Genomic DNA, 41,886 nt, shown 5'->3' on the forward strand with positions numbered 1-41,886 from the left:
TTCACCCGCTTCTTCGATCTGGCGAACCAGAGCCAGTTGCCTGAGCGAACGGAATAGCTGCCGGCTCTAACTCCTCGTTTCATATATCGCGCAGGTCTCCGGGCGGTCGACCGGAATGATCTCCAACGTCAGAGCTTCGAACGCGACCCGGCGTCGATCAGGCTGACGTCAGATCTCTCGCACGTATCGAGCACCAGCCTCCGGCGACTCGATGAGAAGACCATCAAGCACACGTGACTTCGCGTGGCGTCGACCGCGGCAAGCATTCGCTCTTTGAGACTGTGACGTTCGGCGCGCCATGCGTCCGGGGAAGGACCACCCCACTCTCGAATGGGCTTTCCTTGGTTCGGCCGCGGCCTTCCACGATCAACCCGCAAGGGGTTCGCTACGCAAGCGTGCGACCTCTTCGGCTTCGCCTGCGAGGTGACCGCGGCCGCGCCCGAACACGTCGGCGCCTGTCGAGCGGGGATGGTCCCCGCCCCAAGACGGGAGCCTCACGATGTCGCAGAATCTCACCCTCGCTCAGGATCACGCCCTCGATCTCGCCCGCACGCTGATGGTGCCGGTGGTTCTCTTTCAGGTCGACGACGAATTCGGTGTCATGGTTTCCAGTGAATACGACGGCGAAGAGGATGCCATCATGCATGAATACGATCCGTGGTCCCCAGCTCATTGAGCCGGGTGACCGATGCCGCTGGCGCCGTGCCGGTCGCAAGGGAAGCTTCGCCGCGGCCGGAGTCCGACATCTTGGACGGCTTGTCAGCGCGCCCTTGCATCCGGCAGGCTTCGCGGCCGGTCGGTCCCGTTCCGGAACATGTGGAACAAGAAGAGCCAACCGAAGAAAGGGCCGAGTAGCGCAGAGCGCGCTCGGTGCGGAGATATGGAAAAGAAGGACATTGAAGAGCTGCGCGCCAAAGTGGCCTGCGCGGCGGTACTCGAAAAGGGTGGTTGGAAAATCGACCTGAAGGAGAGCACGCGCCGCGCGCTCAAATATCGGCGCGGTGCCAACATCATCATCGTCATTCACGACGGGCGCGGCTGGTTCGATCCGTTGTCGTCCGCCAAAGGGGATGTCTTCGATCTCGCCGAACATCTTGGCGCCAGCGGATTCCCTGAAGCCTGCGATCGCGTCGCCGCTCTTGTCGGCTTCGTTCCGAGCTCGCCGGTCTGGACACGCGCGTCCAGACCCCTGGCGCTCACGTCCGTCGCCGACCGTTGGGCGTACCGGACAGTCCCGAGGCCCGGTTCGGCGACCTGGCGCTATCTCGCCGATCAGCGCTGTATCCCCGACAGCATCATTGCGGCAGCGATTGCTCAAGGTCGACTGCGCGAGGGTCCGCAGGGCAGCATGTGGGCGGCACACGATGACCCCGCCGGCCGCGTCATCGGCTGGGAAGAGCGCGGCCCGCGCTGGCGCGGGTTCGCCACAGACGGGACCAAGGAGCTGTTTCGCTTTGGGCCGATCGGCTCCCAGCGAATCTGCATCACCGAAGCCGCGATCGATGCCATGAGCCTCGCTGCGATCGAAGTCCTGCGCGATGACACACTTTATGTCAGCACCGGAGGCGGCTGGTCTCCGGCGACCGATGAGGCCATCCGCGGCTTGGCCGGCCGGGTGAACGCCCGGCTTGTTGCCGCGACCGACAACAATCGGCAGGGCGACGTTTACGCCGACCGGATTCGCGCCATCGCGTCGGAAGCGACCGCGCTCTACGCACGATCGCGTCCCCGCGCCGGCGACTGGAATGACGATCTGAAGGTTCTGGCCATGCGGCTGGAGAAAGAGCCTGTCGTGGCAAGTGGGTAAGGTTGCCGATGCCGCCTGCCGGTCGGCGCGTCAAGGGAGGCTTCGCCCGCTTGACCAGCGGCCCTTGACCCGCCGCGCCGGAGAGCCGGCCGCCCGCAGGGTGTTCGCAATACCTGAAGGGAAGGACCAACCGATGGCTCTCTGGACCATTGAAACCACTTATCGCCTGCCGGTTTTCCGGCACAAGACCTACGAGGCGGAGACGCTGGCGCAGGCCTGCCGTCTTGCCATCGAGGATGAGGATTGGGACCGCGAGAAGCGCGACTACGAATCCGCTGGCGAAACCTATGTGACGGGAATCTGGTCCGGCGCAGACGCCGCCTATTCCGGCGCGGCTCAGCCGATCCCCTCGCATTACACCGAGACGCCGGTGCGGATCGCGCGGCATTTCGAGGTGCTGCTCGGTCTCGTCAAGGTTCTGGCGAAGCCGGACCAGGAATCGCCCGATCCCAACTTCTGGCGCGAGCGCGCCCAGCCCGCGATCGCCAAGGCCGAGGCGATCCTCGCAGGCGCACGCGATCCCGACATCGTCGGAGACGCGCCATGACCGGATATATCGTGAAGATCGGCTTCTGGCTGCGGGCCTACGATAGCGTCAGCATCGAGGCTGAGTCCGACGCCGAGGCGATCGAGAAGGCGAAGGCCGCCGCGAAAACGGCGATGGCCTCAATGGCACATCCTGAGCACATCGATCTCGATGAGCGGCGAGAAGGCGTCATCGCCTTCATCGACCGCGCGACGCCGGATGGCAGGCAAAGCGTGATCGAGGACGTCGCGTTCGACGACGATCGCATCCACCCGGCTGCCGACGAAGCTCACATCGGCCAACAATAGTCTCGACGAACCGCGCGCCGTGGCCCAACCCTGCCGGGCCATCGCAACCTAGACCCGTGAGCTCGGAAAACGCTGGGCGCAGCATCTCGCCTGTCAACGGGCATGCCGTTCCCGCATCGCAGACGATGCGTGACAGCCGTGACCTCTCTGCGCCCGGCCGCGCATCCATCGCAACGCGGTCAGGAGCGAAGGACAATGTGCAGGGTTCTCAACAAGCATCACGCAGGCGTGCCGGCGGGCGCCGTCTATATCGGCCGCGGCTCGAAATGGGGCAATCCGTTCCGGATTGGCCCTGATGGCGACCGGGCGGCCGTCATCGCAAAACACACGCGCTGGCTCGCCCACCAGCATGATCTCTTGCGCGCGCTCGACGAGCTGCGTGGTCGCGACCTCGTCTGCTTCTGCGCGCCGCGCGCGTGCCACGGCGATCTCCTGCGTCGTCTCGCAAATGCGTCGCGCGACGAGCGGATCACGTGGTGGCGCGGCGTGAGAGCCGCTGCGTGAACGTCGGGGGGACGGTCCTTTCATGAAATGGGGAGGACTGAAGAAGCATGAAATCGCTGCCGCATGTCCGGCCGACGCGTCAAGGGTGCGCTGCGCCCGCGTGCCGCGGCCCTTGACCCGACGGTCGGAGAGGCGGCCGCCCGGAGATGTTTTCGACATCTTCAGGAAAGGGCAAGGCGATGGACAGAGGAGAGATCGCGATCGCGCTGTTGCGCGCGATCGGCATCCAGGAGTTGGAATATTCGTTAGATGGCGGCGGCGACTCGGGCGATTCGACGCTCGAGAGAATCCAGCATGTCGACGGCCGGTTGCTCGACGGGCTCCCCGATATTCCGACTGGCATCGATGGCACTGGCCGGGCCCGCACGCTCTCATGGCTCCTTGACGATCTCGTTGCCGATCTCCCCGAAGGCGATTGGGTGAACAACGAGGGCGGCTACGGCACCGTCATCATTCGTCCCTTCGAGGAGGATGACGACCTCCGCTTCGAATGCGACATGACCTTCCGCGAGGAGGGCGACTACGGCGGCGAAGACGATGACGAGGAATTCGAGGACGAGGATTTCGATTCCGATGACGACGGCGCCGAGGATGCGGAGGCGGTGTCATGAACGCCCCCATCTGGTCCGACCTCGAAACCTCCGCGTTCGAAACGCTCGTCGGCCGCTGCGCAACCGTGGCGCTGCGCAAGTCCGACAGTCGTATCGCAGCGCTACTCGCGCTGATGGCTCTGTCACATGCCCGGCTCGATGCCGACGTGCATGACAATCACCTCGAAGCCGATCTTCGCGTCCATCCCGCGCCTCCGGGCCACGGTCCCGCGGCGGAGCTGCTGGATCATATCACCTGTATCGTGAGCGACGTCGCGCGCTGTGCGCGTGGCGAGACGCGTCTCGACATTTCAGCCCGGCTCGACGATTGGGGCTATGCGTTTCTCATGGTCGATCTTCTCGGCGATGGCGCGCGCGAAGCCGAGCTCACCGCCATGGCCGAGTGTGTCGGCGCCGCGCTGACGCGCGTTCACAAGCGCGTCGAGGAACTGTGCACGCAGCATCTCCGCGCCGTCCTGACGCGCGATGCCCCGCAGGCCGCGTTCCTGTCGCGAGGCCTCACGCTGCAGGCCGAGTGGCTGCTCGCGCCATATCTCTCCGGCGATGCATCCCGGCCGGACATCCTGGTCCGACGCGCACAGGCCCTGGGCCTGTTCGGAAGCCTCGTCTCGGCGTTGCGAGAGCCCGCCATCACGGAGGTCGTCGATCGCGCCGAACCCCTGACGCCGGCGCTTGCGGGACATCTCGGGTTAACCGAGGCCGAGCTGCGCGCTTTTCGCGGCTCGCGCGACGTCCGTGCATCGATCGAGCAATGGGACGATTTCGTGGTCGCGGCGCGGCGGCTCAAGACCTATTCGGTCCCGCGCCACGAATGGCCTGGCGCCGCCCAGCCGGAAACACCGTCTGCATGGCAAAACTCACCCTGGCTGCGATCGCCGCGCACGCATCTCATCCGGCCGGACTATCTCGAAGAGAAGGAAGCGGGCGTTCAGGACGCCGTCCTCGCGCTGAAGGACGATCTCATTCGTCCGCTTGTCGCCGCTCGCCGGCCGCCCGGCGACTTGCGCAACACCACCATCGCGCATTTCGCAAGCGAGCTCGATTTTCCACAAGCGCGACACGGTTGCGCCGATTATCGAACGTTTCTGCTCGGTCTGCATCGGGCCATCATCGGGACCCGCAAGCCGAAGGCGTTTCAGGAGGCGGCCGCGCTGTGGCATCGCCGCGCCGCGTCGCTCTCGGCGCTGCGCCACGAGCATACGGCGGAACGGCCCGGCTGGCCGGCGCTCTGCGCGGCCTGGCGATCGCACGACGGCCGCTATGAGGTTGTGGCTCTGACCTCCGCCAGCGATCTGGTGATCGAAGGCAACGCGATGCAACATTGCGTCGGCGGCTATTACGATGTCTGCCGGCGTGGCGACACACAAATCCTGTCGTTGCGCCGCGACGGCCACCGCGCCGCCACCGTCGAGATTGCGCTCGAAGGCTCAATTGAGGCGCCGGCGTTGAAGGTCGGCCAATTCAAGGCGATCCGGAATACCCGACCCGCCGACGACCTCCATGATGCATTGCGCGACTTCCTGCGCGATCTGCGTTCGCAGGCGCACGCCATGAATGCGGCGACGCTCGCGCGCTATCGCCGGCGCATGCACAAACGCGGGGATTATGCCTGGCGCAGCGACGCGCTGCCATTGGATCACGCGCGCGAGGCTTATCCACTTTACCGGCCGCTGCTGCCGCGTCCGGCGCCGGCGAGTTTCGACCTCTGGTGCGCCGAAAGCGGCCTCGTCGACACCATTGACCGGGCTTTCGCAGCCCTCGGCGGAAAGTCCCCAGCGTCCCCGCGCTGACCTTCTCCCTTCCTCGTTCATCACCTCAAGGAGGCAATCATGCATCCCTACGATCACGCACGCTCGTCCGCACGTCGCTTTGGCGGACAATGGCAGGATTACTACCCCTGCCATGCCTGGTTCGATGCGACGAAATCGATCCAGTGCCGCTTTACGCACCGCGCGCTACGGCATCATCTCGAGGGGATCAAGGAAGCCCTCGCCGCCTTCGGGCCCGCGATCCAGAACAACGACGGCGCCAAAGTCGACCTTCGTCAGGTCGGGCTTCAGCATCTCGACGAGGATTGCGGCCTGATCCCGCAGGCGCGCGATTGGCTGATCGACCTTGATGCGCCGGATTGGCTTCCGGAAGAAGTCCCCGACTCCACCGAGCTTGCGGCGGCCAGCGCGCGGCGTTTTGGCGGCGAACCCGGGCCTTATCGCGCTCTGCACGACTGGTTCCTGGCGACGCAGAACTGGTGCGACGGCGCGGAGCACCTGCTGTTTCGCCATCATAGCTTCGGGATCTTCGAGGCGGAAACCCGCTTCGGACCCGCCCTCGACATCGGCAGCGAACGGCGCGTGCCGACGCGCGTGGTGGCGGAACGCCACGTCCAGACCGTGCTGGGTCGCGTTCCCGCGGCCGTCGACGCGCTGCGCCGGATCAGGGGCGCCCGCTGGATGCTCCAGGCGACCTCGCCACGGAAGCTCGGCCTCGACTGAAATCCATCATCAAGAACCCGCAAGAACCAAAGGAGAAAAATCATGAGCAATCCCGATGTTCGGAATTTCGTTGTCGTCTCGACCGCCCACGTCACCGAGCAGACGGCGCGCTGCCTCGACAGGACGCCGGCCAATCAATGGCCGTGTCTCGGCGGGCCCTACGGCGAATACGGATGGTTTGTCTATGCCCATGACGAGAACAGCCATGCGGGACCAGACCCGATCCCTGACGACCTGTTCGGCGTCATGACATGGGGACGCAAGCACGGCTTCGACTACATCCTCTTCGATTGTGATGGCGATCTTATCGAAGACTTGCCGAGCCACGATTGGTGATGCGGTTCGGTTCACCGTTTCAAAGGATGCCACGAAGTGCGGCGGATTCGCTCGCGTGGATCGGAGACCAAAAACCGAGAAAGAGCAAAAAAGAAGAAAATGAAAGGAATGAAAACCCGCTGCCGCATGCCCGGCCGGCGCGTCAAGGGTGAAGCTTCGCCCGCGTGCCGCGGCCCTTGACCCGCCGGACCGGAGAGGCGGCCGCCAGAGAGGTGTGACGAAGGACTGAAGTGATGAGGAGATCAGGCGGATCGCTCGCGCTTCAGCCCGGCCAGGCTGAAAGGAGCCGCCGATGCACACCTCACCCACCATACGCAAAGTCTTCGAGGGCGTCGCCACGCGTCCCGAGATGTATCGCATGTTTAACCGCCATCGTGGCGATCCGGCGATGACCAAAAGCGATGCCCAGCATCTCTTCGCCGGCGAGTGGTTCGAGATCGCCGAGCGCGAGCATGGCTACATGCTCGAGATCCTGCCGCCGCTGTGGATGCGCGCCGACATGTTCGCGATGCGCGAATTCTTGACCGGCAATGTCACGAGCGTTTTCTTCTCGCTCTGCATTGACGGCCACAAGCGCTTCTTCCACGGCTATTGCAATCTTTCCGATCGCGGCGCGCCGGAACGCATGAAGCAGGCGATCGTCGAGCGCGAGTCCCGACCGATCCGCGCCATGACGCGGGAAGAGCGCCTCGAACACATTTGGTCGAGCACCCACGATGATTATCGTGGCTATGCCGGCCCCGGCTGGCCCGCCGCTCTGCAGGGCAAACGCACGGTGCTGAAGCCGCTCGACGATCTCTCCGACGACGAGATCGCCGCCAAGCTGCCCGTGCAACTCCGCCACCTTCCGCCACTCGCGGCCTGATCGGGGGAGCAGTCCCATGCAGGGCGCCTATGACCGACTTCGCGTCCACGTCTTCGCGTCATGGCGTGACGTCGTGCGGGCTGCGAACACCCGCATCGCCAGAAAGCATCGCCGCGATCCGGCGATGAGAGAAGCCCGCAAGCGCTTCTACCGCGACATGCTCGGCTGCCATCAACGGCACCAGGATCTCGTCCTCATCTTCCGGCTCTGAGCCCCGCTCAGCGTCTCTCCCCCTTCCATCATCGCGCGTCTCGTAACCCGCCGAACGCTTTCGGCGGGGGCGATGACGCACGCTCAACTCTCGGAGCCCGCCCCATGGCGCACAACGACCCTTTCACACTCGATCTCTTCGGAGATACGTCCCTCTCGTCCGGCCTTGGCCTGGGCGTGACAGCCTTCCCCTCCACGATCGACGCCGACGATCACGATTGCCCTCGCGCGTCGCTCACGTCCCTTCCTGTTGCGGTCGCCCCCTCCTCCGCGAAGTCGGCTCCGACCCGCGGCCAGAATTTCTCTCTCGCCGCCTCGCGCGGGCTGGCCAAGACCTGGCGCGACCGCGCCAGGGACAATCTCGCCGCCATCCGGCTTGCGGCCGAGATCGAAGCCGAGGGACGCCCGGCGACGGCCGAAGAGCAGACGCGTCTGATGCGCTTCACAGGCTTCGGCGCTTCAGAGCTTGCCAACGGGATTTTTCGGCGTCCCGGCGACGACACGTTCCGCAAAGGCTGGGAGCAGATCGGCGAAGAGCTCGAAGGTCTCGTCGATGCCGCATCTTATGCGTCGCTCGCCCGCTGCACGCAATATGCCCATTTCACGCCGGACTATATCGTCCGGGCGGTGTGGGCCGGTGTCGAGCAGCTCGGTTTTCGCGGTGGCCGCGTGCTCGAACCCGGCATCGGCAGCGGTCTGTTTCCGGCGTTGATGCCCCCGGCGCTCCGCGACCTCTGTCACGTCACCGGCATCGAGCTCGATCCGGTGACCGCGCGGATCGTGAAGCTCCTGCAGCCGCGCGCAACCATCCTCAACGCCGATTTCGCACGGATCGAGCTGACGCCGCATTTCGATCTCGCGATCGGCAATCCGCCCTTCTCCGATCGCACTGTTCGCAGCGACCGCGCCTATCGCGGTCTTGGCTTGCGGCTGCATGATTATTTCATCGCAAAAGCGCTCCGATCCCTGAAGCCTGGCGGGCTCGCAGCTTTCGTCACCTCCTCCGGTACGTTGGACAAGACCGATGCGACCGCACGCGAGCACGTCGCGGCGATGGCTGATCTCGTCGGCGCGATCCGGCTGCCGGAAGGCAGCTTCCGGGCCGAAGCCGGCACCGACGTCGTCGTCGATATTCTGTTCTTCCGTAAGCGCCGCGACGGCGAATCCGCGGACGGCGACGGCTGGCTCGACCTCGCCGAAGTCCGATCTGCGACCGAGGACGAAGGGGCAATCCGGATCAACCGCTGTTTCGCCGAGCATCCAGAAATGGTGCTCGGCGAGCATGCTCTGCGGCGCGGCGTCTATGGGCCCGACGAAACCTACACCTGCCAGCCGCGCGCAGGCGCCGATCTGGAGCAGGCTCTCACCGCCGCAATCCTCCATCTCCCGGAGTCCATCTACGACGGCAACCCGGCAGCAGTCGGTCCCGATGACGCCGAGCCGGCAGCTCGCGGCGGGGACGAGCAGCGCGAATTCTCGGTTCGCGAGGGCAGCTATTTCATCGGAACGAACGGCGCCCTGATGCAGATCATCGATGGTGCGCCTGTTACCATCACGACCAGGAGAGGCCGTGCGGCCGACGGCATCTTCGAGAAGCATGCGCGTATTATCCGCAAGCTGATCCCGATCCGCGATGCGGTACGCGAAATCCTCAAATGCCAGGAGACCGATCAGCCGTGGAAACAGCCGCAGGTCCGGCTTCGCATCGCCTGGTCGAGTTTCGTCCGCGACTTCGGGCCGATCAACACCACCGTGGTGTCGTCGGTTGAGGACGAGGAAACCGGCGAAGCGCGCGAGACGCACCGCCGACCGAACCTTGCGCCCTTCACGGACGATCCCGATTGCTGGCTGGTCGCCTCGATCGAGGAATATGACCTCGAAACGAACACCGCCAAGCCTGGGCCGATCTTCACCGAGCGCGTGATCGCGCCGCCGCCGGCGCCGGTCATCGCCTCTGCGATCGACGCGCTCGCCGTCGTCCTCAACGAACGCGGCGCCGCCGACCCGGAGCACGTCGCGGAGCTTCTGCATCGTGATGTCGAGACCGTGCTCGCCGAGCTCGGCGATGCGGTTTTCCACGATCCGGAAAGCGGCGCATGGCAGACGGCGGACGCTTATCTTTCGGGTGCGGTGCGCTCCAAGCTCACGGCAGCCCGCACGGCCGCCGATCTCGATCCGGCGTTCGCCCGAAACGTCGCGGCGCTTGAGCAGGTCCAACCGCCGGATCTGCGGCCCTCCGACATCACCGCCCGCCTCGGCGCGCCCTGGATTCCGGTCGCCGATATCATCGGCTTCGTCAAGGAGACGATGGACGCCGACATCACTATCCACCACACGGCCGAACTCGCCTGCTGGACGGTCAATGCCCGGCAATTGTCGTGGACGGCGGCCGGCACCACCGAATGGGGCACCCATCGCCGTCATGCCGGCGAACTCCTTTCGGACGCTCTGAACTCGTCGATCCCGCAGATCTTCGACATCGTCAAAGACGGCGACAGCGAGCGGCGCATCCTCAACACGGTCGAGACCGAGGCCGCCAAGGACAAGCTCGCCAAGATCAAGACCGCTTTCCAGACCTGGATCTGGTCCGATCCCGATCGCACCGATCGCCTCGCGCGGCTTTACAACGACACCTTCAACAACATCGTGCCCCGTCATTTCGACGGATCGCACCTCAAGCTGCCGGGCGCCTCTGGCGCCTTTTCTCTTTATAGCCACCAGAAGCGGGCCATCTGGCGCATCATCGCTTCGGGTAGCACCTATGTCGCCCACGCCGTTGGCGCCGGCAAGACGCTCTCGATCGCGGCTGCGATCATGGAGCAGCGACGGCTCGGCCTGATCAACAAGGCGATGCTGGTCGTGCCCGGCCATTGCCTCGCGCAGGCCGCGCGCGAGTTCCTGGCCCTCTATCCGAACGCGCGCATCCTCGTCGCCGACGAGACGAATTTCATGAAGGAGAAGCGGCATCGTTTCCTGTCGCGCGCGGCGACGGCGAATTGGGATGCGATCATCATCACCCATTCGGCCTTCAAGTTCATTCCGGTCCCGTCAGCGTTCGAGCAGGCGATGCTGCAGAACGAACTGGAGGCCTATGAGGAGTTGCTGACCCGCATCGACTCGCAGGACCGGCTTTCGCGCAAGCGCGTCGAGCGCATGAAGGAAGGGCACAAGGAGCGGCTGGAGGCGCTGGCCTCGCGCAAGGACGACCTCCTCACCATCTCCGAAATCGGCGTCGATCAGATCATCGTCGACGAGGCCCAGGAGTTCCGCAAGCTCTCCTTCGCCACCAACATGACGTCCTTGCGCGGCGTCGATCCGAACGGCTCGCAGCGCGCCTGGGACCTCTATGTGAAGTCCCGCTTCATCGACGTAAAGAATCCCGGCCGCGCCTTGGTGCTCGCTTCCGGCACGCCCATCACGAACACTCTCGGCGAGATGTTCACGGTGCAGCGGCTGATGGACCATGCGGCGCTCCGCCAGCGTGGCCTGCACGAGTTCGACGCGTGGGCCTCCACCTTCGGCGACACCTCGACCGAGCTTGAGCTTCAGCCCTCGGGCAAATACCGGCCGGTCACGCGGTTCTCGCAATTCGTCAACGTTCCGGAGTTGATCGCCATGTTCCGCTCGTTTGCGGACGTGGTGCTGCCGAAGGACCTGCGCGACTATGTGAAGGTGCCTGTCATCTCTGGCGGCACGCGCCAGATCATCACGGCAGAGTCGACGCCGGCCTTCAAGGCCTATCAGGCCCTGCTCGCCCAGCGCATCACCGCGATCGAGGAGCGCGACCGCGCGCCTGAGCCCGGCGACGACATCCTGCTCTCCGTCATCACCGACGGTCGACACGCGGCGATCGACCTGCGCCTGGTCGATTCGGTGCAGGATAATGAGGAGGGCAATAAGCTCAACGCCCTCATCGCCAACGCCTTCCGCGTCTGGACGGAGACAGGTGACCACACCTATCGCCGCAAGGACGGCCAGGCCTTCGAGAGGCCCGGCGCCGGCCAGCTCATCTTCTCCGATCTTGGCACGATCGCGGTCGAGGCCTCACGCGGCTTCTCGGCCTACCGCTGGATCCGCAACGAGCTCGTGCGGCTCGGTGTGCCAGCGTCCGAGATCGCCTACATGCAGGACCACAAAAAGTCGGAGGCCAAGCAGCGCCTGTTCAACGACTTCAACGCCGGCAAGGTGCGCATTCTCCTGGGCTCGTCCGAAACGATGGGTACCGGTGTCAACGTGCAGCTTCGGCTGAAGGCCTTGCATCATCTCGATGTGCCGTGGCTTCCCTCGCAGATCGAACAGCGCGAGGGCCGGATCGTCCGGCAGGGCAACCAGCACGACGAAGTCGATATCTTCGCCTATGCGACGCTCGGGTCGCTCGATGCCACCATGTGGCAAAACAATGAGCGGAAGGCGCGGTTCATCGCCGCCGCATTGTCGGGCGATACCAGCGTGCGCCGCCTCGAGGACCTTGGCGAGGGTCAAGCGAACCAGTTCGCCATGGCGAAAGCCATCGCATCAGGCGATCCGCGCCTGATGCAGAAGGCGGGACTTGAAGCCGAGATCGCGCGCCTCGAAAGGCTGCGCGCCGCCCATATCGATGATCAACACGCCATCCGTCGACAGCTTCGCGACGCCGAGCGTGAGATCGACCGCGCCACGCGGCGCATCGACGAGATCGGACACGATATCGCGCGGTTGAAGCCGACGACCGGCGAGGCCTTCGCAATGAGTGTGAAGGGAACGCCTTTCACGGAGCGCAAGCTCGCCGGTCGCGCTCTCATGCAGGAGATTCTGACTCTCGTGCAGCTCCAGCACGAGAAGGCGGTCGTCATCGCCTCGATCGGCGGATTCGATCTCGAGTTCGATGGGCGTCGTGTCGGACGTGAGGGCTACATCTACACGACCATGCTGGCGCGCACAGGCGCCAGCTTCGAGATCGAACTCGGCATGACCGTCACGCCGCTCGGCGCCGTCGCCCGCCTTGAACATGCGCTCTCCAACTTCGAGGGCGAGCAGGAGGCTTATCGGAATCGCCTGACAGACGCGCGCCGGCGCCTCACCACCTACGGCCCCCGCGTGGGAGAGGCCTTTGCCTTCGAGGCCGAACTCGATCTCAAGCATGACGCGCTCGCCGCGATCGAGGCTGAGCTTGCCGTCAGCGATCCCGATCCGAAAAAGCCGGTGGACAGCCTGGCGGCATGAGGGGGCGAAAAGAAAACCTCCTCGCAGAGCGGCCAGATCAGCGCCGCTGACGCTCAACCGACCGCCTCGCGATCCCGGCCACGGCGCGCTCGCAGGGCGCTGAAGCACCCCGCTCCCGCCTGCCGGGCAGGGATGCTCGCCGGCAGTTGCGCCGCCCCGCCCGCCCTGCGGGCCGGAAGGGGTCTTCGGAAAGAAGACGAGAGGGACCGTGAGGAAAACGCGGTCCGCAACCCCGAAATGGAGAAATACCATGAGACTAATGACAGTCGATCCGCGCGCGCTTAAGCCCAATCCGGATCCGACGCGACGTACGGCTGCGGCGCCGCAGGCCGACGCACTCCTGCTGGCGACGATCAAGGCCGTTGGCATCGTGCAGCCGCCGATCATCTCGCCGCAGCAGGATGGCGGCAACGGCTTTTACATCCAGTATGGCCATCGTCGCGTCTCCCAGGCGATCGCCGCGGATCTCGCCGAGATCGAAGTGCTCGTCGCCGATCCCGAGACGGACAAGGATGCGCTCCGCGCCCTCGTCGAGAACGTGGCGCGCGAGGGCATGAACCCGGTCGACCTGTGGCGTTCGATCGAGCGGCTGGTCGGGCTTGGCTGGACCGAGGAATCGATCGCCATCGCGCTCGCCCAGTCCGTGCGTCAGGTCCGCAAGCTGCGACTCCTCGCGAACGTCCTGCCGGCGATGCTCGACCAAATGGCTCGGGGCGACATGCCGAGCGAGCAGCAGCTCCGCGTCATCGCGGCCGCGACCGACGAGGAACAGGGCGAGGTCTGGAAGAAGCATAAGCCGAAGAAGGGTCAGCCGACCGTTTCCTGGAGCGAAGTGGCGCGCGCCCTGACACGCACCCGCATGTATGCGCGTGACGCGAGCTTCGACGATGATCTCGCCAAGGCCTACGGCATCGTCTGGCAGGAGGATCTGTTCGCGCCGGCTAACGAGGACAGCCGCTACACGACCGACGTCGACGCCTTTCTCGGCGCCCAGCACGAATGGATGGCCAGTCATCTGCCGAAGCGTGGCGCCATCATCGAGGTCAACGAATGGGGCCAGCCAAAACTGCCGGCGAAGGCTGAGCGCGTCTATGGCAAGCCTGGCAAATCCGACCACGTCGGCATGTATCTCGATCGTGCCGGCAAGGTCGAGACGGTCGCCTATCGGGTCCCGAAGCCGGACAAGAAGACCAAGGGCGCCCTGGCCGGAGGCGACGACGCAGCCGCGGTGGCGAAGCCAAGGCCGGACGTGACGCGCAAGGGGCACGAGATGATCGGCGACATCCGCACCGATGCGCTGCACGAAGCGCTCGGCCGTGCGCCGATCGAGGAGGACACTCTTCTTGCCCTGCTCGTTCTGGCCTTCGCCGGTCAGAACGTCAGCATCGCCTCGGGTGCATCGGACAATCCCTACGGCCATGCACGGGTCGAGCGGCACGTCGTTCGGCTCATCTCGCAAGAGGGCAAGCTCGACTTCGACCGGGAGACTCTGCAGCAGGTCGCCCGGTCCGTCCTGAGCGATGTCCTTTCGTGCCGTGAGAACCGCTCGGACAGCGGCGTCGTCGCGCGCATCGCCGGCGAAGCGATCGGCGCGGACGCCTTCCTGCCGAACATGGGTACGGAGGAATTTCTGTCCTGCCTCTCGCGTTCCGCGCTCGAAGGCGCCTGCGCGGGCACCTCTGTCCTGCCCCGCCCTCGGGTCAAGGACACGAGGGCCGAGCTCGTGAAGCACTTCGCCGATGGCCAGTTCGTTCATCCGAGCGCGCTGTTCGCCCCGCCGCTTGAGACCGTCACAGCGTGGGTCGGTCGCTTCTCCGGCGACACCGATCCGGACGATGAACTCGATGGACCGTCGGACGAGTCCGACGCCCAGGCCGAGGACACGGGGGCGGACGACGACACGCCCGCTGGCTTTGCCGAGGCCGCCGAATAACGGCTGTCCTGCCTTTTCCAACGATCTCCGCCGCCAGCCCCCAGCTGGCGGCGGTTCTGCTTCTCCATCACCGACAGGAGGACATCATGTCCGCGCAATCGATCTATGACCAAGCGCCGATCGGCGCGCTCATCCGCTATTCGGACGGCACGCCGCGGCCGCCGCAGCGATTCAAGAACAAACTTGCGGCCTGGGAGAACAACAACAATGTCGGACGTCTCGTCCGCAAAGCCGAGTCCCACACAATCGGCAACCACACGACACCGGCGAGTTTCACGCTGCATCAGGGCGACTTCGGCAGCGCCGGCGTGGTGGTGCTCAAGATCTTCAAGACCTTTTCCGTGGGTTCGCCATTGGCATTCACCATCGTAGAGCGGCCGACGCCCGGGATGGTGCGGGTTCTCGATCGCACTGGTGGGCACGCCGAGCTTCTCCACCTTGCAGCCGATCGCCCCGCAGCGCAAGCCTGGCTCGCCTCGCATCGCTATTCCAATGCCGTGCTCGACGAGGTCATCGATGACGATACGGCGGCAGACTCTGACGAAGGGAGGGCAGCATGACCGCGCTTCGAACCTCCGGTCAGGCCAACAATCCCACCCCCGCCGCGGCGGGGGTTTTGTTCACCCGAACCCATGACGGTCTTCTCGTCGCCAAGGTCCGCGACAACGCCTTCGCGATGATGCCGGCCAGAAACGACCGGTATTATCTTGCCTCGGCCTGGCGGCTGTCGCGGCCGATGGAAGAATGGTCACGCAGCGATTTCTACGGTCATGGCGGCGAGCTCGCGGACGAAGCCGCGTTCCGCGCCTGCGTCCATGAGAATGCCGAACACCAGCGCCAGCGCGCCGCCCTCGGGCGCCGCGAAACCCGGTCCGGCGCGCATACACCCTGGGGCGCCTCGCAATGCGCGACCGTCTATGCAGACGGCGTCATCTCCCACTCGACCGCCGGGCACGGCGGCTTTCATCTCGATGCCGGGCATAATGCAAAGGTCCACCCGGCCCTTCGCGCGCGTGGCGGCTGGTACGAAGAGGACTGCGCGTGGGCGGCCGTCGCGCAAGCGCTTCCAGAATTGTTCACGGAGTACGAACGGCGTTGCGCCGATCAAACCATCCGCGACTGGTATCCCAACGCGTGGGAGGCGATTCATGGCCGCCCGCTCTTGCCAAGCGAATCTCACGAGAAGGATCGCCAGGCGTTCGAGCGAGATCACGTCTCCGACTGGATCGTGATCTCGGCAATCCGCTCCGATCACCATCGCGGCATGACGGAATGCGTCGCAACGCTCGGCGGCGATCGCCGCGCGGCCGAGCAGCGGCGCTATCTCGTGCCGTCCGACGAATATCACGTCGGCCGATTTGGCTTCGTGATCAATGAGGCGCGCCACCGACTCTACGGCGGTCGTTCCAACTTTGTCGGATGGAGGTGACCCATGCCCTGGCGCCTCATCGCAAAAGCCTTCGGCTGGCGCACGGCCGCTGACGAGGACGGCCCGACACCTATCCTCGTCGTCTGGCATCCCCGCCTTAGACGGCATTTTACTGGGTCCGAAGCCTGGAAGCGCGCCGTGCATCTCTCCATCCATGCGCCGCAACCCTATCCGGCAGACGCCGACAGAAAGGAGATTCAGTCATGAAGGCCTACCTTGTCGCCGTGAATCTCCTCGTGCAGGCCCATCATCGCCCCGAGAGCGCCATCGCCGATGCGCTCAATGGCATCCTGACGCCGGATATGCGCAAGCATGCCGGCGGCAACTCGGCGCTTGTCGACTGGGCGATCGCCGGCGACGACATCGCATCGTCCATCGCGGCAGTCACTCTTCCGGATGACTACATGCCGGACGAGTCGGCCTTCCCGCTATGGCCCACGGGGACGGTGCGATGACCGAACCGTCCGAACAGCGCATGCTGCCGCCGCGCATGGAAGTCGCGCAAGCCGAGACGCAGCGCCATCTCGGCATCATCGAGCGTCAGATCGCAGCACGCGCCGAACGTCTGACGATCACCGATCGGGCGAAACGCCGGCGCCACGGCCGTGGCGCATCGACCTGGACAAACGCCGATGAGCGGCTGTTTCAGGAGCATGTCGCGAAGCTCACTTTGGCCCGTCGCGGCGAGATCGACGCTCTCACGCGCAAGCTCGATCGGCAGGAGAAAGCGATCGCCGAGTTTCGTTCATGCCAGCTCGTTTCCGCAGCGTGGCGATGAGGAGACAGAGGGCCGCACCAGTCGGAGTGCGAACCGCGTGCGAGGAATCCATGGCGCCGGCCGAGAGGACGTCGGTCTGGCACGACCTCTCACGGTCTCGGCAGCAGGTTTGTCCCTTGGCCGTCACCCCCTCGGTTTGTGCTGCGGTCTGAACCGGCCGCGGTCCGCTTCAAGGGCAAGTCGCAAGCGATCGGCGGCCGCCGTCTCGTCATGGGGAGCCGCGTCCTTCGCAGGCCTGAAGGCCCGCTCGTCCGCAACCCGCCCATGCTCGCCTTGGCGGCCACCGCCCCCTGAAGCGGCCCGCTGAAGCCGGTTCTGGTCGACCGCACCCGAGGGAGCGACGGCCAAAGGGCCCGATCGCTTCCCAAGGCGAAACCGAGAAAGGATCTCATCATGACCAAGACCGCCCGTTCCCCTCGCGCCCCTGCCCGCGTCATCCCACTTCGCCGCGGCACGACCCTCGAAATGGTCCGCCTGGCCTGCCCCGACTCCGCCCAGGCGCTCCGCATCTCCGAGAGCTTCGGCCTCGCGATCCTCGACAGCGACGGCATCCGCGACCTGCACGAACGGCTCATCGTCGAAACCGCCGATGCCCTGAAGGACGGCTTGAGTGAGCGCGCCATGCAGATTCATCTGCAACGCATCGTCGGCTCCTACGTGGGATCGGCCCATGGCGCCGGCCAATTCTACTCCCGGGCCGTCACCGAAGCGCGCGATGCGACTGCCAAGCTCGCCAACGAAAGCCGTGACGAAGATCTCGACGGCCCCGTTGGTTTCGAGAGTGCCGCGCAACGCAAGCGCGAGTTCGCGGCCGACATGGCTCTCCAGGCTCACGCCTTGAGCATGGCCGCCGAAGGCGCTGTCGCCGCCTACAAGCACGTCGTCGGCGAGACCTGGAAGCCCTTCGAACGCCAGGTCGAACACGCCGGCGAAACCGTCGGTCGCAAGGCCGCTGAACTCCAAATGGCCGCCCTCGGCTAGCCGCTTGGGCGGGGCAATGCCCCGCCCATCGCGACCACCGCCACCAACAGGCCGACCCCTCACGGGGTCGGCCTTTTTGCGTGTCGCGCGTCGAAGCGATGCACCGCGAAGATCAAATGAAACGAAAATTCGGGTCGGTAGCACCCATCGCGGCCCCGTCCCGCGTAGAGGTCCTGCTCCGGCCGGTTTGTCCGCGCAACGGCTCCGCCGTCCTCCACTGCGTTGCGGCCCTTTCACTACGATCCCCTATCGCGACCATGCCGATGCGGGTGCGCGGACCTCCCAGTCCTGCGCAGCGGACCTCGTGACGGGGCCGCGATGGGCGCGGCCTCCAACGGAGGTCAGTATCATGAACCGGAAACAGGAAAAGCCCCGTGCGGACATTTACGCCCGCATCACCGATCGCATCATCGGCGATCTCGAGCGTGGCGTGCGGCCGTGGACGCGGCCATGGGCTGTTGCCAACACTGCCGGCCGCATCACGCGGCCGTTGCGACACAACGGTCAGCCCTACAGCGGCGTGAACGTCATTCTCCTCTGGTCCGAGGCGGTTGCGAAGGGCTTTGCGTCGCCGATCTGGATGACGTTCAGGCAGGCCGCTGAACTCGGTGGTCACGTGCGCAAGGGCGAGATGGGCACTACCGTCGTCTATGCCAGTCGTTTCACGCGGACCGAAACTGACGGCAATGGCGATGACGTCGAACGCGACATCCCGTTTCTCAAGGCTTACACCGTCTTCTGCGTCGATCAGATCGATGGACTGCCGGAACAGTATTACGCGCGGCCCGCAGCGGCCCCGGTTATTGTCGAACGGAACGCGGCCGCCGATGTGTTCTTCACAAACACCGGCGCTGTGGTGCGTCACGGCGGCGCACAAGCGTTCTACGCACCATCGACCGATCATGTCCAAATGCCGCCGATCGAGAGCTTTCGCGATGCGGCGTCGTACGTTGCCGTGCGGGCGCACGAGACGGTCCATTATGCCGCCTTCCGGATTATGCCGCGCCGATGTGCCTTTCCGCGGACAGGTGAGCAGCATCGGCGCCGCATGTCGGCATAATCAGAGCGCCTCAAGGAAGGCGAGCAGCTTGTCGTCGGGGCGGTAACGGCCAGGCGGCGCCTTGACGGGCTGTGTTCGCGCCATTGCCTTTTCCTTCAGCTGGATGTCGGCGTGAATGTACATCTGCGTGGTCTCGACCGATTCATGGCCAAGCCAGAGCGCGATGACGGTACGATCGACGCCGTTCTGCAGGAGCTGCATTGCCGCGCTGTGGCGAAGCACGTGCGGCGTGACGCGCTTCTTCTTAAGTGACGGGCATTTCCTGGCCGCTACGATGACGTGCGTGCGCACGATCTGCTCGACGGCGTCACGGCTCAGCCGCTGATTGCGATTGCTAACGAAGACGGGATCGGTCGACGCGCCGCTGCGCTCGGCGAGCCAGTCGCGGAGCACCTTGGCGCTGTCCTTGCGGATCGGTGTTGCCCGCTCCTTGCGCCCTTTGCCCATGCACCTGACGTGCGCGCTCGTGCCGAGCACGATATCGCCGCACGACAGGCTGATCAGCTCCGAGACGCGTAATCCGGTCTGGAGCGCGAGCGCCAGCAACGCCCGATTACGACGGCCGTGCCACGTCGATAGATCCGGTGCTTGGATCAAGGCCTCGATCTCGGCGCGCGTCAGATAGTCGATCGCGCGCTTCTCGTGGCGCTTCGCGGGCATGGCCAGGACACGCTGGCAATGGTGCAGGAGCTGCGGCTCGTTCACAGCCACATACTTGAAGAACGACCGGATTGCCGACAGACGGGCATTCCGGCTGCGAGCACAGTTGCCGCGCGTGCTCTCGATGTCAGCCAGGAACAGGCCAATCAGGTCGGCGTCGATGTCGACCACCTGCAGCCCCGTCGGCGGCCGTCGAAGCTGATCGGCCGCGTATTTGAGCAGCAGCCGGAACGTGTCTCGGTAGCTCGAGACCGTGTTCGGGCTCGCCTTCAACTGAGTTCCGAGGCGCTCGGTGAAGAAGCGTTGCAGATAGGTGGGAAGCGGATGCGTCTTCATCGTGCACCGCCTTTCCTCGGAGCATTCTCGGCGAGGGAGCGCTCCGCGCGCTTCGAGGCGAGCTGCAGCAACTCCGGCACCGCCTCAATGTACCAGTACGTGTGATCGGGCTTCACATGGCCGAGATAGGTGCTGAGCCTGAGCATCTCCCGATCCGGGTCGAGCCCCTTGCGGTACCAGCCCATGATGGTGCGGACGGCGAACGTGTGACGCAGATCGTGGATGCGCGGTCCACGCCCGTGCTTGCAGAAGCGCTGTGCCTCGCGCAGTCCCATTTCCTGGGAGACGACCGCGAAGTTGTAGCGTGCGCTGCAGTCGGTCGGCCGCCGGCCATCGTCGTTGCAGAAGAACGCCCCCGTTGTGATCCCGAGAAGTCGAGTGCGTTCGGCGCGGTAGGCCGCAAGACGGTTGACAGTGCTTGGCGCGATCGGCACGAAGCGGGCCTTGCCGTTCTTGCCGCGCTTCACCGTGATCACGCCGGCGTCGAGATCGACGTCGTCGTCGTCGAGCTTCAAGGCTTCATTGATGCGCAACCCAGTGACGGCGATGAGCCCGAACAGGGTCGAGTAGGTCCAGCCTCGCAGGTCATAGCGCGATCGCAGCCTGGCGGCGCGTGCAACCACTGTCGCAACCTCTTTGTCGGAGTAAATGTAGGGCCGTGGCCGATGCCATTTGGCCGGGATAAGTCCGGGCGGCGGCACCTCGGTTCGTTCGTCATACCCCTTCAGCCAACTGGCAAAGGCACGCACCATGCCCAGCCGATGTGCCCACGTGTTGTTGCTGGCCGTGCCGAACGCGGCCTTCCAGCGCAGGAATAGATCGACCGTGATGTGATCGACGGCCTCGCGATCGGCGAAGGCGGTGAACACGCGCAAGACGCGTTCTTCGAAGATCAGGTCGAAGCCAAGACTACGCCGGACGGCGAGGTAGTCCGCGAGTTGCTGCGAGAGAGTCGTCATGCCCGACCTCCCTCGACCGGCCAGGCGCGCGCGATCGAGCGCAGCCCCTCAATATCGTGCTTGGCGTAAATGGCCGTCGATGCACGTGAGCGATGCCGCAACACGTCGCCGATCTCGTCGAGCGAGGCACCCTTGCGCAGCATGTCAGTCGCTAGGCTGTGGCGCAGCAGATGCGAGCCAATGTATTTCTGCGGCGGCCGGAGCCCGGTCTCCTTGAATGCCGCGCGCAGCACCGTATTCAGGATCTGCGCATTGACGAAGGGCCGATACGGCACCTTGTGAGAGACGAACAAGGTGCGCGACGATCCACGGCGACCATTCCGGATGTAATCGACGATGGCCTTGCCGGCGTCCTCGGGCAGCGGCATGCGGTCGTGCCGCTTGCCCTTGCCCCGGATCAGGATCGTGCCGGACCGCCAGTCGATATCGTCGAGTTGGATCGCGATCACCTCCGGCGCGCGCAGGCCGAGGCGAGCCAGAATCATCAACATCGCGTAGTTGCGCCGACCGACGGCGTCCGGCGCCCAGACTGCATCGATTAGCCGCTCAATCTCTTCCGGCTTCAATGATCGCGGCAGGTGCGACGCGCGTCCTGTCGCCACGCGCGGAAGGCTGCTCGCCAGATCGCGCTTCGTTTTTCCACTCCAGAACAGGAAGCGGAACAGGCTGCGCAAGTGCGTCGGCGGAGTCTTGTCCCGGTACGATATCTTCCGACCCATGATATCGCACAGGAACTTCACGACGTCAGCCGGTGTGATGTCGTTGAGGTTGCCGAGCTTCTCGCCGAAGCGGAACGTCATGAAGCGATCGAGGAATCGCACGCAGTGGTAGATCGTCGCCTCGGTCAGCCCTCGCTGCTCGCGAAGATAGACCTCGTACTCCGCTTGCAGGCGTTCGAGCGCCGTCGGCACCTTCTTCGTAGGCTTAGGTCGCTCGGCAACACCGGCCTCGACCAAAGCATCTATGAAGCGTTCCAGGCAGTATATCTTCTTATTGTATTCGTTCGGGCATATCCCTTTGAGTGCTGCCGCGCGAACTTTCGACAGCGTCTGGCCGACAAGCTGGCCTTGGCCGAGACCTCGGCGGGCGACCTCCTGACAGAACAGAGCTGTTGCACCAGCGTAGGTTCGCATCGTCGCAGGCGCATAGCCCTGATCGGCGAGTTTCTGCAGGAATAGCGTGCAATAGGGCCGCAGCCAATCTGGCGAGACGTCGGCTGCTGTAGGCTTCTTAACTTTCCAGGGCATGGTGCTTCCTTCCGTTGATTGGAAGGAGTAAGGGCCCACGACCTGGGCAGAGCATGTGAGGCGAGCCGACGTGATTCCTGTGCAAAACTCATGACCCAGCAGCGATTTCGCAGTGCCAATCGATGGTCACTGTCGCGTCCGTTTTGCTGCTAAGGACCACTTACGGAACGCTTCACGCGTCTCCTCGTCCATCGGAAAGAAGCTTTCGATGCGCAGTTCCTGCAACGTGATGTCCTGAGGCGTGCCAATGTTGCGATGGTCGTAAACAAATTGGTCGGGCAGCGCACAGTCCGATTATGCCGACATGCGGCGCCGATGCTGCTCACCTGTCCGCGGAAAGGCACATCGGCGCGGCATAATCCGGAAGGCGGCATAATGGATTTTATGCCGATATCGGCATAAGGTCCATTGGACGGCTCCCGCGCATCGCGTCAACCGCGACCTTAGCCGCTACCACAAGGATCGAAGCGAACGCGCACGCGAGGATATGTGGCGGAACTCGGAAGCTGCTTTCTCTGCGCCGATCTCGGAATCGTGCCCGAACTCGAACCGCGGCCGGATCACGCGAGCTACCTCGCCTCCTGGTTGGAGGTTTTGGCCAATGAGAAGCGCTTCATCTTCGCAGCAGCCGCGCATGCGCAGCGCGCCGTCGCCTACCTTCACGATTTGCAGCCGAAGGCCGCCGAAATCGGGGCGGCGGCATGACGAACATTCCACATCTCGATCGTCGCCAGGGGATGACCGCTCCGCCTTCGGAAACCACGATCAGCCTCTGCGTGTTGAGCCTCGGAGCCGGTGTCCAGTCCACCACGCTCGCGTTGATGGCTGCGCACGGTGTCATCGGTCCGATGCCCGACTGTGCCGTCTTCGCTGACACCGGCTGGGAGCCGGCCGCCGTCTACGACCATCTTTCTTGGCTGACTTCGTCGAACGTGCTGCCCTTTCCTGTCCACATCGTATCGGCGGGCAATATTCGCGAAAGCCTGCTCAGCGCCGCCCACGGCCAGCGCTGGGCGTCGATCCCCGCCTTCACACGCACGCTTGATCGTCGCGGCCGCGCCTCGATCGGCATGATGCGCCGGCAATGCACAAGCGAATACAAGATCGCGCCAATCCGGCGAAAAGTCCGTGAGCTCGCCGGCCTCGCGCGCAAACGATCGCCCACCATGCCCGTTATCGAGCAATGGATCGGCATCTCCATGGACGAGTCCGTCCGAATGAAGCCCAGCTTCGAGACATGGCGACTCAACCGCTGGCCGCTCATCGAAGAGAGAATGTCGCGCCAGGATTGCCTGGCGTGGCTCTCCCGGCACGACTATCCCCTGCCGCCCAAGAGCGCCTGCATCGGATGTCCCTTCCACAGCGACGCGATGTGGCGCGCCATGCGTGACGGAGATCCGGGCGCCTGGTCGGACGCTGTCGATGTCGACAGGACCATCCGCACCGGGCTGCGTGGCATCCGTGGCGAAGTGTACTTGCATCGCTCGGGCGTGCCGCTCGGTGAAGCCGACCTTTCGACGGAGGCGGACCGCGGCCAGCTCGACCTGTTCGCAAACGAATGCGACGGCATGTGCGGTCTCTGAACCCCAGCTTCTGCGACGTAAGCTCAACTGGAATAGTACATCTCGAATTCGACAGGATGCGGCGTCATTTCGAAGCGCACGACTTCCTGCATCTTGAGTTCGATATAGGCATTGATGAAATCGTCGGTGAAAACTCCACCGGACTTCAGGAATGTCCGATCTCGATCGAGATGGGAGAGCGCCTCGCGAAGCGACGCACTGACCGTCGGAATGTTTTGCAACTCCCGTCGCGGCAAATCATAAAGATCCTTGTCCATGGCCGGGCCCGGATCGATCCTGTTGGCGATTCCATCCAGTCCCGCCATGAGCATCGCGGCAAAGCCGAGATAAGGATTCGCCGCTGGGTCGGGGAACCGCACTTCAACCCGCTTCGCCTAGGGGTTGGTAGCATAGGGGATGCGGCAAGAGGCGGAGCGATTTCGCGCCGAATAGGCCAGCAGCACGGGTGCCTCGAAGCCCGGGACCAACCGCTTGTAGCTGTTCGTCGTTGGATTCGTGAAAGCGTTCACCGCTTTGGCATGCTTGATGATGCCGCCTATGTACCAGAGGCATTCCTGCGACAGATCGGCATAAAGCGAACCAGCAAACACTGGTTTGCCGCTCTTCCAGATCGATTGATGAACATGCATGCCGCTGCCATTGTCGCCGTAGACAGGCTTCGGCATGAAAGTGGCGGTCTTGCCCCATCGTTCTGCAACCTGATGCACGCAGTACTTCTGAATCTGCATGTGATCGGCCATCGTCGTCAGTGAGCCGAATTTGGTCCCGAGTTCGTGTTGCGCCGACGCGACCTCATGATGGTGCTTTTCAACCTTGACACCCATCTGCGCCATCATGGCAAGCATCTCGGACCGCAAGTCCTGTGCCGGGTCCTGCGGGGGTGCAGGAAAATAACCTGCCTTCGTCGCGATCCGATGCCCGAGATTGCCCTTCTCGTACTCTTTGTGCGAGTTGATCGGAAGCTCAGCGGCGTCCAGGATAAAACCCGTGTTGTAGGGATCCTCCGCAAATCGCACGTCGTCGAACACGAAAAACTCCGCCTCCGGACCGACGTACACCGCATCACCAATTCCGGTTGCTCGGAGATAGGCCTCTGCCTTCTTGGCAATACCGCGCGGGTCTCGGCCATAGGGCTCGCCGGTTGTCGGTTCGAGCACGTCGCATACAACAGACAATGTCGAGGCGGCAAAAAATGGATCGGTAGCCGCTGTCGAGGCATCCGGCATGAGCGTCATGTCCGACTCGTTGATTGCTTTCCAACCCGCGATTGACGAGCCGTCGAACATCGTGCCGTCCGTGAACATCTCCTCGTCCACCAGCGACACGTCAAAAGTGACGTGCTGCCATTTTCCCCGCGGGTCCGTGAAGCGGAGATCGACGTATTTGATGTCGTTGTCTTTGATTGCCTTGAGCACGTCTTCAGCGTTTTTCATGATATGCTTTCTCTCGGTCTGGCGGACGCCAGCCATCGTCTGATCATGTTTGATGAGTTCAAGCTCACGTCGCCCGCGAACTGTTTCGCGAGATTGCTCTTGGCGCGCGCCAGCAATCCCGCGACGAGTCGCGCGACTAGAGCTGGCGGCTATTGCGGATGATATGGAACAAGGCGCCGTTCAAACGGCTGCGATGAGTGCGAACCCGCGCCTAAGCAGCGGAGCGTCTGTGATTTGTGAGATCGCGGAGAAACAAAGTATTGGCGTTCAATCGGCATGGATAACCCACCTGCACAAAGGCGAAGTAGGAGTCATCAGCCAGGAACGGCGGTTAGAAGGGAACTCCATCCCTTTAGTTGCCGCTGAGTTACCCGCTGAATAAAGCGGAGTCAAATGCAGCGGACTAATATTGCAATGCCATTGCTTTGTTGTCCATGCCCATTTGTTACCGCGCAACGGTCCCGTCAGCGGGGCAGTCAGCCTGCATGCGTCCGCCGCGAACCGTGACCTGACGATCCGGCCATCTACCCTCCCTCTGAATCTGCCGGCTCATTGCCGGGCACCACCCGTCGCTCCTCGCACAGTCGTGGTTGCATCAGTCGGTCTCGATTGGTCGGGCGCGCCAAGCCGGGCCTGCGAATCAGCGCGCGCGGGTCTTGTCAGGGTTGATCGCGACACAGGCCTGGAGCGGATCGAGGTCCTTGCGTTCCGCGAAATGCGTTGCCCGATGTCGGGGCACCTCGGTCGACGTCGTGTCACACGGCCCGTTTTTGAAACTCGCCCATGGCGTCCTCGATTTGGCATGTCTGACCGAAGGCCGTCGTCGCTAGCGCTTCGCCTCGCTCTTATCCCCGCAACAGCCGGTCTCGACTTTCTTCCCCTGCCGGCTTCGCCGTCATTCCTCGCGGAAGACAAGAAAGTCGCGCCCTGGCTGCCCTCTACTGCGTGTCGGCCCCTTCGGGGTGCGGGTCGAGCGCCCCCGGTCTGTCGCCAGCCATCGAGGTCGCGATAGGCGCGGCCCGAAAACTGAAAGGACACGACAATGGCGACCATCGGCACCTTCACCTCGAACGGCAACGGGTTCACCGGCACCGTCCGCACTCTCGCTCTCAACGCCAAGGCCAAACTGGTCCGCGTCGAGAACCCTTCCGACAAGGGTCCGCACTTCCGTATCTTTGCCGGCAATGTCGAGCTGGGCGCGGCCTGGCAGAAGACCGCCAAGGACACCGAGCGCGACTACCTCTCCGTCAAGCTGGACGACCCGAGCTTCCCGGCTCCCATCTACGCCACCCTGATCGAGGTGGAAGGGCAGGAAGGTCTCCAGCTCATCTGGTCCCGTCCCAATCGGGACTGAGCTCGCCTACGGCAACGGCCCCGCCATCAGGCGGGGCCGTTTCTGCGTGAGCACGGGATGGACGCGCCCAAGTTAACTGGCGCTTCTGGCCGATCGAGCGCCGCCAAACGCTCAGGCATGTCGAGCAGCTTCATGGCGGCTGCGGCCATTGCCTCGGCCACACTCGGATAGGTTTCCGCCGAGCTCATAGAAACGCCATCCGGAAACGTCACGATTGCCTGATAGCCATTTCCTTTGGCAGTAGTGGAGAGCTGGATTGTAGACATATCGCGACTCCCTGCCGGATCATACCTGCCACCAGACGGACTATTCTCGTAACGTGGCAATCATCCTTCCCGCCTCTAGCGGCGCCAAACAACATAATCATCTTTTCGCGTTTTCGTTGCGTTCAGCCACCGCACGGCTTCTCCTCCGCGAGAAAGGCGCGGACGCGTGCGTCGAACCGAGCGAGTTTTGTTGGTGCGATCATCGTCACGCGGCAAGGCCGCCCTCTTCCCTTCGACGCGCTGCCACGCGCAGCGCTATGCAGCCAATATCGATGCGCCGCTTGCGCGGGCTATTCCCCGCGCGTCGCACGCGTGAGGCGGCGTTTCGCGCCGGCGCTCGATGCGGCGGCGAGAAGCTCCTTCCACGTATCGGGCGGATTCCCGCGATCCAGCATCTTCCGAAACACGGCGTAGGCGTCGTTGGCGCTCTCATAAGCGCGTAACGTCGAGTCATCGTTCACCCAGGCCAGCACGATGATCTTGGAATCCGCCGATTGCTGGTAGCGAAAGAATAGCCGGAACTGCTGCAGGAATTTTGCGCGGAACCAGTGTTTGTACTCGTCGCCGAGCGTGCCGCCCTGCCGGTAGATGTCGCGGGTCGGGTCACTCGGGATATCCTCGAACGCCACCTTCAAGACCGCCGCGAGGAGCTTTGCGGCGCGTTTCTTTTTGTACCCCTTCGGATCCTTTTCACGCGCCTTCTCGACCGCCGCGATCATCGCCTCAAGCTGGTCGAGAAACAGCGGATGCGCATAGATTGTCCAACCGTTGACCTCGAAGGTATCGTCGCTCACGCATCATCTTCCGGCAGAGCCGCGTCGAGATCGACCTTGAGGCCCTTGACGAGACCCTTGGCGCGCGTGACCAGCGACTTCGGCACCGGCCGAATCCGGGCCGGCTCGTTCGCCATATCGCTGGCCAGGAATGCGAGGAACGTGCCGATCACCGGATCGCCGTCGTCGGCGCGCGAGTCCTTCTTCGCGATCACGACGGTGCCGTCGGCGAGCCCGCGAAACACGACCTGGTCACGTTTGCCGAGGGCGAGCATTTTGCGGATGGCGGCAGGCACGGTCGTCTGGCCGCGGTCCGTGATGGTGGCGGGGATTTCGAGGATTTCAGCCGTCTTGGCCATTGCCGGCTCCTTGCGTCGTTATGCCGACCGATGTAATGCATTTGCATTGTAAGTCAAGGTCGGCCCGATCGCCAGCTCCGAAAGCAGCCTCCCGAGATGCCCGCTAAACCGATCGACAATGAGCGACGCGGCTGCGACGCCGTCGCCCGGGTGCTTGAGGAGCGCCACGGTGCGGTGCGGGCCAATGCCAGCTCTCCAGAGGACGACCGGGTTGGTCCTCCCGTGGAATATGTCTTCGATCTCGCCGGCCAGACCTACGCATTGGAACACACTGTCGTTGAAGCCTTTGACGGCCAGATTCACAAGGACGTCGATTTCGCGGCCTTTATCGCGCCGATCGAACATGCGCTTGACCATCACATGCCGTCTCCCGGCAGCTATCGGCTCACCTTCGCCATCCATCCGAGCCAGGGGCTCAAGCCGAAACGTATCGCCGAAGCGCAGGCGGCCATTATAGCCTGGGTGCGCGAGGCCGCCGCCGCGATGCATGCCGAGTGCCCGGCCGTCCCAACACGAAGCCGGGGGCCGCATGGCCGCGAGAGCCATCGGCGGGGAACGGTAGAGGGCGTTGACCTGCATCTCCACCGCGAGATCGGCTGGTTGCTGCCTGAGGTAGCCTACGGCCGGGTGTTCTGTGGTCGCTTTGCGCCGCCCAATTACGAAACGCTTCGCATTGAACGGATGCGCGCCGCCTTGGCCAAGAAGCTGCCCAAGCTCCAGAGTTGGAAGGGCACAGGGGCGCGGTCCGTGCTTATCCTGGAAAACCGCGACCTCTCTCTGTCGAACCATGTTGTCATTCTCGAAGCAGCCGAAGAAGCGCTCAAGGGAAGACCTGATCGGCCGGACGAGATCTGGCTGGTCGATACCACCATCAAGACAGAATGGACCGTCTGGTGCCTGATGCGGGACGGTTTGTCGTTTCCGGACGATGAGACGTCCTTCCGTTATCGAGACTTCAGGCCTGATGACCTCTCTGACGTTGGCGCTACTTGAGACCGACTCAAGCCTGGTGAAAATGGGGGGCTTGGGCGAGCCGCCTGCGGCGGACGGCTCTATTCACTTCGCTCACGGAGCCCGCGAGCGGTCTCCGCCCATTCGGGTAACGATCCTCTCGCAAGACGAGGCGCCCGGATCGACCGGCCGACTCGTCGCGATGGTTTCCCCTCGCGCACCCGGCCGGCTCGTGCCGGATACGGACACGGCGCCTCGTTGGCGCCGTGGTTTCCTTTCTCTCTGACATCGAATTGTGCACCCGCCACTCCGGCGTCAAGGACATCGCGGTTCCCCCAATTTTCAGCCGCCGCCCTTCCAGGCCGTCGTCAGAAAACCGGCTCCCCCGCTCGCCGCCGCTGGCGGTCGCTTCGCGATCCCTGACCCCTCGCGGCTACGGCGCAGCCTCCTCTCGTCAGAACGAAAGGAGACACCTCATGTCCGATATCGACTATCTCACGCTGTTTACGCGCTTCTGTGGTTTCAAACTCGTGGTCATGGCCAACCGGCTTGGTTGCGACAACCATCTTGCGCGCTGTGCACACGACCGGCTTGTCGCAAAACTCTGCCAGCTCATCGAGCTGATGCGCGAAGCTCTCGCCGCGGAGCGAGAGACGGCGCTCGATGAAGCATCGACACGCTATCAGACGGCTTGCGAAGACCTCTTCTGGATCGAGGCGGAATTCGCAAATCGGTGGCTGTCGGACCGGCCGCATCCGCTGCTCGACGATCTCATCATCGACCTCGGGACCCGCGAGATCTTCGACGCCCGTTCAAGGTGCTGGCGTCCTCTTGGCGACACCGATCCGAGCCTTCGCGAGGTAACCGATGGGGAGCTATGCAGCCTGCGCAGCATCATCGATCAGATCGCCAACGAGACCGGCGTGAGCTTCTCGGCGAACCGTCTAGTCTACGGTGACTTCGATGGCGTGAGCCCCTGAGATTTCGGACGAGAGGCTGACGCCTCTCGTCCTTCCCTCAAGCCCGGCAGCGCCGTCCGCGTCGACTGGGCGATTCCGCCGTGCTTCCGACCCCCGCCAACCGACGGCACGCATTCTCAGAGAATCCCCCATGCCCGGTACCGTCCCCTTCCGGTCGCCTCGCGCAAGCCGAGGTCCGCGACGAGGTCCTGGGCGGCGCGTGGCGTGATCTCCAGCTCTTCGGCGATCATGCCGGCCGAGACGATCGGCCGGGTCAACACGTAGTCGAGCAGGGCCGGCAGCCGGGAGGTGGAGCGGCGGCCGTGGAGCTTGCGGGCCAGCAGGGTGCGGGCGGTCAGCCAGCGATCATGGTCCTTGAGCCCGGCCTCGGCCGCGGCGGTGGTCGCCTGAAGCTCGACGGCGAGGCGTCCGGCGCTATCGCGCGGCCGCCGCCGCTCGCGCGGGATCGCTTTGAGCCCGTCATGGAGACAAGACAGATGCCAACGCGTTTTGCCGCGCTCGCGCAACACGCTGGCTGCGAGCAGCCGGCCGAGCCAGGGTGTGTGTTGCAGCGGCTCGAGCGCGCTCCAGGCGTCGGCGGCGATCGCCGCCGCCAGCGCAGGCGGCAGGCCGCGCGTCTGATCGACGACGGCGCGCCAGGCATCGAGGCGTTCGCCTTCGTCCCAATCGAGGTCGTAGACGAGCGGGTCACGCTCGGGCGCTCGCTTCGTCTGCCTGGCGATCTCGCCGGTCATCGTCCGGTCGGCCTGGGCGATCGCCGCGTCCACCGAGGCGAAGACCTCGGCCAGCCGGTCGTCCGTTGGAGTGACGCGAAACGGCTCGGCGGCGTCCGCCGCGCCGTCTCCGTCTTCCACACCGAGCGGCTCGTCCTTTTCCTCATTCCGCTCGACTGCCTCCTCTTCCCGGTTGCCGAACCCTCCCCTCCCCCGCAGCCCAGCGAGCCCGGCCACCGACAGTGCCCAATCGGGTTTGCCGTCGGCGATGCGCCGTCGCGTGCGCAGCACGGCGTGGGCGCGGGTGAGCTCGTGAGTCGGGGCGCGGACATCCATGCCGGCGTCGTGGAGAACGAGATCGTCGAGGTGGACGAGCTCGCCTTCCAGCCACAGACTGGCGCAGGCGTCGGTGAAGTGAGTCCGGGCGATCCAGCCGTCACGGATCGGGCTCTTGGCGAGGCGCTCGTCGAGCCGGGCAACGGCATCTTCGGCGGCGGCGAGCGGCCCGGCGATCTGGGCCCAAGGCAGCGGATCGGGGATATGGTAGCCAGAATGCAAGGTCTTGATAACCTTAACGAGAATCGATGAAACGGAAGCTATCACGAATATAGCTTCCGTCATAGCGATGCCTTCTCGCGCTTGACTCTGACTATCGATAACTAACCCTTATCGATAGTGTTGGACACGGAATCGCAAATCAGCGATTCTGACGGCCCGGAGCCCGGAAAATCATGCCCGCCGGGCCGCCGATCGACGAGAGGACGCAGCCCTGACAGCCCTCTCCCCTCCTCCGGATGCGCTCGCTTGGCGGCAACGACGGCGCGGCTTTGGCCGACACCTGTGTCGGCCGAGTTCAACGGTCGTCGTAGAGGCCGTCGCGAAAGGCCTTGTCGGCCGGCCGCGCATCGGTCCTGTCGCCTCGCGCGCGGAGTTCTCGCGCGAACCGCACGCCCTTCTCGACCAGCGAGGCCGGCTCTGGCTCAAGCTCGGCATCAAGGTGCTCAAAGCCGGGCGTCATCTCCGAGGCCTCGATCGCGGCAATGTCCTCCTCGGTCAGATCGACGGTCCGAACGGCCCGACGATCGCGCCCGGTCGCTTGGCGTTCGGCTGCCGCCGCCGGCGGCGTGTTGGTTTGGCCGGGGTGACGGCTCATGGCGACTTCCCTCCGTTCGCCCCGATATTACCGCAGGGGCGGCTTCTCCGCACGGCGCCCGTTGAAAGTCGCGGCGATCTTCCTTATAGTCACAATGGTCATTATGGTCATTATGGTCACAGGAGCAGGTCGTGACAATCCCCCGAAAAACCCCCGCTCAGGAATCGGATCACTGGACGGTCGCCGGTGCAAAGGCCCGCCTCTCCGAGGTGATCGAGCGCGCCCAGAGCGACCCGCAGATCATTACCCGCCACGGCAAGCCGAGCGTCGTCATCGTCTCGGCTGAGGAATGGGCGCGCAAGACCGTCCGCAAGGGCACGCTGGCCGAGTTCCTGATGGCCTCGCCCCTGCGCGACGCCAATCTCGTTCTCGATCGGGTCCGCGATCAGCCGCGCGACCTTGATCTATGAACCTCCTGCTCGACACCAACGTGCTCTCCGAAGTTCGCCGACCGGCGCCCGATCCGACGGTTCTCGCCTGGCTCGATACGGTCGACGAGGACCGGACGTTCATCAGCGTCGCGTCGATCGCCGAGCTCCGGCGCGGCATCGCTCTGATGGACGATGGCCGCCGTCGCGAGGCGCTGACCGCCTGGCTCGCGGAGGATCTGCCGGCGCGCTTCGCCGGGCGGATCCTGCCGATCGATCCCGCGATCGCCGAATGCTGGGGCGGCCTGATGGCGCAGGCCCGCCAGAGCGGCTTCGCGCTCTCGGTCATGGACGGATTCTTTGCGGCCACGGCACTCGACCGTGAGCTGGTGCTCGCGACCCGCAACACCAAGGATTTCGCGACGCTGGGCGTGCCGCTGTTGAACCCCTGGACTGATAAAGGGGCGCCGGAATGAGCACCCCTGCCCGCCTCCCGGATGCCGCCTCGCTCGAAACCGTCATGGCCGGGCTCGATCCGGCCTCGGCCGATACGGACATGGTCCCAGCCCTCAATGCGGCGTTTCCTGGTTTTGCGTTCGACCTCGCGCCGATCGATGACGATTACTGGCGCGACACAAGGTCGATCCTCCAGCCGGACGGCACGCGGCTCGGCGAATTGCGGCCATGGATGACGGCCGAGATTGCCAAGGACGGCGGCGACATCAAGGCGGTCTGGTCGCGTCTGAAAGAGACCGATCTGCAGATCACAGAATGGCGCGGCTCCAGCGCCTTCGTGTCGGCGCCGACCGGACCGGGCGCGGCCGACTATCTACAGATTGCGCTTGGACGGGAGATCGAATGGCGGGCCGGACCGATCGTCAACCCGGACTACCGTCCGTGGGGCGAACAGGAGCTGCTCGATCCGAGCTGGCCTCGCACCCATCAGCTTCCGGACTCGGATCGCCTTGCCGGCCCGGTTTACCGCCTGCTCGACGGCGCCGGCGGCGCGATGATTCACGTCCGGAGCTTCCTCGATCGCTGCGGCCGCATCGAGCGCGAGAAGCGAGAGGCCAAGCGGCCCGAGCTGGAACGGCGCGTCATTCGGGAGGTCGGGCCGGGCGGAACGCGCGAAACGCCGTTCCTCGACGCGATCCCGGACTATTTCGACTGTGCCGCGTGAGCTGCGGTTCTTTCAGGACTGGGAGGAATCGAACGCCAGACCGCAGCGCGTTTTCGCGCACTGGGCGCTGGATGCCCGCGACTACACCCTCAAAGGCGACCGCGACGTCGGCTTTATTCCCCGACCGCTGCGGCCGCCGAAAGAGCGACCGCTGATGACGCCGGAGAAGGCGTCGATCGTGAGATTGGCCTACCCTTTGGCTGGTTCTTTCTGATGACCCACGGCCATTGGGTCGACCCCGAAATCGGACTTGCGATCGCTGAAGGCGTGAAGGCCCAGCGCGTACGGCTTCCCGACCCCGACGCCCGCGTGCTGCTGCGCTGGGCGGATCGAAGCTACGGTTTTTGAGAGAGCGCCGCTTATGGACGACATCACTTCGCGCGCGCTGGTCTCCGACCCCGAAACCCGGCGGGCGTTACAGCTCGACGCGCTCTCGGCGATCCTGCCGATGGAGCGGCGTGATCGGCTGGCCGAGCTCCTGACCGACGATGACGTCGCGACGCTGAAGCATCTCGCGCGCGAGGGCATGGGCGAGAACACCTTGCGGGCGCTCGCCTCCGATCTGGCCTATCTTGAGGGTTGGGCGAAAGCCGCGACCGGCGCGCCGCTGCCATGGCCGGCGCCGGAAAGCCTGGCCTTGAAATACGTGGCCCATCACCTGTGGGATCCGGCCGAGCGCGAAACCGACCCGCAACACGGGATGCCGGCCGAGGTAGCGACGGAGTTGCGAGAGGCGTTGCTGCTTCGCACCGATGGGCCGCATGCGCCATCGACGGTGAAGCGCCGGCTCGCGAATTGGGGCACGCTGCATCGCTGGAAAGGGCAGGAGGGTCCATTCCATTCGCCCAGTCTTCGCACGGCAGTCAGGCTGGCGGTGCGGGCCAGTACCCGGCCCCGACAGCGCAAGAGCAAGCGGGCCGTCACGCGGGACGTGCTGGACCGGCTGCTTGAATCGTGTCGCTCCGACCGTCTCGCCGATACCCGCGATCTCGCAATTCTGCTGCTGGCTTTTGCCTCCGGTGGACGACGGCGCAGCGAGGTGGCGCGGCTCCGGGTCGAACAGATCAGCGAGGAGCCCGCGGTGCCGCTCGATCCTAAGGATCCTCATTCACCGACTTTGCCGTGCGTGGCGATCCATCTCGGCCGAACCAAAACTGGAGTCGCGGACGAGGCGGGGAGGGTGCTTCTGGTCGGGCCTCCGGTCGAGGCGCTGCGCGAATGGCTCGAGCGTGCCGACATCGGCAAGGGACCGATCTTCCGGGCCATCGATCGCTGGGAGGCGGTCGAGGAGAGGGCGCTGACCCCCCAGTCGATCAATCTCATCGTCAAGCGGCGCTGCGCGATGGCGGGCCTGGAGCCGAGGGAGTTCTCCGCACATGGGCTGAGGTCCGGCTATTTGACGGAGGCGTCGCGCCAAGGCGTTGCCCTTCCAGAGGCGATGCAGCAGTCGCAGCACCGGTCGGTGCAGCAGGCGGCAAGCTACTACAACGACGCCGAGCGTGTTCGTGGGCGGGCCGTCCGCCTTGGTGTCTAGGAGGGGCCCTTCATTAAGTTGTCCGCGTACAACTGCCCTCGAAAGGCATGAGTGTTCCGCGGGCGGTCGGGAGCGGCGAATCGGGTGTTCGGTGCTAAGTTGTCAGCGTACAACTGCGTCACGTGAAGACTGATTCGCGCGCGAGGCTTCGGACCTACCCGCGACGCTAGGGTGGCGCCGTTAACCTCTCGTTAACTCAATAATCCTTGCGGCACCGAGAGAATCGGGCATTACTCTCCATCAGCGCATTTTGAGGCAAACTGCTCAATATTCCGCAGATGCAGAGATTAGGATGCCAACGTCAGCGAAACCTCTCGACGAGAATGTGCGTGATCTCCGCTCTCTGATCAATGCGGACGCAGCGGAGCTTTCGGCACGACTACGCGCCCAGCAGCTTCGCGACTTCCCGCCAGCGGCTGAGAAGACGATTCGTCGGTTTTCGTCGGCGGAAGCCGCGCGCTTCATCGGCATAGCTGAAGGCTACCTCCGCCAATTGGTATCCGAAGGAAAGGGCCCTCCAGCACCAGCGAACAGCCGTCGGAGTTATTCGATCGAAGACGTCGATGGGTTGCGCCGCGACCTCGACAGCGCGGGAAAAGGTGCGCGTCGCTACGTCCCACATCGGCGCGATACCGAGGCTCTCCAGGTCATTTCGGTCATGAACTTCAAGGGCGGCAGCGGCAAGACGACCACCGCCGCCCACCTCGCGCAGTATCTCGCGTTTCGAGGCTACCGCGTCCTGGCCATCGACCTCGATCCGCAAGCAAGCATGTCAACGTTGTTCGGACACCAGCCCGAGCTCGATGTGGGCGACAACGAGACAATCTTCGGCGCCATCCGTTACGACAGCGAGCGCCGTCCAATGCCGGAGATCGTGCGCGCCACCTACATTCCGAATCTCCACATTGTTCCGGGTCAGCTCGAACTCATGGAATTCGAGCACGAGACACCCAAGGCTTTGATGACGCGACAGAGCAACGACTCGATGTTCTTCGCCAGAATCGGGGAAGCTCTGGCACAGGTTAGCGACGCCTACGATGTCGTGGTGATCGATTGCCCTCCGCAACTCGGCTTCCTCACCCTGTCTGCACTGTGCGCTGCGACAGCAGTTTTGATTACCGTCCATCCTCAGATGCTCGACGTGATGTCGATGTCGCAATTCCTGAACATGACCGGAAGTCTGCTTGATGTCGTCGCCGAGGCCGGCGGAGCGACCCAATACGATTGGATGCGCTATCTCGTCACCCGTTATGAGCCTAGTGACGGCCCACAAACGACGATGGTCGGTCTGATGCGCTCCATCTTCGGCTCACGCGTTCTGACTCATCCGATGGTGAAGAGCACCGCAATAGCAGATGCCGGGCTCACCAAGCAGACCTTGTACGAGGTCGAACGACAGCAGTTTACGCGCGGCACTTACGACCGCGCCATCGAAGCTCTCGATCTCGTGAACGGAGAAATCGAAAGCCTCATCAAGCAAGTCTGGAAGAGGAATTAGCCATGGCGCGCAAGATCAGCTTTGATCTTCCGACGACGGCGGATCAGACACCACAAGAAGCGGCAGCCATTTCGCCCGCCAATCGGGTTCGGCCGTTGCTGGGACTTGATCGCCCGATCAAACAATCGAGTGCGCTTGGCGCAATATCGCAATCGCTTGGCGGCATCTCGGAGAAAGTCAAACGGGCGGAAGAAATCGAGCAAAAGCTCATCGAAGGCCAGGTGATTGTTGAACTCGACCCGGCGCTCATCGACAATTCTTTCATCCCTGACCGAATGGAAGCCACCGAGGAGCAGAACGCGGCCTTCCGCGAGTTGATTCGCGACCACGGACAAAACGTCCCGATTCTCGTTCGCCCAAAGCCCAGCGACACGGAGCGCTACGAGGTAGCGTTTGGCCACCGACGCCTGCGAGCCGCCCGAGATCTTGGCATCAAAGTACGGGCGGTGGTGCGCTCGCTGACCGATGAGCAATTGGTCATTGCGCAGGGCCAGGAGAACAGCGGGCGCACCGATCTTACTTTTATCGAGCGTGCCCGCTTTGCAGCGAGACTCGAAGATCGGAAGTTTTCGCGCGAGATCATTATGGCGTCGCTCAACGTCGACAAAGCCGCTCTCTCACGGCTCATCTCGATCGCGACCCGAGTTCCAGCAGCCGTTATAGACGCGATTGGGCCGGCACCAGCCTTCGGCCGGGTGCGCTGGCAGGAACTAACGGATCTGCTGGAGCACGAAGACAATCGCACTCGTGCGATCGACATGGTCAAGGCCCCGAGCTTTCGTGCCCTGGAAACGGATAAACGCTTCGAGACACTGGCGGCGGGGCTACGCGAGAAGACGTCGCGCGCTCGCGCTGAAACGTGGGCGGCAAAGGATGGAACGCATGCTGCCAAGGTCTCGCGTGCCGGCAAGAAGCTCACGCTGACATTTGACGATCGCGTCGCTCCTAAGTTCGGCGACTTTGTCAGAAAGCGGCTTCAGACGCTCTACGACGAATTCAAAGCTGGCGATCCGCCAGCATAACCCAGCTTGCCTGGTCGGAATGAGCCGACCGGATCAAGGCACCGCAACCAAGTCGGAGAACCATAGGCAAAAGAAAAGGCTCCCGAAACGTCACCGTCCCGGAAGCCCCTCTGTCGTGTTTGGCGACTGACAGAGAATCACTTCCGCGAATCGCAGTCAAGTGTCTCGTGAGAGACGGCGTCGTTTTGACGAGCAGATTTTCTTTGCCCTAACTGAGGCAAAGACATGCAGTCACACTCTCCAACGACGCCCTTTGGGCGGCGATCGCTGACGCTTGCCCACGTGGCAAGCCAAATGGTGGCCACCGCGCGGCCACCCGAGAAGGTCGTACACAAATGGAAGATCTTTCATGCCATCTGCACAGCGCGGCCGCGCCTGGGCGTCTCCGAGCGCTCGTTATCGGTCTTGAACGCGCTGCTGACCTTCCACCCCGAGACCGCGCTTACCGGTGAAGACGACCTGATCGTCTTCCCGTCGAACCATCAGTTGTCGCTGCGGGCGCATGGGATGCCGGCATCGACACTGCGGCGTCACCTCGCGGTTCTCGTCGATGCCGGCCTGGTCGTCCGGCGCGATAGCCCCAACGGCAAGCGCTATGCGCGTAAGGGCAGCGCCGGCGAGATCGAACTGGCGTTTGGTTTCGACATATCGCCACTGGTTGTTCGATCGGAGGAGTTCGAGAGTCTGGCGGCCGACATCGAGGCAGAAGCGCGGGCGCTCAAGCTTGTCCGGGAGCGGATCACGCTGTGCCGGCGGGACATTGCCAAGATGATCGCCACCGGCATCGAGGAAGATGTTCCGACACGTCGAGACGGGCAGGGGCCGGCCGATTGGCAGGAAGTCCATGCCGCCTTCCGCTCGATCGTCGATCAGATTCCACGCACCGCAACGAGGCAAGAACTCGAGCCGATCGCCGAAGAGCTGTCACAGCTTGCAGATGACGTCCTCAATCTTCTGGAAACACACATCAAATCCACTGATTCAAGCGCCAATGAGTCCCATACTGAGCGCCACATACAGAATTCAAATACAGATCCCCTAATTGATCTTGAACCTAGCCTTCGAGAAGGCAGGGCGGCGAGGGCGGAGCCCAAACCTCAACCACCGAGGGTGGCGGAAGGGACGTATCCGTTGGGAATGGTGCTGAACGCTTGCCCAGACATCGTGGATTACGCCAAGGGCGGGATTTCGAACTGGCGGGATTTGCTCGCGACCGCCGCAGTGGTTCGATCGATGCTGGGGATCAGTCCGAGCGCCTGGGAAGAGGCGCAAACTGTGCTGGGCGAGACGCCGGCTGCGATTGTCGTCGCGTGCATCCTGCAGCGCGGCGCTGCGATCAGATCCGCCGGCGGCTATCTCCGCGGACTGACCCGGAAAGCGGAGGCCGGAGAATTTTCGCTCGGCCCGATTTTGATGTCGCAGATCAATTCGCGTCTCAACGAAAAGCGCCGGGCGTGACGCGATGACGGCCTCATCTCCACATCCTCGTTTTGCCCTGCGTTCTCGAGCTTGGACCATGGGCGCACCTGACTGCGAACGGTTGATCGAGCGACCCGCGTGTCGCAGAAAACTGAAACTGCGCGGCCGTTCCACACTGCTCGATCTCTCTGCCGCGGGCCGTGCGCGTCCTGGGAATCGCCAAGACGATCGTACTCGTCAGGACAGGTCGGCGCTTCCGAAATGTCGTCCGTCGGCAAATGTGCGAAACGCCGCGATGCCCACATGGCCGTCCTTTTGGTTGCGCCGACCGAAGATCCGGGCACTGGCGGCGATGGCAGGTCGTTCTCCCGTTCGGGCTGTTGCTCCGGTTGCATGGCTGGATTCCTATGGCCGTCGACGGCACGTCGGCCCCTGGAGCCAAGAATTTTCCCCTGCCGGTTTCCCCCGCAAGCGGGGACCCCGACCGGCATTCCTCGCGCATGCGCCTGCGGCGCCAAAATTCGTGGCTCCGGCGCCTCTGGCGGCTCCGGCTCTGTTTCGTCTTCCCGGCCATGAACGGATCGCCATCGCAACGGGGCACAGCCCCACAGAAGAGAGAAAGACAATGCGCAATATCGCCGAATTCACCCTCATCGGTCGGGTCGGAACCATCAAGCAAGTCGGCAAGACCCTTCGCGTCAGCATCTGCGCCAACTACCCATTCAAGGGCGACAAAGGCCAGTGGAGGGACGACGCGCACTGGAACGAGGTCACAATCTTCACGAAGGCGATCCAGTCCTACGTGAGCGAGCACGTCAGCAAGGGCGATCTGGTCCATGTGCGCGGACGGCTTCGGCAGAGCAGCTTCGAACGCGATGGCCAACGGGTCTACACGGTCGATCTCATCGCTCACGAGCTCGGCCGATTGGCGCAAGCCAGCGAACGCGCCGCGGCATAGCGAATACCGGGGAGGCTTCGGCCTCCCCGCCGCTCCTACCTGAAGGCCGGCGCCCGACGCGAATCCGGTCCGCTACGAAGGAAGTTTTCGCGATCGTGTCTGCCGCGCGAGACCGCGGTCGGCCCGATTTTTCTTGCCGATTGCGGAGACCAGCTCGTCGTAGTTGACGCCGCTTTTCTTAAGAGCGCGGCGCGCATCCGCGGCCTCGAAACCTAAGAGCTCGAGCACGCTCATGTTCAGGCTCGAGGCAATCCGCTCCATCGTCCTCAGCGTTGGATTCCCGATGCCGCGCACGATTGTGTAGTAGGTGCCGCGCGCCAACCCCGTCTTTGGCAGGAAGGCTTCCATGCCGCCGTTTTCGATCTCGAGCTGTTGCAGGCGGATCGCCAGCATCTCATTCAGGATCGAATGATCGACGGGCAGCGGCTTGCGAACAGGCGGCATCGTTTGACTGGCTTTCGGGTCCACGCGAGGAAACGACGGGGAACATACACGAATCCCGAGGTCCAGTATATTGGACGTTGGAAACTGTACAGGCAAGTCTTTGAAACGACTCACGTTGCCGCGTGTCTATCCCTGATGTCCGGGCGCCGGGCTCCGGCCGAATTGGTCAATTGGCGCAGCAGTCGCAAGGGATCGACCCCCGCCCGCTCAGCGATGAGCTCGATGTAATCGAGGCTAGGATTCGCCGCCGACGTCATCAAGTGAAAGTAGCTTGATCGCGGAATGCCGAGCTGCTCCGCGAATTCCCGCCGGCTCAGCCCCGATTCCAGCCTGAGCGCTTCCAATCCTGCCTGGAACGCACTCCGCAAGGTGCTGCCTTGCGCTGCGTGAGCTGCCTTTCGGCGGCAACGCTTGTCGCTCATCGCTGATTCCTCGCGCATTTCCAACGCAAACCGTTCCGTCGATCCGCCAAGCCTACACGTTGGACGGCAGACCAACATTCAATATAATAGACGGATTCGATTCAACCAAGATTCGATTCAACCAAGAGAGGTGCGTTCGGACAAAGAAAAACCCGGCAGAGCCGGGTCTCTCGTGAGGATGAGCGGGCTGGCGATGCCAATCGCCAACAATGCCCCTAACGCATGAAGGCATTTTAGCCCGCGCCATCCGACAGTTCAAGAGGACTCGCGTTTTTACGCCACGGTCTTTGTTTGCCCCGCGCTCTCCCAACGAGAGGACGCGAATGGAGATGCTTGACCAAAATCCGATCACGCCGTTTGGACGGCGACCGCTATCGCTCAGCACCGTAAAGGTGCAGCGCGACGTCAGAGATTGTCCCCACGGCAAGCCCGTACACAAATGGCAGGTGTTCCGAAACATCTGCGAGGCACGGACATCGCTGCCGGTTTCTGACCGCACACTCGCGGTTCTCAATGCGCTGCTCTCATTTCATCCTGACACGGTGTTGACCGCCGGCGCCGCCGATCTCGTCGTATTCCCGTCAAATCGTCTTCTCGCGTTACGCGCCCACGGAATGGCCGCCTCGACGTTGCGCCGCCACCTTGCAGCGCTGGTCGATCACGGGCTCGTTCTCCGACGCGATAGTCCGAACGGCAAACGCTACGCACGCAAGGCGAGCTCCGGCGATATCGAGCAGGCCTTTGGCTTCGATCTTGGGCCGATCGTGGCCCGGTCCGATGAATTCGCCGCTCTGGCCGAGGCCGCGATCGCCAAACGCCAGGCGCTTGGCATTCTTCGCGAACAGATGACCTTGGCGCGGCGTGACATCGCCAAGATGATTGCAACTGGTGTGGAGCAGGGCGTCGCCGCCGATTGGGCCTCCTATCATCGGACGTTCCGAGAGATCCTGACCCGGCTTCCTCGCGTCCCGAAATGTGAGATTCTTGAGCCCATCGTTGTCGAACTGGTGAGCTTGGCAAAAGCGATCGTCAAAGCTCTCGAACAACATCTTGATCCGATCGAGCCCGTCCCGCCAACTTCACCGGCCGATCGGACTCAGAACTCAAGCCCGGAGGAGCCTAGTTCATCCGAACCTGACCCGGCACCGGGCGCCCATGAGATGGCTGACCCCAGCAACGCTCGAACCGCCAGCGCAATCCCTATTCGCATGGTGGTCGAACTCTGTCCCGAC

42 protein-coding genes and 4 pseudogenes (1 of these 46 only partly in view) are annotated in these 41,886 nt (G+C 63.8%); 35 read left to right on the top strand and 11 right to left on the bottom strand.

Annotated features, from left to right (window positions below):
* From J0H39_23355 to J0H39_23455, 21 genes and pseudogenes are all read left to right on the top strand, one after another.
* On the top strand, positions 1 to 57 hold the 3' end of the coding sequence (locus J0H39_23355; GenBank protein ID MBN9499700.1) for a replicative DNA helicase. 1,440 nt of this gene lie to the left of the window's left edge; only the last 57 of its 1,497 coding nucleotides appear in the window; its start codon lies off the left edge, out of view; its stop codon occupies positions 55 to 57.
* Between the two features lie 442 nt (positions 58 to 499).
* Positions 500 to 676 carry a hypothetical protein gene (locus J0H39_23360; GenBank protein MBN9499701.1) on the top strand — a complete coding sequence of 59 codons (177 nt, stop codon included), beginning with the start codon at positions 500 to 502 and terminating at the stop codon, positions 674 to 676.
* A 204-nt stretch (positions 677 to 880) separates the two neighbouring features.
* Complete coding sequence (locus J0H39_23365) at positions 881 to 1,807, top strand: DUF3991 domain-containing protein (protein ID MBN9499702.1); 927 nt, start codon at positions 881 to 883, stop codon at positions 1,805 to 1,807.
* Positions 1,808 to 1,940: 133 nt separating this feature from the next.
* On the top strand, positions 1,941 to 2,354 hold the full coding sequence (locus J0H39_23370) for a hypothetical protein (GenBank protein MBN9499703.1): 414 nt from the start codon (positions 1,941 to 1,943) through the stop codon (positions 2,352 to 2,354).
* Positions 2,351 to 2,641 (top strand): hypothetical protein, encoded by a 291-nt coding sequence (locus J0H39_23375; protein MBN9499704.1) that lies wholly within the window; start codon positions 2,351 to 2,353, stop codon positions 2,639 to 2,641. The genes J0H39_23370 and J0H39_23375 overlap by 4 nt, the downstream gene beginning before the upstream one ends.
* Before the next feature lie 195 nt (positions 2,642 to 2,836).
* The gene (locus J0H39_23380; GenBank protein ID MBN9499705.1) at positions 2,837 to 3,145 is read left to right on the top strand and encodes a DUF4326 domain-containing protein; all 309 of its coding nucleotides are present in this window, start codon (positions 2,837 to 2,839) and stop codon (positions 3,143 to 3,145) included.
* A gap of 146 nt (positions 3,146 to 3,291) precedes the next feature.
* A complete protein-coding gene (locus tag J0H39_23385; GenBank protein ID MBN9499706.1) occupies positions 3,292 to 3,756 on the top strand; it encodes a hypothetical protein in 465 nt (154 codons plus the stop codon).
* Positions 3,753 to 5,546 carry a PcfJ domain-containing protein gene (locus J0H39_23390; protein MBN9499707.1) on the top strand — a complete coding sequence of 598 codons (1,794 nt, stop codon included), beginning with the start codon at positions 3,753 to 3,755 and terminating at the stop codon, positions 5,544 to 5,546. Before J0H39_23385 ends, J0H39_23390 begins: the two co-directional genes overlap by 4 nt.
* Before the next feature lie 39 nt (positions 5,547 to 5,585).
* Positions 5,586 to 6,248, top strand: coding sequence for a hypothetical protein (locus J0H39_23395; protein MBN9499708.1), 663 nt, complete (start codon positions 5,586 to 5,588; stop codon positions 6,246 to 6,248).
* 42 nt (positions 6,249 to 6,290) lie between these two features.
* On the top strand, positions 6,291 to 6,584 hold the full coding sequence (locus J0H39_23400) for a hypothetical protein (GenBank protein MBN9499709.1): 294 nt from the start codon (positions 6,291 to 6,293) through the stop codon (positions 6,582 to 6,584).
* A 292-nt stretch (positions 6,585 to 6,876) separates the two neighbouring features.
* On the top strand, positions 6,877 to 7,449 hold the full coding sequence (locus J0H39_23405) for a DUF1419 domain-containing protein (GenBank protein ID MBN9499710.1): 573 nt from the start codon (positions 6,877 to 6,879) through the stop codon (positions 7,447 to 7,449).
* Between the two features lie 16 nt (positions 7,450 to 7,465).
* Positions 7,466 to 7,660, top strand: coding sequence for a hypothetical protein (locus J0H39_23410; protein MBN9499711.1), 195 nt, complete (start codon positions 7,466 to 7,468; stop codon positions 7,658 to 7,660).
* Between the two features lie 104 nt (positions 7,661 to 7,764).
* On the top strand, positions 7,765 to 12,861 hold the full coding sequence (locus J0H39_23415) for a DEAD/DEAH box helicase family protein (protein ID MBN9499712.1): 5,097 nt from the start codon (positions 7,765 to 7,767) through the stop codon (positions 12,859 to 12,861).
* A 250-nt stretch (positions 12,862 to 13,111) separates the two neighbouring features.
* The gene (locus tag J0H39_23420; protein MBN9499713.1) at positions 13,112 to 14,794 is read left to right on the top strand and encodes a ParB N-terminal domain-containing protein; all 1,683 of its coding nucleotides are present in this window, start codon (positions 13,112 to 13,114) and stop codon (positions 14,792 to 14,794) included.
* An 86-nt stretch (positions 14,795 to 14,880) separates the two neighbouring features.
* Positions 14,881 to 15,354: a hypothetical protein gene (locus tag J0H39_23425; protein ID MBN9499714.1), complete on the top strand. Its 474-nt coding sequence runs from the start codon at positions 14,881 to 14,883 to the stop codon at positions 15,352 to 15,354.
* Positions 15,351 to 16,223 carry a hypothetical protein gene (locus J0H39_23430; protein MBN9499715.1) on the top strand — a complete coding sequence of 291 codons (873 nt, stop codon included), beginning with the start codon at positions 15,351 to 15,353 and terminating at the stop codon, positions 16,221 to 16,223. Before J0H39_23425 ends, J0H39_23430 begins: the two co-directional genes overlap by 4 nt.
* A 3-nt stretch (positions 16,224 to 16,226) precedes the next feature.
* Positions 16,227 to 16,430, top strand: coding sequence for a hypothetical protein (locus tag J0H39_23435; protein MBN9499716.1), 204 nt, complete (start codon positions 16,227 to 16,229; stop codon positions 16,428 to 16,430).
* Positions 16,427 to 16,678, top strand: a complete 252-nt coding sequence (locus tag J0H39_23440; protein MBN9499717.1) for a hypothetical protein — start codon at positions 16,427 to 16,429, stop codon at positions 16,676 to 16,678. Before J0H39_23435 ends, J0H39_23440 begins: the two co-directional genes overlap by 4 nt.
* Positions 16,675 to 17,001 carry a hypothetical protein gene (locus tag J0H39_23445; GenBank protein MBN9499718.1) on the top strand — a complete coding sequence of 109 codons (327 nt, stop codon included), beginning with the start codon at positions 16,675 to 16,677 and terminating at the stop codon, positions 16,999 to 17,001. The genes J0H39_23440 and J0H39_23445 overlap by 4 nt, the downstream gene beginning before the upstream one ends.
* A gap of 393 nt (positions 17,002 to 17,394) precedes the next feature.
* Positions 17,395 to 17,982 carry a hypothetical protein gene (locus tag J0H39_23450; GenBank protein MBN9499719.1) on the top strand — a complete coding sequence of 196 codons (588 nt, stop codon included), beginning with the start codon at positions 17,395 to 17,397 and terminating at the stop codon, positions 17,980 to 17,982.
* 349 nt (positions 17,983 to 18,331) lie between these two features.
* A pseudogene (locus tag J0H39_23455) lies at positions 18,332 to 18,964 on the top strand (DUF1738 domain-containing protein).
* Between the two features lie 78 nt (positions 18,965 to 19,042).
* Here J0H39_23455 and J0H39_23460 read toward each other — a convergent pair.
* The 3 genes from J0H39_23460 to J0H39_23470 are packed head-to-tail and all read right to left on the bottom strand — an operon-like array spanning position 19,043 to position 22,130.
* A complete protein-coding gene (locus tag J0H39_23460; GenBank protein MBN9499720.1) occupies positions 19,043 to 20,038 on the bottom strand; it encodes a tyrosine-type recombinase/integrase in 996 nt (331 codons plus the stop codon).
* The gene (locus J0H39_23465; protein MBN9499721.1) at positions 20,035 to 20,997 is read right to left on the bottom strand and encodes a tyrosine-type recombinase/integrase; all 963 of its coding nucleotides are present in this window, start codon (positions 20,995 to 20,997) and stop codon (positions 20,035 to 20,037) included. The genes J0H39_23460 and J0H39_23465 overlap by 4 nt, the downstream gene beginning before the upstream one ends.
* Complete coding sequence (locus J0H39_23470) at positions 20,994 to 22,130, bottom strand: tyrosine-type recombinase/integrase (protein ID MBN9499722.1); 1,137 nt, start codon at positions 22,128 to 22,130, stop codon at positions 20,994 to 20,996. Before J0H39_23470 ends, J0H39_23465 begins: the two co-directional genes overlap by 4 nt.
* Positions 22,131 to 22,623: 493 nt before the next feature.
* On the opposite strand from J0H39_23470, the pseudogene J0H39_23475 reads away from it, so the two are divergent.
* Positions 22,624 to 22,949: pseudogene (locus tag J0H39_23475) on the top strand (antirestriction protein).
* Positions 22,950 to 22,981: 32 nt separating this feature from the next.
* Entirely contained in the window at positions 22,982 to 23,827 is an 846-nt protein-coding gene (locus tag J0H39_23480) for a hypothetical protein (protein ID MBN9499723.1), read from the top strand.
* 23 nt (positions 23,828 to 23,850) lie between these two features.
* Here the strand turns inward: J0H39_23480 and glnA are convergent.
* Positions 23,851 to 25,260, bottom strand: a pseudogene (glnA, locus tag J0H39_23485) (type I glutamate--ammonia ligase).
* Between the two features lie 1,042 nt (positions 25,261 to 26,302).
* On the opposite strand from glnA, the gene J0H39_23490 reads away from it, so the two are divergent.
* Positions 26,303 to 26,614 (top strand): DUF736 domain-containing protein, encoded by a 312-nt coding sequence (locus tag J0H39_23490; protein MBN9499724.1) that lies wholly within the window; start codon positions 26,303 to 26,305, stop codon positions 26,612 to 26,614.
* Between the two features lie 26 nt (positions 26,615 to 26,640).
* Here J0H39_23490 and J0H39_23495 read toward each other — a convergent pair whose 3' ends face one another.
* The 3 genes from J0H39_23495 to J0H39_23505 form a co-directional block, all read right to left on the bottom strand.
* Entirely contained in the window at positions 26,641 to 26,880 is a 240-nt protein-coding gene (locus J0H39_23495) for a hypothetical protein (GenBank protein MBN9499725.1), read from the bottom strand.
* A gap of 290 nt (positions 26,881 to 27,170) precedes the next feature.
* Positions 27,171 to 27,674: a type II toxin-antitoxin system YhaV family toxin gene (locus J0H39_23500; GenBank protein ID MBN9499726.1), complete on the bottom strand. Its 504-nt coding sequence runs from the start codon at positions 27,672 to 27,674 to the stop codon at positions 27,171 to 27,173.
* The gene (locus tag J0H39_23505) at positions 27,671 to 28,012 is read right to left on the bottom strand and encodes a type II toxin-antitoxin system PrlF family antitoxin (protein ID MBN9499727.1); all 342 of its coding nucleotides are present in this window, start codon (positions 28,010 to 28,012) and stop codon (positions 27,671 to 27,673) included. Before J0H39_23505 ends, J0H39_23500 begins: the two co-directional genes overlap by 4 nt.
* A gap of 96 nt (positions 28,013 to 28,108) precedes the next feature.
* Between J0H39_23505 and J0H39_23510 the strand changes: the two genes are divergently transcribed.
* A complete protein-coding gene (locus J0H39_23510) occupies positions 28,109 to 29,005 on the top strand; it encodes a hypothetical protein (protein MBN9499728.1) in 897 nt (298 codons plus the stop codon).
* Between the two features lie 434 nt (positions 29,006 to 29,439).
* Positions 29,440 to 29,943: a hypothetical protein gene (locus J0H39_23515; protein MBN9499729.1), complete on the top strand. Its 504-nt coding sequence runs from the start codon at positions 29,440 to 29,442 to the stop codon at positions 29,941 to 29,943.
* Positions 29,944 to 30,059: 116 nt separating this feature from the next.
* Here J0H39_23515 and J0H39_23520 read toward each other — a convergent pair whose 3' ends face one another.
* Positions 30,060 to 31,277 carry a DUF1612 and helix-turn-helix domain-containing protein gene (locus tag J0H39_23520; GenBank protein ID MBN9499730.1) on the bottom strand — a complete coding sequence of 406 codons (1,218 nt, stop codon included), beginning with the start codon at positions 31,275 to 31,277 and terminating at the stop codon, positions 30,060 to 30,062.
* Between the two features lie 232 nt (positions 31,278 to 31,509).
* Positions 31,510 to 31,809, bottom strand: coding sequence for a prevent-host-death protein (locus J0H39_23525; GenBank protein ID MBN9499731.1), 300 nt, complete (start codon positions 31,807 to 31,809; stop codon positions 31,510 to 31,512).
* A 131-nt stretch (positions 31,810 to 31,940) separates the two neighbouring features.
* Between J0H39_23525 and J0H39_23530 the strand changes: the two genes are divergently transcribed.
* The 8 genes and pseudogenes from J0H39_23530 to J0H39_23565 all read left to right on the top strand — a co-directional run bounded on the left by J0H39_23530 (position 31,941) and on the right by J0H39_23565 (position 39,788).
* Positions 31,941 to 32,219: a type II toxin-antitoxin system Phd/YefM family antitoxin gene (locus tag J0H39_23530; protein ID MBN9499732.1), complete on the top strand. Its 279-nt coding sequence runs from the start codon at positions 31,941 to 31,943 to the stop codon at positions 32,217 to 32,219.
* Positions 32,216 to 32,653: a type II toxin-antitoxin system VapC family toxin gene (locus J0H39_23535; GenBank protein ID MBN9499733.1), complete on the top strand. Its 438-nt coding sequence runs from the start codon at positions 32,216 to 32,218 to the stop codon at positions 32,651 to 32,653. The genes J0H39_23530 and J0H39_23535 overlap by 4 nt, the downstream gene beginning before the upstream one ends.
* Positions 32,650 to 33,705: pseudogene (locus tag J0H39_23540) on the top strand (hypothetical protein). The gene J0H39_23535 and the pseudogene J0H39_23540 overlap by 4 nt, the downstream one beginning before the upstream one ends.
* 13 nt (positions 33,706 to 33,718) lie before the next feature.
* Positions 33,719 to 34,891: a tyrosine-type recombinase/integrase gene (locus J0H39_23545; protein ID MBN9499734.1), complete on the top strand. Its 1,173-nt coding sequence runs from the start codon at positions 33,719 to 33,721 to the stop codon at positions 34,889 to 34,891.
* Positions 34,892 to 35,183: 292 nt separating this feature from the next.
* Entirely contained in the window at positions 35,184 to 36,389 is a 1,206-nt protein-coding gene (gene repA / locus J0H39_23550; GenBank protein MBN9499735.1) for a plasmid partitioning protein RepA, read from the top strand.
* Between the two features lie 2 nt (positions 36,390 to 36,391).
* A complete protein-coding gene (gene repB, locus J0H39_23555; GenBank protein MBN9499736.1) occupies positions 36,392 to 37,411 on the top strand; it encodes a plasmid partitioning protein RepB in 1,020 nt (339 codons plus the stop codon).
* 225 nt (positions 37,412 to 37,636) lie between these two features.
* On the top strand, positions 37,637 to 38,869 hold the full coding sequence (locus tag J0H39_23560) for a replication initiation protein RepC (protein MBN9499737.1): 1,233 nt from the start codon (positions 37,637 to 37,639) through the stop codon (positions 38,867 to 38,869).
* 586 nt (positions 38,870 to 39,455) lie between these two features.
* Complete coding sequence (locus tag J0H39_23565; protein ID MBN9499738.1) at positions 39,456 to 39,788, top strand: single-stranded DNA-binding protein; 333 nt, start codon at positions 39,456 to 39,458, stop codon at positions 39,786 to 39,788.
* Positions 39,789 to 39,860: 72 nt separating this feature from the next.
* Here J0H39_23565 and J0H39_23570 read toward each other — a convergent pair whose 3' ends face one another.
* Positions 39,861 to 40,232: a transcriptional regulator gene (locus tag J0H39_23570; GenBank protein MBN9499739.1), complete on the bottom strand. Its 372-nt coding sequence runs from the start codon at positions 40,230 to 40,232 to the stop codon at positions 39,861 to 39,863.
* Positions 40,233 to 40,342: 110 nt separating this feature from the next.
* Positions 40,343 to 40,654 carry a helix-turn-helix transcriptional regulator gene (locus J0H39_23575; protein ID MBN9499740.1) on the bottom strand — a complete coding sequence of 104 codons (312 nt, stop codon included), beginning with the start codon at positions 40,652 to 40,654 and terminating at the stop codon, positions 40,343 to 40,345.
* Between the two features lie 323 nt (positions 40,655 to 40,977).
* Here J0H39_23575 and J0H39_23580 point away from each other — a divergent pair.
* On the top strand, positions 40,978 to 41,886 hold a 909-nt coding region (locus J0H39_23580; protein ID MBN9499741.1), incomplete at its 3' end, for a replication protein C.

The sequence above is a fragment of the Alphaproteobacteria bacterium genome (assembly GCA_017308135.1).
Taxonomy (GTDB): domain Bacteria; phylum Pseudomonadota; class Alphaproteobacteria; order CACIAM-22H2; family CACIAM-22H2; genus Tagaea.

Coding starts and splice junctions, on each gene's coding strand:
- J0H39_23360 (MBN9499701.1), top strand. CDS start 500: ATGTCGCAGAATCTCACCCTCGCTCAGGATCACGCCCTCGATCTCGCC.
- J0H39_23365 (MBN9499702.1), top strand. CDS start 881: ATGGAAAAGAAGGACATTGAAGAGCTGCGCGCCAAAGTGGCCTGCGCG.
- J0H39_23370 (MBN9499703.1), top strand. CDS start 1,941: ATGGCTCTCTGGACCATTGAAACCACTTATCGCCTGCCGGTTTTCCGG.
- J0H39_23375 (MBN9499704.1), top strand. CDS start 2,351: ATGACCGGATATATCGTGAAGATCGGCTTCTGGCTGCGGGCCTACGAT.
- J0H39_23380 (MBN9499705.1), top strand. CDS start 2,837: ATGTGCAGGGTTCTCAACAAGCATCACGCAGGCGTGCCGGCGGGCGCC.
- J0H39_23385 (MBN9499706.1), top strand. CDS start 3,292: ATGTTTTCGACATCTTCAGGAAAGGGCAAGGCGATGGACAGAGGAGAG.
- J0H39_23390 (MBN9499707.1), top strand. CDS start 3,753: ATGAACGCCCCCATCTGGTCCGACCTCGAAACCTCCGCGTTCGAAACG.
- J0H39_23395 (MBN9499708.1), top strand. CDS start 5,586: ATGCATCCCTACGATCACGCACGCTCGTCCGCACGTCGCTTTGGCGGA.
- J0H39_23400 (MBN9499709.1), top strand. CDS start 6,291: ATGAGCAATCCCGATGTTCGGAATTTCGTTGTCGTCTCGACCGCCCAC.
- J0H39_23405 (MBN9499710.1), top strand. CDS start 6,877: ATGCACACCTCACCCACCATACGCAAAGTCTTCGAGGGCGTCGCCACG.
- J0H39_23410 (MBN9499711.1), top strand. CDS start 7,466: ATGCAGGGCGCCTATGACCGACTTCGCGTCCACGTCTTCGCGTCATGG.
- J0H39_23415 (MBN9499712.1), top strand. CDS start 7,765: ATGGCGCACAACGACCCTTTCACACTCGATCTCTTCGGAGATACGTCC.
- J0H39_23420 (MBN9499713.1), top strand. CDS start 13,112: ATGAGACTAATGACAGTCGATCCGCGCGCGCTTAAGCCCAATCCGGAT.
- J0H39_23425 (MBN9499714.1), top strand. CDS start 14,881: ATGTCCGCGCAATCGATCTATGACCAAGCGCCGATCGGCGCGCTCATC.
- J0H39_23430 (MBN9499715.1), top strand. CDS start 15,351: ATGACCGCGCTTCGAACCTCCGGTCAGGCCAACAATCCCACCCCCGCC.
- J0H39_23435 (MBN9499716.1), top strand. CDS start 16,227: ATGCCCTGGCGCCTCATCGCAAAAGCCTTCGGCTGGCGCACGGCCGCT.
- J0H39_23440 (MBN9499717.1), top strand. CDS start 16,427: ATGAAGGCCTACCTTGTCGCCGTGAATCTCCTCGTGCAGGCCCATCAT.
- J0H39_23445 (MBN9499718.1), top strand. CDS start 16,675: ATGACCGAACCGTCCGAACAGCGCATGCTGCCGCCGCGCATGGAAGTC.
- J0H39_23450 (MBN9499719.1), top strand. CDS start 17,395: ATGACCAAGACCGCCCGTTCCCCTCGCGCCCCTGCCCGCGTCATCCCA.
- J0H39_23460 (MBN9499720.1), bottom strand. CDS start 20,038: ATGAAGACGCATCCGCTTCCCACCTATCTGCAACGCTTCTTCACCGAG.
- J0H39_23465 (MBN9499721.1), bottom strand. CDS start 20,997: ATGACGACTCTCTCGCAGCAACTCGCGGACTACCTCGCCGTCCGGCGT.
- J0H39_23470 (MBN9499722.1), bottom strand. CDS start 22,130: ATGCGAACCTACGCTGGTGCAACAGCTCTGTTCTGTCAGGAGGTCGCC.
- J0H39_23480 (MBN9499723.1), top strand. CDS start 22,982: ATGACCGCTCCGCCTTCGGAAACCACGATCAGCCTCTGCGTGTTGAGC.
- J0H39_23490 (MBN9499724.1), top strand. CDS start 26,303: ATGGCGACCATCGGCACCTTCACCTCGAACGGCAACGGGTTCACCGGC.
- J0H39_23495 (MBN9499725.1), bottom strand. CDS start 26,880: ATGTCTACAATCCAGCTCTCCACTACTGCCAAAGGAAATGGCTATCAG.
- J0H39_23505 (MBN9499727.1), bottom strand. CDS start 28,012: ATGGCCAAGACGGCTGAAATCCTCGAAATCCCCGCCACCATCACGGAC.
- J0H39_23510 (MBN9499728.1), top strand. CDS start 28,109: ATGCCCGCTAAACCGATCGACAATGAGCGACGCGGCTGCGACGCCGTC.
- J0H39_23515 (MBN9499729.1), top strand. CDS start 29,440: ATGTCCGATATCGACTATCTCACGCTGTTTACGCGCTTCTGTGGTTTC.
- J0H39_23520 (MBN9499730.1), bottom strand. CDS start 31,277: ATGACGGAAGCTATATTCGTGATAGCTTCCGTTTCATCGATTCTCGTT.
- J0H39_23525 (MBN9499731.1), bottom strand. CDS start 31,809: ATGAGCCGTCACCCCGGCCAAACCAACACGCCGCCGGCGGCGGCAGCC.
- J0H39_23535 (MBN9499733.1), top strand. CDS start 32,216: ATGAACCTCCTGCTCGACACCAACGTGCTCTCCGAAGTTCGCCGACCG.
- J0H39_23545 (MBN9499734.1), top strand. CDS start 33,719: ATGGACGACATCACTTCGCGCGCGCTGGTCTCCGACCCCGAAACCCGG.
- repA (MBN9499735.1), top strand. CDS start 35,184: ATGCCAACGTCAGCGAAACCTCTCGACGAGAATGTGCGTGATCTCCGC.
- repB (MBN9499736.1), top strand. CDS start 36,392: ATGGCGCGCAAGATCAGCTTTGATCTTCCGACGACGGCGGATCAGACA.
- J0H39_23560 (MBN9499737.1), top strand. CDS start 37,637: ATGCAGTCACACTCTCCAACGACGCCCTTTGGGCGGCGATCGCTGACG.
- J0H39_23565 (MBN9499738.1), top strand. CDS start 39,456: ATGCGCAATATCGCCGAATTCACCCTCATCGGTCGGGTCGGAACCATC.
- J0H39_23570 (MBN9499739.1), bottom strand. CDS start 40,232: ATGCCGCCTGTTCGCAAGCCGCTGCCCGTCGATCATTCGATCCTGAAT.
- J0H39_23575 (MBN9499740.1), bottom strand. CDS start 40,654: ATGAGCGACAAGCGTTGCCGCCGAAAGGCAGCTCACGCAGCGCAAGGC.